The sequence below is a fragment of the Burkholderia sp. WTPI3 genome (assembly GCF_021483755.1).
Lineage (GTDB): Bacteria > Pseudomonadota > Gammaproteobacteria > Burkholderiales > Burkholderiaceae > Burkholderia.
Genome location: NZ_JAGIXF010000039.1, coordinates 1 through 56921 on the forward strand (window position 1 = coordinate 1; position 56921 = coordinate 56921).

General features: G+C 67.3%; 52 protein-coding genes and 3 pseudogenes (1 of these 55 running past the window's edge). 40 read left to right on the top strand and 15 right to left on the bottom strand.

Annotated features, from left to right (window positions below; genetic code table 11):
* Positions 1 to 439 precede the first annotated feature (439 nt).
* The 5 genes from J7024_RS20975 to creD all read left to right on the top strand — a co-directional run bounded on the left by J7024_RS20975 (position 440) and on the right by creD (position 5931).
* Positions 440 to 1348, top strand: a complete 909-nt coding sequence (locus J7024_RS20975; protein ID WP_124829952.1) for a sterol desaturase family protein — start codon at positions 440 to 442, stop codon at positions 1346 to 1348.
* Positions 1349 to 1453: 105 nt separating this feature from the next.
* Positions 1454 to 2164 carry an SDR family NAD(P)-dependent oxidoreductase gene (locus tag J7024_RS20980; RefSeq protein ID WP_175751807.1) on the top strand — a complete coding sequence of 237 codons (711 nt, stop codon included), beginning with the start codon at positions 1454 to 1456 and terminating at the stop codon, positions 2162 to 2164.
* A gap of 87 nt (positions 2165 to 2251) precedes the next feature.
* Complete coding sequence (gene creB / locus J7024_RS20985) at positions 2252 to 2974, top strand: two-component system response regulator CreB (RefSeq protein WP_124829954.1); 723 nt, start codon at positions 2252 to 2254, stop codon at positions 2972 to 2974.
* Between the two features lie 16 nt (positions 2975 to 2990).
* Entirely contained in the window at positions 2991 to 4442 is a 1452-nt protein-coding gene (creC, locus tag J7024_RS20990; RefSeq protein ID WP_124829955.1) for a two-component system sensor histidine kinase CreC, read from the top strand.
* A gap of 112 nt (positions 4443 to 4554) precedes the next feature.
* Positions 4555 to 5931, top strand: coding sequence for a cell envelope integrity protein CreD (creD, locus tag J7024_RS20995; protein WP_124829956.1), 1377 nt, complete (start codon positions 4555 to 4557; stop codon positions 5929 to 5931).
* Between the two features lie 89 nt (positions 5932 to 6020).
* Here the strand turns inward: creD and J7024_RS21000 are convergent.
* Positions 6021 to 6428, bottom strand: a pseudogene (locus tag J7024_RS21000) (RidA family protein); the annotation flags it as partial.
* A gap of 213 nt (positions 6429 to 6641) precedes the next feature.
* Here J7024_RS21000 and J7024_RS21005 point away from each other — a divergent pair.
* Positions 6642 to 6839, top strand: coding sequence for an oxidoreductase-like domain-containing protein (locus J7024_RS21005; RefSeq protein WP_124829958.1), 198 nt, complete (start codon positions 6642 to 6644; stop codon positions 6837 to 6839).
* 86 nt (positions 6840 to 6925) lie between these two features.
* On the opposite strand, the gene J7024_RS21010 is transcribed toward J7024_RS21005, so the two are convergent.
* Positions 6926 to 8386, bottom strand: coding sequence for an MFS transporter (locus tag J7024_RS21010; RefSeq protein ID WP_175751806.1), 1461 nt, complete (start codon positions 8384 to 8386; stop codon positions 6926 to 6928).
* A 157-nt stretch (positions 8387 to 8543) separates the two neighbouring features.
* Here J7024_RS21010 and J7024_RS21015 point away from each other — a divergent pair, with 157 nt between their 5' ends.
* A complete protein-coding gene (locus J7024_RS21015) occupies positions 8544 to 9416 on the top strand; it encodes a LysR family transcriptional regulator (RefSeq protein WP_124829960.1) in 873 nt (290 codons plus the stop codon).
* 59 nt (positions 9417 to 9475) lie between these two features.
* Positions 9476 to 9796: a DUF7660 family protein gene (locus J7024_RS21020; RefSeq protein WP_124829961.1), complete on the top strand. Its 321-nt coding sequence runs from the start codon at positions 9476 to 9478 to the stop codon at positions 9794 to 9796.
* A 42-nt stretch (positions 9797 to 9838) separates the two neighbouring features.
* On the opposite strand, the gene J7024_RS21025 is transcribed toward J7024_RS21020, so the two are convergent.
* Positions 9839 to 10738 carry a LysR family transcriptional regulator gene (locus tag J7024_RS21025; protein ID WP_124829962.1) on the bottom strand — a complete coding sequence of 300 codons (900 nt, stop codon included), beginning with the start codon at positions 10736 to 10738 and terminating at the stop codon, positions 9839 to 9841.
* A gap of 98 nt (positions 10739 to 10836) precedes the next feature.
* Here J7024_RS21025 and J7024_RS21030 point away from each other — a divergent pair, with 98 nt between their 5' ends.
* Entirely contained in the window at positions 10837 to 11847 is a 1011-nt protein-coding gene (locus J7024_RS21030; RefSeq protein ID WP_175751805.1) for an NAD-dependent epimerase/dehydratase family protein, read from the top strand.
* Between the two features lie 35 nt (positions 11848 to 11882).
* On the opposite strand, the gene J7024_RS21035 is transcribed toward J7024_RS21030, so the two are convergent.
* The 5 genes from J7024_RS21035 to J7024_RS21055 form a co-directional block, all read right to left on the bottom strand.
* Positions 11883 to 12584 (bottom strand): DUF2848 domain-containing protein, encoded by a 702-nt coding sequence (locus J7024_RS21035; RefSeq protein WP_175751804.1) that lies wholly within the window; start codon positions 12582 to 12584, stop codon positions 11883 to 11885.
* A 50-nt stretch (positions 12585 to 12634) separates the two neighbouring features.
* Positions 12635 to 13954 (bottom strand): MFS transporter, encoded by a 1320-nt coding sequence (locus tag J7024_RS21040; protein WP_124829965.1) that lies wholly within the window; start codon positions 13952 to 13954, stop codon positions 12635 to 12637.
* A gap of 93 nt (positions 13955 to 14047) precedes the next feature.
* The gene (locus J7024_RS21045; RefSeq protein ID WP_234745431.1) at positions 14048 to 14734 is read right to left on the bottom strand and encodes a DUF4286 family protein; all 687 of its coding nucleotides are present in this window, start codon (positions 14732 to 14734) and stop codon (positions 14048 to 14050) included.
* 100 nt (positions 14735 to 14834) lie between these two features.
* Positions 14835 to 15872, bottom strand: coding sequence for a LysR family transcriptional regulator (locus tag J7024_RS21050; protein ID WP_124829967.1), 1038 nt, complete (start codon positions 15870 to 15872; stop codon positions 14835 to 14837).
* A 171-nt stretch (positions 15873 to 16043) separates the two neighbouring features.
* Positions 16044 to 16835, bottom strand: a complete 792-nt coding sequence (locus tag J7024_RS21055) for an SDR family NAD(P)-dependent oxidoreductase (RefSeq protein ID WP_175751801.1) — start codon at positions 16833 to 16835, stop codon at positions 16044 to 16046.
* 353 nt (positions 16836 to 17188) lie between these two features.
* Between J7024_RS21055 and J7024_RS21060 the strand changes: the two genes are divergently transcribed.
* From J7024_RS21060 to J7024_RS21130, 15 genes are all read left to right on the top strand, one after another.
* Positions 17189 to 19333, top strand: a complete 2145-nt coding sequence (locus tag J7024_RS21060) for a hydantoinase/oxoprolinase family protein (protein WP_124829969.1) — start codon at positions 17189 to 17191, stop codon at positions 19331 to 19333.
* A gap of 11 nt (positions 19334 to 19344) precedes the next feature.
* A complete protein-coding gene (locus J7024_RS21065) occupies positions 19345 to 21669 on the top strand; it encodes a hydantoinase B/oxoprolinase family protein (protein WP_124829970.1) in 2325 nt (774 codons plus the stop codon).
* Between the two features lie 43 nt (positions 21670 to 21712).
* Positions 21713 to 22219: an acetone carboxylase subunit gamma gene (locus tag J7024_RS21070; protein WP_124829971.1), complete on the top strand. Its 507-nt coding sequence runs from the start codon at positions 21713 to 21715 to the stop codon at positions 22217 to 22219.
* Positions 22220 to 22566: 347 nt separating this feature from the next.
* A complete protein-coding gene (locus J7024_RS21075; RefSeq protein WP_234745432.1) occupies positions 22567 to 24612 on the top strand; it encodes a sigma-54-dependent Fis family transcriptional regulator in 2046 nt (681 codons plus the stop codon).
* A gap of 331 nt (positions 24613 to 24943) precedes the next feature.
* On the top strand, positions 24944 to 25822 hold the full coding sequence (gene ypfJ, locus J7024_RS21080; protein WP_124829972.1) for a KPN_02809 family neutral zinc metallopeptidase: 879 nt from the start codon (positions 24944 to 24946) through the stop codon (positions 25820 to 25822).
* Positions 25823 to 26115: 293 nt separating this feature from the next.
* Positions 26116 to 26847: a helix-turn-helix transcriptional regulator gene (locus J7024_RS21085; RefSeq protein ID WP_124829973.1), complete on the top strand. Its 732-nt coding sequence runs from the start codon at positions 26116 to 26118 to the stop codon at positions 26845 to 26847.
* A gap of 210 nt (positions 26848 to 27057) precedes the next feature.
* Complete coding sequence (locus J7024_RS21090; protein ID WP_234745434.1) at positions 27058 to 28560, top strand: aldehyde dehydrogenase family protein; 1503 nt, start codon at positions 27058 to 27060, stop codon at positions 28558 to 28560.
* An 87-nt stretch (positions 28561 to 28647) separates the two neighbouring features.
* Positions 28648 to 29988, top strand: a complete 1341-nt coding sequence (locus J7024_RS21095; protein ID WP_234745435.1) for an aspartate aminotransferase family protein — start codon at positions 28648 to 28650, stop codon at positions 29986 to 29988.
* 246 nt (positions 29989 to 30234) lie between these two features.
* Positions 30235 to 31737 (top strand): APC family permease, encoded by a 1503-nt coding sequence (locus J7024_RS21100; protein WP_234745436.1) that lies wholly within the window; start codon positions 30235 to 30237, stop codon positions 31735 to 31737.
* The gene (locus J7024_RS21105) at positions 31734 to 32324 is read left to right on the top strand and encodes a DUF3156 family protein (RefSeq protein ID WP_234745440.1); all 591 of its coding nucleotides are present in this window, start codon (positions 31734 to 31736) and stop codon (positions 32322 to 32324) included. Before J7024_RS21100 ends, J7024_RS21105 begins: the two co-directional genes overlap by 4 nt.
* Positions 32325 to 32393: 69 nt before the next feature.
* Positions 32394 to 33332, top strand: coding sequence for a helix-turn-helix domain-containing protein (locus J7024_RS21110; protein ID WP_124829978.1), 939 nt, complete (start codon positions 32394 to 32396; stop codon positions 33330 to 33332).
* Positions 33333 to 33498: 166 nt separating this feature from the next.
* Positions 33499 to 34707 (top strand): porin, encoded by a 1209-nt coding sequence (locus tag J7024_RS21115; RefSeq protein WP_124829979.1) that lies wholly within the window; start codon positions 33499 to 33501, stop codon positions 34705 to 34707.
* Between the two features lie 401 nt (positions 34708 to 35108).
* Positions 35109 to 36347: an ABC transporter substrate-binding protein gene (locus J7024_RS21120; protein ID WP_124829980.1), complete on the top strand. Its 1239-nt coding sequence runs from the start codon at positions 35109 to 35111 to the stop codon at positions 36345 to 36347.
* 34 nt (positions 36348 to 36381) lie between these two features.
* Positions 36382 to 37251: a carbohydrate ABC transporter permease gene (locus tag J7024_RS21125; protein WP_098551608.1), complete on the top strand. Its 870-nt coding sequence runs from the start codon at positions 36382 to 36384 to the stop codon at positions 37249 to 37251.
* The gene (locus J7024_RS21130) at positions 37221 to 38075 is read left to right on the top strand and encodes a carbohydrate ABC transporter permease (protein ID WP_234745441.1); all 855 of its coding nucleotides are present in this window, start codon (positions 37221 to 37223) and stop codon (positions 38073 to 38075) included. The genes J7024_RS21125 and J7024_RS21130 overlap by 31 nt, the downstream gene beginning before the upstream one ends.
* Before the next feature lie 9 nt (positions 38076 to 38084).
* On the opposite strand, the gene J7024_RS21135 is transcribed toward J7024_RS21130, so the two are convergent.
* On the bottom strand, positions 38085 to 39107 hold the full coding sequence (locus tag J7024_RS21135; protein ID WP_175751799.1) for a LacI family DNA-binding transcriptional regulator: 1023 nt from the start codon (positions 39105 to 39107) through the stop codon (positions 38085 to 38087).
* Positions 39108 to 39113: 6 nt separating this feature from the next.
* On the opposite strand from J7024_RS21135, the gene J7024_RS21140 reads away from it, so the two are divergent.
* Positions 39114 to 40034 carry a phosphatidylinositol-specific phospholipase C gene (locus tag J7024_RS21140; RefSeq protein ID WP_175761723.1) on the top strand — a complete coding sequence of 307 codons (921 nt, stop codon included), beginning with the start codon at positions 39114 to 39116 and terminating at the stop codon, positions 40032 to 40034.
* Here the strand turns inward: J7024_RS21140 and J7024_RS37355 are convergent.
* Positions 40035 to 40154: pseudogene (locus J7024_RS37355) on the bottom strand (LysE family translocator); the annotation flags it as partial. It lies immediately after the preceding gene.
* Positions 40155 to 40197: 43 nt separating this feature from the next.
* Between J7024_RS37355 and J7024_RS21145 the strand changes: the two are divergent.
* Together J7024_RS21145 and J7024_RS21150 are read left to right on the top strand one after the other, a co-directional pair.
* Positions 40198 to 40500, top strand: a complete 303-nt coding sequence (locus J7024_RS21145) for a type II toxin-antitoxin system HigB family toxin (RefSeq protein ID WP_124829983.1) — start codon at positions 40198 to 40200, stop codon at positions 40498 to 40500.
* A gap of 4 nt (positions 40501 to 40504) precedes the next feature.
* Positions 40505 to 40869: pseudogene (locus J7024_RS21150) on the top strand (helix-turn-helix domain-containing protein).
* A 133-nt stretch (positions 40870 to 41002) separates the two neighbouring features.
* Here J7024_RS21150 and J7024_RS21155 read toward each other — a convergent pair.
* On the bottom strand, positions 41003 to 41614 hold the full coding sequence (locus J7024_RS21155; protein ID WP_124829985.1) for a LysE family translocator: 612 nt from the start codon (positions 41612 to 41614) through the stop codon (positions 41003 to 41005).
* Positions 41615 to 41698: 84 nt separating this feature from the next.
* On the opposite strand from J7024_RS21155, the gene J7024_RS21160 reads away from it, so the two are divergent.
* Positions 41699 to 42226, top strand: a complete 528-nt coding sequence (locus tag J7024_RS21160) for a GNAT family N-acetyltransferase (protein ID WP_124829986.1) — start codon at positions 41699 to 41701, stop codon at positions 42224 to 42226.
* 15 nt (positions 42227 to 42241) lie between these two features.
* On the opposite strand, the gene J7024_RS21165 is transcribed toward J7024_RS21160, so the two are convergent.
* A complete protein-coding gene (locus J7024_RS21165; protein ID WP_175761725.1) occupies positions 42242 to 43303 on the bottom strand; it encodes an alkene reductase in 1062 nt (353 codons plus the stop codon).
* Positions 43304 to 43383: 80 nt separating this feature from the next.
* Complete coding sequence (locus J7024_RS21170) at positions 43384 to 43692, bottom strand: ArsR/SmtB family transcription factor (RefSeq protein ID WP_124829988.1); 309 nt, start codon at positions 43690 to 43692, stop codon at positions 43384 to 43386.
* A gap of 345 nt (positions 43693 to 44037) precedes the next feature.
* Between J7024_RS21170 and J7024_RS21175 the strand changes: the two genes are divergently transcribed.
* The 7 genes from J7024_RS21175 to J7024_RS21205 all read left to right on the top strand — a co-directional run bounded on the left by J7024_RS21175 (position 44038) and on the right by J7024_RS21205 (position 50941).
* Complete coding sequence (locus J7024_RS21175) at positions 44038 to 44457, top strand: thioesterase family protein (RefSeq protein WP_175761726.1); 420 nt, start codon at positions 44038 to 44040, stop codon at positions 44455 to 44457.
* Positions 44458 to 44470: 13 nt separating this feature from the next.
* Positions 44471 to 45814 (top strand): phenylacetate--CoA ligase family protein, encoded by a 1344-nt coding sequence (locus tag J7024_RS21180; protein WP_124829990.1) that lies wholly within the window; start codon positions 44471 to 44473, stop codon positions 45812 to 45814.
* Positions 45814 to 46572 (top strand): enoyl-CoA hydratase/isomerase family protein, encoded by a 759-nt coding sequence (locus J7024_RS21185; RefSeq protein ID WP_175751790.1) that lies wholly within the window; start codon positions 45814 to 45816, stop codon positions 46570 to 46572. Before J7024_RS21180 ends, J7024_RS21185 begins: the two co-directional genes overlap by 1 nt.
* A 2-nt stretch (positions 46573 to 46574) precedes the next feature.
* Positions 46575 to 47294, top strand: coding sequence for an HAD family hydrolase (locus J7024_RS21190; RefSeq protein ID WP_175751789.1), 720 nt, complete (start codon positions 46575 to 46577; stop codon positions 47292 to 47294).
* Positions 47295 to 47308: 14 nt separating this feature from the next.
* Positions 47309 to 48430, top strand: coding sequence for a branched-chain amino acid ABC transporter substrate-binding protein (locus tag J7024_RS21195; protein ID WP_390680419.1), 1122 nt, complete (start codon positions 47309 to 47311; stop codon positions 48428 to 48430).
* Between the two features lie 147 nt (positions 48431 to 48577).
* Positions 48578 to 48973 (top strand): thioesterase family protein, encoded by a 396-nt coding sequence (locus J7024_RS21200; RefSeq protein WP_124829994.1) that lies wholly within the window; start codon positions 48578 to 48580, stop codon positions 48971 to 48973.
* A gap of 114 nt (positions 48974 to 49087) precedes the next feature.
* A complete protein-coding gene (locus J7024_RS21205; RefSeq protein WP_327796268.1) occupies positions 49088 to 50941 on the top strand; it encodes a sigma-54 interaction domain-containing protein in 1854 nt (617 codons plus the stop codon).
* A 176-nt stretch (positions 50942 to 51117) separates the two neighbouring features.
* On the opposite strand, the gene J7024_RS21210 is transcribed toward J7024_RS21205, so the two are convergent.
* The gene (locus tag J7024_RS21210; protein WP_124829996.1) at positions 51118 to 52257 is read right to left on the bottom strand and encodes a patatin-like phospholipase family protein; all 1140 of its coding nucleotides are present in this window, start codon (positions 52255 to 52257) and stop codon (positions 51118 to 51120) included.
* 258 nt (positions 52258 to 52515) lie between these two features.
* The gene (locus J7024_RS21215) at positions 52516 to 52824 is read right to left on the bottom strand and encodes a DUF4148 domain-containing protein (RefSeq protein WP_124829997.1); all 309 of its coding nucleotides are present in this window, start codon (positions 52822 to 52824) and stop codon (positions 52516 to 52518) included.
* Positions 52825 to 53142: 318 nt separating this feature from the next.
* On the opposite strand from J7024_RS21215, the gene J7024_RS21220 reads away from it, so the two are divergent.
* From J7024_RS21220 to J7024_RS21240, 5 genes are all read left to right on the top strand, one after another.
* Positions 53143 to 53367, top strand: a complete 225-nt coding sequence (locus J7024_RS21220) for a hypothetical protein (protein WP_175858741.1) — start codon at positions 53143 to 53145, stop codon at positions 53365 to 53367.
* A gap of 360 nt (positions 53368 to 53727) precedes the next feature.
* Positions 53728 to 54405, top strand: a complete 678-nt coding sequence (locus J7024_RS21225) for a response regulator transcription factor (protein ID WP_098552903.1) — start codon at positions 53728 to 53730, stop codon at positions 54403 to 54405.
* A 74-nt stretch (positions 54406 to 54479) separates the two neighbouring features.
* Positions 54480 to 55820: a sensor histidine kinase gene (locus J7024_RS21230; protein WP_233410113.1), complete on the top strand. Its 1341-nt coding sequence runs from the start codon at positions 54480 to 54482 to the stop codon at positions 55818 to 55820.
* Between the two features lie 35 nt (positions 55821 to 55855).
* Positions 55856 to 56542, top strand: coding sequence for a response regulator transcription factor (locus tag J7024_RS21235; RefSeq protein ID WP_124829999.1), 687 nt, complete (start codon positions 55856 to 55858; stop codon positions 56540 to 56542).
* Positions 56543 to 56779: 237 nt separating this feature from the next.
* Positions 56780 to 56921, top strand: the beginning of a protein-coding gene (locus tag J7024_RS21240) for a porin (protein ID WP_175751816.1). Its footprint extends 956 nt past the window's final position; 142 of the gene's 1098 nt are visible here — the first part of the coding sequence; it begins with the start codon at positions 56780 to 56782; its stop codon lies beyond the right edge, outside the window.

Genomic DNA, 56921 nt, shown 5'->3' on the forward strand with positions numbered 1-56921 from the left:
TGATCCGAACGCGATTCGCCGAGAGATGCCGCCCATTACCGTCCGACGAATGCACCGGACGAGCCCGGCCGGAACCAGCAACATCATCCTGTCGTCGCGTGCATCGCGAACCAGCATCTCCCGTAACAAATGCCATGCCCGCATTCTTCCGACACAGCGGCAGCGGTGGCGACCACTGCCGCCGTTCATGCCGCTCGGCGACATGCGCCGACATATTTCCCGCCGGCCAAACGCGACGTGTAACCGCAGCCACTCCCGGCCCCCGCACACGCAGGGCCGCGGCCGCAGCAAACGCCCAACCCCTTCTCCCCGCGACATACCGCGACACATTTGATTCGTGGCGTTACCGCACCCCGCCCACTACAGTGCGTCTCATTCGACGCGACCGCGGCACGTGCTGCACATGACGCGTCCGATTCAACCGAAGGAGAGACTCATCATGCTCATGACCACCGGCAAGCTTGCGTACTTCGCCACACTCTTCATCGTCGCCGTGTCGCTCGTCGAAGCGGCCGTGCTCACCTGGCGCCGCAGCCGCCGGTCCGAACCGTTCGACTGGAACGAGGTCTGGCTGTCGCTTGCCGATCTCGCGGGCCGCAAGCTGCTCGCGCTGGTGCCGCTGTCGCTCGCCACGCCGATCTTCGACTTCGCGTGGACGCACCGGCTGTTCACGATCCCGCTGCACAGCGTCGCGCTCGCGCTGCTCGTGTTCGTCGGCCAGGAGTTCTGCTACTACTGGTATCACCGCGCGTCGCACCGGGTCCGCTTCTTCTGGTCGACGCATGCCGTGCATCATTCGCCGAACCAGCTGACGCTGTCGTCCGCGTTCCGGCTCGGCTGGACCGGCAAGATCGCTGGCGCCGCGATGTTCTTCACGCCGCTCGTGTGGCTCGGCGTGCGTCCGGAAGCCGTGCTCGCGATCCTGTCGTTCAACCTGCTGTACCAGTTCTGGCTGCACAACACGTGGATGCCGAAACTCGGCTGGTTCGAATACGTGTTCAACACGCCGTCCGCGCACCGTGTACACCATGCGTCGAACCTCGACTACCTCGACGCGAACTACGGTGGTGTGCTGATCGTGTTCGACCGGCTGTTCGGTACCTACGTCGCGGAACGCGCGGACGAACCGTGCCGCTACGGCCTCGTCACGCCGACCCGGTCGCGCAACCCGTTCGTCGTCGAACTCGAGCACTGGGCGAGCCTGGCTCGCGACGTCGCCGCCGCCCGCGACGTCTGGACCGCGCTGCGCTTCGTGATGCTGCCGCCGGGCTGGCGTCCGGACAACCGGGGCGAGACGACGGAGGAACTGCGCCGCCGCAGTCTCGTCGTCGTGCGCACGGATGCGTGAACGGCGCTACGCCGTCGAAACGCCGGCGCGGCACACTCGGGCGGCGGCCGGCATCGGCCTCGCAGCGTGCATAATCGAACACCCTCGACATTGGAGAACGCATCGATGGAACACGAACTGAAAGGCAAGGCAGTCGCGATCACCGGCGGATTCGGCCATCTCGGCGTCGCCACGGCAGCCTGGCTCGGCCGGCACGGCGCGCGCGTCGCGCTGATCGGCCGCGGCGCGGCGCCCGACGAGACGCTATCCGGCGTGCCGGCCGACGCGCTGCGCATCGGCGGGATCGATCTCGTCGATCCGCAGGCGGCCGTGCAGGCGCTCGACACCGTGAATCGCGAACTCGGCCGGGTCGACGCGCTGCTGAACATCGCGGGTGCATTCGTGTGGCAGACGATCGCCGATGGCGATGCGGCCACGTGGGACCGCATGTACGAACTGAATGTGAAGACGGCGCTGAATGCGTCGAAGGCCGCGTTGCCGTATCTGGTGGCGAGCCAGGCCGGCCGCATCGTCAACATCGGCGCGGGCGCGGCGTTCAAGGCCGGCGCAGGGATGGGCGCGTATGCGGCCGCGAAGGCGGGCGTCGCGCGGCTCACCGAGGCGCTGGCGGCGGAACTGCTCGATCGCGGCGTGACCGTGAACGCGTTGTTGCCGAGCATCATCGACACGCCGCCGAACCGCAAGGACATGCCCGACGCGGACTTCTCGCGCTGGGTCCGGCCCGAACAGCTCGCGGCGACGATCGGGTTTCTACTGTCGGCCGGCGCGCAGGCGATCACCGGCGCATCGATTCCGGTGAGCGGTCGCGTGGTGTAACGGACGGGGGGCTCGCGGCGGGGGGCGCGTGCCGCATCCGGCCGTGCGTACAATGTCGCACCGGATTGCGCGACAGAACCCGAGACCATGAATCAGCCACATATCCTGATCGTCGAAGATGAACTGGCGATCGCGGACACGATCGTCTACGCCCTCGGCACGGAAGGCATGCAGACCGTGCACTGCACGCTCGGGCAGGCGGCGCTCGACCGCTTGAGCGACACGCGCTTCGACCTCGTGGTGCTCGACGTCGGCCTGCCCGACCTGAGCGGCTTCGAGGTGTGCCGCCGGTTGCGGACCTTCTCGGACGTACCGGTGATCTTCCTCACCGCGCGGCACGACGAGATCGACCGGATCGTCGGGCTCGAAATCGGCGCGGACGATTACGTGGTCAAGCCGTTCTCGCCGCGCGAACTGGCCGCGCGGGTGCGCGTGATCCTGCGGCGCTTCTACCGGCCGGCGATGCCGCATCCACAGCCGGCAACGGCAGCGCCCGCGCCCGCTGCGCCCGTTGCGTCCGTCGCACCGGGCTTCGAACTCGATACCGACGGGGCGCGCGTGGCATGGCTCGGCCACCCGTTGAACCTGACGCGCTACGAATTCGGCCTGCTCGCGCTGTTCGTCCGGCATCCGGGGCGCATCTACTCGCGCGAGCAACTGATGGACCTCGTGTGGCATGAGGCATTCGACTCGGCCGATCGCACGGTCGACACGCACATCAAGACGCTGCGCGCGAAACTGCGCGCGATCGACCCCGAACGCGACCCGATCCGCACGCATCGCGGCATGGGTTATTCGCTGCAACCGTGACGAGCGGAACCGCACCATGCATATCGGCCTGCGCATCTTCTTCGGTTTCTTCCTGATCGTCGGCCTCGCCGCGCTGATCACGCTGCGGGTGTTCGTGCAGGAAGTGAAGCCCGGCGTACGCGAAGCGATGGAGGACACGCTGGTCGACACCGCCCAGGTGCTCGCGACGCTCGCATCCGACGACATGGCGAGCGGACACATCGCCGACGGCGCGTTCGCGCGCCAGCTCGACACGCTGCACGCACGTCCGGTCAGCGCGAACGTCTGGGGCATGCACAAGGACGCGATCAGCTACCGGATCTACGTCACCGATGCACGCGGCATCGTCCGCTACGATTCGGCCGGTGTCGCGGTCGGCCAGGACTATTCGCGCTGGAACGACGTGTACCGGACGTTGCGCGGCGAGTATGGCGCCCGCAGCACGCGCGCCGATCCGAACGACGACAGCAGCACCGTGATGCACGTCGCGGCGCCGATCCGGCACGGCGACGCGATCATCGGCGTGCTGACGATCGCGAAGCCGAACCAGACGGTCGCGCCGTTCATCGCGCGCAGCCAGCGCAAGATCATGTTGTATGGCGCGCTGCTGATGGGCGGCGCGATCCTGATCGGCGTCGCATGCACGTGGTGGCTCGTGCTCGGGCTGCGGCGCCTGCAGCGCTATGCGCGTGCGATCGCGGCCGGCGAGCGCGCGACGATGCCGCTGCAGGGCGCGAACGAACTGGCCGAGCTCGGCCGCGCGGTGGAAACCATGCACCAGCGTCTGGAGGACCGGCAATACGTCGAGACCTACATCCACACGCTCACGCATGAAATGAAGAGCCCGCTTGCAGCGATCAGCGGTGCGGCCGAACTGCTGCACGAAGAGATGCCGGTTGCGAACCGCCGGCGTTTCACCGAGAACATCCGCCGCCAGGCTGGCCGCCTCGAGCAGATGATCCGCAAGCTGCTCGCGCTCGCCGAAGTGGAGCAGAAGCAGCGGCTGTCGGTACACGAACCGGTTGCGCTGCTGCCGGTGCTCGACCAGCTCGTCGAGGACCTCGAGCCGCGCGCGCGTCAGCGCGGCGTGAGCGTGCGAATCGATGCCGATCGCGCGGCCGGCGCGGCGGTCGTCGACGGCGATCCGTTCCTGCTGCGCCAGGCGCTCGGCAACCTGCTCGACAACGCACTGGATTTCGCGCCGCGCGGCAGCGCGATCCGGGTCACACTCGAACGGCACGCGGCGGGGCGCGGGCAGGTCGCGGTCGTACGCGTCGCCGACGCCGGCCCCGGCGTGCCCGACTACGCGCTGGCACGCGTGTTCGAGCGCTTCTATTCGCTGCCGCGTCCCGACGGGCAGGACCGCAGCACGGGGCTCGGCCTGTGCTTCGTCCGCGAAGTCGCGATGCTGCATCGCGGCCAGATCTCGCTCGCGAATCGCGACGAAGGCGGCGCGTGCGCGACGCTCACGCTGCCGTCGCCGGGCTGAGCGCGCCTCACGCCCGCCACACACTCGCCACACCTTCGCTTCACACCGGCTTCAATCGGCCTTCACCGGGCCGGCTCATGCTGACCGTACCTTCACTCCGGTACCCGTCAGCATGAATCGAGTCCTGTTGTTCAAGTCCCTGATCACCGCGTGCCTCGCGCTACTGATCCTGATCCCGTTACAGATGGTCGGCGGCATCGTGCAGGAACGCGCGGCGTATCGCGACAGCGCGTTGCAGAGCGTCTGGTCCAGCTATGCGGGGCCGCAAACGGTGACGGGCCCGGTGCTGGTCGTGCGGTACACGGAAGTCACGCGCGTGCGCGACGACACACCGGCCGGCGGCGCGACGAAGACGAGCCTGCATCGCGAGAGCCGGCGCCTGTTCGTGTTTCCGAAGACGCTGAATGTCGAAGGCACGCTGGAGACGAGCATGCGCTATCGGGGCATTCACAAGGCGCTGGTGTACGACCTGCAGAGCCGGCTGTCGGGTACGCTGGCGCTGCCGGACCTGAAGAAGCTGCCGCAGGCCGACGCTCACGTGAGCTTCACGATCGACAGCGCATACGTCGCGATCGGCATCGGCGATATTCGCGGGCTGACGTCGCAGCCGGTGCTGAACCTCGCCGGCCGGGCGCTCGGCCTGGAGCAGGGCACGCGGCTCGACGGCCTGCGCCAGGGCGTGCACGCGAACCTCGATCTCGCGGCGCTGGCGGACGCGAGTCCGGGGACGGTCGTGCCGTTCAGCATCGCGTTGCCGCTGCGCGGCGCGGAATCCGTTTCGTTCGCGCCGGTGGCCGACCAGAACGATTTTTCGCTGAGGTCGACGTGGCCGCATCCGAGTTTCGGCGGCACATTCCTGCCGTATCGCCGCACCGTCGACGCACACGGGTTCACCGGCAACTGGCGCGTGACGTCGTTCAATACGAAGGTGCGCGAGCAGATCGCAGCCGGCAACGGGGAGGGCGCGCTGGAGACGGCGTCGGTGTCGGTGATCGAACCGGTGAACGTCTATCTGCAAACCGAACGTGCGACGAAATATGGCGCACTGTTCGTCGTCCTGACGTTTGCGAGTTTCTTCATGTACGAACTCGTGAAGCGGTTGCGCATTCACCCGATCCAGTACCTGCTGGTCGGCCTGTCGCTCGCGTTGTTCTTCCTGTTGTTGCTGAGCCTGTCCGAGCACATCGCGTTCGGTTACGCGTATCTCGCGGCAAGCGGCGCATGCATCGGGCTGCTCGGCTTCTATCTGTCGTTCGTGCTGCACAGCGTGAAGCGCGGCGCCGCCTTCGCCGGGCTGCTCGCGATCCTGTACGCGGCGCTCTACGGCTTGCTGCTGTCGGAGGACAACGCGCTGATGCTCGGCTCGCTGCTGCTGTTCGCGATCCTCGCCGGGATCATGACGCTCACGCGGCGCATCGACTGGTATGCGCTGGGTGCCGCGTGGCAACCGCTCGCCGACAAGGCGAAGCCCGAGGCGCCGGCGAAGTAGGCGCGATGGCGGTGACGACGCGGTCGGCCGGCAGCACCCCGGCCGTCGCGCCAACTGCCACCGTGTCGTCGATTCATGCCTGGCGGGGGCGGCCTGCGGAACCGCGTCGACGGAATTTCCGCGATCGCCGCGATTTCGATCAGCAGATCGGGATGGTACAGACGTTCGACCTGGACGGTCGTCGTCACGGGATAGGGTTCGGCGAAGAACGTCTTGCGAACGTCGCCGGCCTGCATGAACGCGTCGATGTCGGTTGCGTAGTGAACCAGCGAGATCACGTCCTGCATCTGTCCGCCGAGGGCGGCGAGCACGTCCCGGACGTTGCCGAGCGTCTGCAGGACTTGCTCCCGCATGTCGCCGGCACCGACGACGTGCCCGTCCCGGTCGAGCGCGACCTGCCCCTTCAGATGCACGATCCGGCCGTCGCCCTGAATCACGGCAATCGAGAACGCGCCGAACGGCGCCCAGACTTCCGGCGGATTCACGGCTTCGGCCATGACGCGACTCCCGGGGGTAGAGGGTCGGCGATCCGGACGGCGACGGCGCTGGACATGCGCGCAACGAGAGCGTGTCGTCGACATGGCCGTCCGGGCCGCCGATAATCGGGCCATTATGGACGAACGCGCGGCAATGCGGCGGCACATTGATCACGAACGGATGTGACGCGGCATCCGCGTATACTGAGCACGTCTTTTCATCCGATTTTCGCCGTGCCAAAGTCTCCCGCCCTCGAATCCCCCGCAGACGATCCGCGTCCGACCCCGCCCGTACAACCCGAACTGGAAGACTGCTGCAACAGCGGTTGTTCGCCGTGCGTTTTCGACCTGTACGACGAAGCACTCGCGCGCTACCGCGTCGAGCTGGCCGAATGGGAAGCGCGGCATTCGCAACAGAAGCATCAGCAGTGAAGTGATGCCGGTCCCGATGCCGGCGAGCGGCCGTGCATGCGCCGTTACCGGTGCGCCGCAGCCAAGGCGTTCCAGGCCCGGCAGCGTCACGCGTGAGCCCGCGCCCGCCGATGCATCGGCCCCAACGCGGCCGACAATGCGATACACACGAGCAACAGGGCTGTCAGCGCCCGCATCGCCGTCCGGAAACCCGCGACGTAATCGGTTGCGGCCGGATGCGCGCCGAGCCGCGCGAAGAACAGCCCGCCGAGCGTCGCCGCGCCGACGGCCGCGCCGATCTGCAACATCGCGGTGACCATGCCGGACGCGACCCCCGCGCGGGCCGCGTCCACTTCGGCGAGCACGATCCGCACGACCGACGGCAGCACGAGCCCTTGTCCGACTCCGATCGCCGTGATGCCGGCATAGAAGCCGGCGCCGGGCGCATGGTCGCCGGCCAGCGCGGCGGCGGTCGCGACGCCGGCTGCCAGCATCGCGAAGCCGAGCGTGAGTACGCGATAGCCGCCGAACCGGTCGACGAGCCGCGGCATCAGCAGCGGGCTCGCCAGAAAGCCGATGCCGAGCGGCAGGATCGCGAGCCCGGACGCGAGCGGCGACCAGTTCAGGCAGCCCTGCAGGTAGATCCCGTAGCTCAGGAAGAACGCGCTCAGCATGTAGAACAGGAACGCGAGCGTGAGCCCGAGTGCGACGACGGGATTGCGCAGCAGGCGCACGTCCAGCAGCGGATCGCGGCCGCCGGCGAGCCGGCGCGCTTCGACCGTCAGCAGCGCGCCGAGCATCGGCAGCGCGCCGACGAGGCACGCGACCATCCACAGCGGCCAGCCGGCTTCGCGCCCGTGCGTGAGCGGATAGACGAGCATCAGAAGGAACAGCGACAGCAGCACCGTGCCGGGCACGTCGATGCGCTGGCCGCGCGGCGGCCGGCTTTCCGGGATGAAGCGCCAGCTGCCGATCAGCGCGAGAATGCCGATCGGCAGGTTGACGAGGAAGATCGCGCGCCAGCCGAGTCCGAACGGATGCAGGCTGATCAGCGCACCGCCGCCGAGCTGGCCGATCACGGCAGCAAGCCCGAACACGAAACCGTAGAAGCCCATCACGCGCACCTGCTCCTGCGGGCCGAACACGCTGCGGATCGTCGCGAGCACCTGGGGCGCGAGGATCGCGGCGAACAGGCCCTGCAGCACACGGCCGCCGACGAGCACCGCGCCGCTGCCGGCGAGCCCGCACAGGGTCGACGCGACCACGAAGCCGGCCATGCCGATCATGAACATGCGCCTGCGACCGTACAGGTCGCCGAGGCGGCCGCCGGTGATCTGCACGACTGCGTTGGCGCACGCATAGGCCGACACGACGAGCTCCAGCTGAGCCGGGCGGGCGCCGATGCCGTCGCGAATGGCGGGCAGCGCGAGATTCACGATGAAGTAGTCGAGCGGCGGCAGAATGGCGCCGACCAGCAGGACCACGAGCGCCCAGCCATGATGGCTGCGCGCCGGTGCCGCGGCGGCTGTGCCGGCCGGCGCGCAACGGGCGAGGGTGTTGTCGGTCATGTACGGAGGTCCGAAAGAATGAGGGCTGCATGCCGAGCCGGGCGAGCCGGGTTCGGCGGCATGCCGTTGAAGCGACATTCTGCGGATCGCCAATGATTCGGAAAAGCGGGAATAGGTGGTAGCATCCATCGTGTTATTCGATGGATGGAGAAGGGCGATGCGCGGTTTCGATCTGGATCAGTTGCGCACTTTCGCGGCGGTGGCGGATGCGGGCAGCCTTACGGCGGCCGCACCGCTGCTGCATTTGTCACAGTCGACGGTCAGCGAGCAGGTGCGCAAGCTCGAATCGCGCGCCGGCGTGCCGCTGTTCGTGCGCAGCAAGCGCGGCGTCGAGCCGACGCCGGCCGGCGCGCGCTTGCTGCAGCACGCACGGCGCATCGTCGCGCTGAACGAGGCGGCGTTCGACGAGTTGCGCGGGCAGGCGATCAAGGGCGAATTGCGCGTCGCGATCACCGATTACTACCGGACGCATGAAGTCGCGGGGCTGCTCGCGCGGCTGCGGGAGTGCTACCCGCAGCTGAGCCTGCACGTGAGCGCGATGAAGAGTGCCGAGATCGAAACCGCGCATGCGCGCGGGCAGATCGATCTCGGCGTCGTGATGAACCTGTCGAGCGGCCCGTTCCGGCCCGCGTCGGCCGATACGCGCTGGGTGCTGCGGCGCGAACCGCTGTCGTGGGTCGCGTCGCCGGCGCTGGCCGAGCAGTTGCCCGAGCCGTTGCCGCTCGTGCTGCTGCCGGACGACTGCATGATGCATCAGATCGCGGTGCGCTCGCTCGACGAGCAGCACGCGCCGTATGTGCTCGTGCACAGCGCATCGGGCGTCGCGGGGCTGCAGTCGATGCTCGCGGCGGGGCTGGGCGTGGGGTGCCTGTGCGCGTCGGCGATCGGCGAGGGGCTTGTGCGGCTGGGCGCGAAATACCGGCTGCCGGCGCTGCCCGATGCCGTGTTCTCGCTGACGCCGCCGATGCCCGGCGAACGCGAGACCGTCACGCAGGCGCGCGAGGTGCTGTCGCGGCAGTTGCTGATGTGAAATCATGCCGCGCGCGGGGCGTCGGCATGTATTCGGGGGACAGGCAAGGGGGGCTACGCATGAACGACGAACTGAAGCGCCAGATGGCCGAGCGGTTGCAGCACGCGCTGGAGCGGGTGGTCGACGAGCGCTCGTTGATCCATTTCCTGCGCGTGCTCGGCAATGACTGGCGCAAGGAGCGTCAGCTCGAGGCCGACGTGCCGCCGGCGCCGTATGCGGCCGCGGTGCTCGGCTGGGAGAACCGCTCGATCGGCGAGTACCTGGAGGCGATGGTTGACTGGGCCGAGGCGTCCGAGGAAGGGCTGCGTCGCCACGACCTGCCCGACAATCCGTGGCGGCGCATCGCGGACATCCTGTTCGCCGGCAAGATCCACGAGTAGCGCGCGGCGCGGCGAATCGCCGGTGCGGCAGGGGCGAACGCCCTAGTCGGCCGTCCCTTCAGCATACGCGCGCAGCCCGTTCGCCAGCGCATCGAACACGGCCCGGCAGCGCGGGCTCGTGCGCAGATCCTCGTGCATGACCACCCAGGTTTCCAGCGTCATCGCGAGCCTGTCCGGCAGCACGCGGGCGAGCCGTGCATCGCGTTTCGCGAGCCCGCCCTGGCAGAAGCCGATCCCGTAGCCGGCGCGGATCATCGCGAGCTGCGCGAGATTGCTGTCGGTGCGCAACGCGAACGCGTCGCGCTTCCACATCGGCATCCCGCGGCTCGCCGCGCGGATGAACGGCGTGACCGTATCGAAGCCGATCAGTGCGTGGTGCGCGAGATCGTCGATCGTCGAAGGTGCGCCGTTGCGCGCCAGATAGTCGTCGCGTGCATACAACCCCACTTCGATCTCGCCGACGCGACGTGCCACGAGCGCGTCCTGCGCAGGCGGCGTCATCCGCACCGCAATGTCGGCTTCGCGGTTCAGCACGTCCTGGATGCGGTCCGTCGGCACCAGTTCGATCACAAGCCCCGGATGGTCGCGCCGCAACTGCGCGAGCATCGGCGGCAGCACCTCGACCGCGATCACGTCGCTGGCCGAAATGCGTACCGTGCCGCGCACCCCCGCGCCATGGCTCGCGGCGGCGCGCTCGAACGCGGCTGCCGCGCTGCGCAGCGCTTCCGCATGGCCGCGCAGCGCGAGGGCGGCCTCGGTCGGCAGCAGCCCCGACGGCGAGCGCGTGAACAGGGTCTGGCCGAACGCGGCTTCGAGCGCCGCGACGTGGCGGCCGACCGTCGGCTGCGTGATGCCGAGCGCGCGCGCGGCACCCGACAGCGAGCCCTCCGTCAGCACGGCGAGGAAGGTCCGGTAGCGTTCCCAGTTCAGATCGGGGGTCATGCATAAATGTATAGCCGATCCATTAGGTTCGGCAATTCCTTGTTAGCCGGCCGCGCGCCAGAATGCGCTCATCGACGGTTCATTCATGGAGGGCGGCAATGACGACGAACGCAGGCGGGACGCAACGACGGGCACTCGTGCTCGGCGCGAGCGGAGGAATCGGCGGCGAGGTCGCACGTCAGTTGCGCGATGCCGGCTGGCAGGTGCGCGCGCTCAAGCGCGGGCTCGACGCCGAGACGGTGGAGCGCGACGGCATCGCGTGGATGCGCGGCGACGCGCTCGATCGCGAAGCGGTGGTCCGCGCGGCGCGCGGCTGCAGCGTGATCGTGCATGCGGTGAACCCGCCCGGCTACCGGAACTGGAACGAGCAGGTGCTGCCGATGATCGACAACACGATCGCGGCGGCGACGGTGGCGCAGGCGACTGTCGTGCTGCCCGGGACGGTTTACAACTACGGCCCCGACGCGTTTCCGGTGCTGCGTGAAGAGGCGCCGCAGCATCCGACGACCCGCAAGGGCGCGATCCGCGTCGAGCTGGAGCGGCGGCTGCAGGCGGCGACCGCGCAGGGCGTGTGGACGATCATCGTGCGGGCCGGCGATTTCTTCGGCGCGCACGCGGGCAACAACTGGTTCGGGCAAGGGCTCGTCAAGGCCGGGCGGCCCGTGGCCGCCATCAGCGTGCCGGGCCGGCCGGGCGTCGGCCATCAATGGGCCTACCTGCCGGACGTCGCGCGCACGATGGTCGAACTGATCGAGCGGCGCGACACGCTGGAGCCGTTCGCGCGCTTTCATCTCGGCGGTCACTGGGACGCGGACGGCATGCAGATGGCGCAGGCCGTGCGCCGCGTCGCGCAGCGGCACGGAATGCGGCCGACGGTGCGGCGTTTCCCGTGGTGGCTCGTGTGGGTGGCCGCGCCGTTCGTCACGACGATGCGCGAGATGCTCGAGATGCGCTATCTGTGGCGCGAGCCGCTGCGGATGGACAACGCGCGCGTGACGGCGGCGCTCGGCCGCGAGCCGGTGACGCCGCTCGATACGGCGGTGGAGGAAGCGCTGGCGGGGTTGGGGTGCTTGCGGCGAGCGGGCGCGACGGCGGCGGAAATGGGGTAAGCCGGCACGGGGCTGATCCTCACCGCCGCCCGTCGTTACGCCACCACCGGCAGCATCTCGACCGCATACCGGTGCCGCAGGCTGCGCCCGAGCACCGGATCGTGCAGTTCCATCTCGAACGCATCGCCGTCGTCCATTGCCGCGATGGCGCCATGCACGACGACGGTGCCGCCGAACATCGCGCAGCGCGCGGGCATCGTGCGACGGTCGTCGAAGCGCTGCCACAGCGCATCGGGCGCGAGCAGCCCGCTGACCGCGCCATGCTGATACGCGACGCGTTCGCCGTCTCGTTTGATCCACCACGAACGCATCTCGATCGCATCCCAGTGATCGGCGATGTCGGCGTAGCGCCACGCGTCGCGGCCAAGCGGCTTCGCGCATACCTGTTTCGACACCGCGACGCCATACGCTTCGACTTCCCGATCGGTGTGATCCGACCCGAGCGTGACCAGCGTGCCGGCCGGGCTGTCGATCAGCACGCACTCGATCTCGCCGCCCGAGCGCGCGCCGAGCACGCCGATCGACGGCGCCTGCGTGAGCAGTGTGGGCGCCACGCGATAGAAGCACGGCGTGGTCGACGGCGGCGCGACGCCGAGTGCCGCGAGTTCGTCGATGTGCGCACGGATCGCGGCGGGATCGCGTCCGGCCCAGCCGGCGATCACGACGCGCTCGATCTCGACGTCGACGGCGGCCGGTGCGCCTTGCGGGGAAATCACGTTGAACGACAGGGCTTGCATGCGGATATCCGTTGGAAGTACGAATGAATGAGGCGATCGACGTGGGATGCTCAGTCGGCGAGCGGCCGATGAGCGGTTTCGCGCGCGGCGAGCAGTGCGACCGACGTGACGACGAGCGCCGCCGCGACATACAGCGACACGGCCGTCGTCGTTCCCGTCTCGCGGAACAGCGTGGCGATCACGAGCGGCGCGAAGCCGCCGCCGACGATGCCCGCGAGCGTGTACGCCAGCGACGAGCCTGCGTAACGCACGCGAGTCGGAAATTGCTCGGTGACGAACGCGCCTTGCGGGCCGTACATCACCGCATGGATCACGAGGCCGATCGCGACGGCCGCGACGATCGCGGCGGGCCGTGCCGAATCGAGCATCGTGAAGAACACGAACGCCCACACGATGCCGGCGATCGCGCCGGCGAGATACACCGGACGGCGCCCGAAGCGGTCCGACAGCGCGCCGAAGAACGGCACCGCGAGCGCGTTGCAGGCCGTGCCGACCATCACGGCCGTCAGTGCGACCGGGCGCGACAGATGCAGCACGGTCGTCACGTAGGTCAGCGTGAACACGACGATCAGCGCGTACAGCACGTCCGAGCCGATCCGCGAACCGCCGGCGATCAGCAGGCGCCGCCAGTGGCACTTCAGCACTTCGGCGACGGGCACTTCGGCGGTCGCGTGCGATTCGGCGAGCTGCTCGAACTGCGGCGTTTCGTCGACGCCGCGGCGCAGCCAGAAACCGAACACGACGAGCAGCGCACTGGCCGCGAACGGCACGCGCCAGCCCCACGACAGGAAGTCGCCGGACGTGGTCGACAGCGTGACGAGCGCGATGCAGCCGGTGCCGAGCAGCGTGCCGAACGACGGGCCGATCTGCGTCCACGACGCGGACAGTCCGCGGCGTTTCTGGTCGCCGTGCTCGACCGACAGCAGCACCGCGCCGGCCCATTCGCCGCCGAGCGCGACGCCCTGCACGAAGCGCAGCGCGACGAGCAGGATCGGGCTCAGGATGCCCGCCTGCGCATAGGTCGGCAGGGCGCCCATCAGCGCGGTCGTCAGCCCCATCAGCACGAGTGTGAGCATCAGCACCGCGCGGCGGCCGATCCGGTCGCCGAGGTTGCCGAACACGAAGCCGCCGAGCGGACGCGACACGTAGCCGACCGCATAGGTCGAGAACGCGAGGATCGTGCCGGCGAGCGGATCGACCGACGGAAAGAACAGGTGATTGAAGACGAGCGCGGCGAGCGTGTTGTAGATCGTGAAGTCGTACCACTCGAGCGACGTACCGATCATGCTCGCGGTCGCGAGTCGGCTGTTGCGGACGCGGCGGGGCGCGTGGGCGGCGGGCTGGGCGAGAGTGCTCATGGTGTCGGGCATGTCGTGACGGATGACGGGATGGCGCGCGTGGCCGACGGGCCGGCCGCGTGCTGCGCGTGCGCGGCGCGGCCGTGCCGGCATCGGTGTCGGGGTTCAGGCGGGCAGCGCGGCGGCTGCAGGCTTCGTTTCTGCATCGTGGCGGGCGAGCCCGAGCGGCGCGGCCGCGCGCCACATCAGGTCGAACGTGCGCACGTCGTCGTGCCCGGCGAGCGCGGCGGCGACACGGCGCGTGGCGGCCGCGTCGCTGCCCTCGATCAGCACGAGCGCGTCGGCGGCCGGACGCGCGGCCGCATCGGCGCCGATCGGCGCGGAAAGATCGGGCGCGGTGCGGAACAGCCGTGCCGCATGGATGCCGGGTTCGCGCAGTGCGTCGTCGAAGCGTTCGCGCAGGCCCGGCACGTCGATGCGTTCCGGCGGCAGCACGAACAGCGCGAGATGCACGCCTTCGCCATCGCCGGCTTCGATCGTCAGGTCGCCGACCCGTCGCTGCGTGCCCGTCATCCGCTCGAAATTCGCGAGCGACCAGGCCGTTTGATCCGTGAACGCGCGCCGGTACGCGTCGCTGCGAAACACGTCGAGCGTATCGGTCACGTATAGCGCGAGGTATTTGCGCGGGCCGTTATCGGTCGCGCGAAACCGCCGGGCATGCGTGAAGCCCGGAATCGCGACGCGCTCCTGCATGTGCTCGCGGTCGTACCACGCGTTGAAATCGGCTTCGTAGGCCGGGTCGATATCCGTCCAGACGCAGAGCTGGCCGTGAGGAAGGGAAAGGCGGGTCATCGCGAGGTTCCTTGAGACGGGGTGTGTCAGGAACTGCAGTGTCCCGAAGACGGGCCGCACCCGTCCAACAAGAAAACAAATTCGCGGTGAACAGGTTTTCTTATGAGCGGCGCGGGCGGCGCTTCGCGGGCGGGGCGGATTTCGGCGTGCGTTTTACCGCCGCGGTTTTGGTCTTGGCCGGCGCCCGGGCAGGCGCGTTGTCGACGGTGCCGGTATCCGCATCGGCCTTCGCCGACGCGCCCGGCTTCGCATGACTCGCGGCCGCCGACATCGCACGCGCGACTTCGCTCGCCAGCTCCGCGATGCGCGCGGCCACCGGCTGGCCCTGCGTGCGATACGACGCGACCAGCGGCAGCGCGGGGAATTCGGGTTCGACGTCGAGCAGTTCGAGCGCACCTTCCTGCAGTTCGCGGCCGATGATCGCGGGCGGCAGCGCGGCCACGCCGAAGCCGTTCGCGACGAGCCGGATCATCGCGGCGACCGACGTGATGCAGTTGATGCTGGCCGGCCGTTCGACGGCCGCGAACAGCCGCTCGATCGTCGCGTGCGGACCCGAGTGGCGCGAGAAGCTGATGATCGGATATGCAGCGAGCCGCGCGACGTCGAGCCGTTCGCCGCCGAGCCCGAGACGCGGGCTTGCCGCCCAGTGCACCGGGAATTCGCACAGCGGCAGGTTCGTGAAGTCGGGGCCGGGCACCGGGTCGGTCTGCAGGATCAGGTCGACGCCGTCGGTGCTCAGCAGCCGGATCAGGTGCAGCGTCGTGTCGCTCGTGATCTCGACGTCGAGGCGCGGATAGCGCTCGCGCAGTTGCGCCATCAGCGCCGGAAACCAGCTGTGCACGATCGACTCGATCACGCCGATCCGGATCAGGCCGGCGTCGCTCGCCGCATCGATGTCGCGTCGCATCTCGCTGTCGAGCCGCACGATCCGCTCGGCATACGCGAGCATGCGCCGGCCCGCGGGCGTGAGCGTGGCCGAACGCGTGTTGCGGTCGAACAGGCGCACGTCGAACGCCTCTTCCAGCGACGCGATGCGGCTCGACACGGCGGCCTGCGTCGTATGCAGCTTTTCGGCCGTGAGCCGGAAGTTTTCCAGCTTCGCGAGCCAGACGAAGGTTTCAAGAAACCGGATGTTCATCGAATCCCGAACGGTGAGGCGGTGCCGCGTGCGGCGGCGGATCGGTCGATGTTAGCGGATTTTCGGGCGGGCGAACGCGCCGGCCGTGCGGCGTGCCGGAAGACGAGCGGGAAACGTCGCGCGGCCGCATTCGGCGGCGCGTCGCGCGCAGCGGTATGGCCTTCCCCGTCGTTACAGCTTGTCGAATGCGAGCGTCGGTACGTCGACGACCATCGCGCCGCCGTCCGCGACGAGCGTCGCGCCGGTCACGAACGACGCGTCCGGCGACGCGAGGAACGCGCACACGGCCGCGATTTCGTCCGGATCGGCCGCGCGCCGCAGCGGCACGTCGGCGCTCACGCGCCCATACGCGCCGTCGAGCGTGTCGCCGTATGCGGACATCAGCGGTTCCATTTCCGCATCGGCCATCGGCGTGCGGACCCAGCCCGGGCATACCGCATTCGCGCGCACGCCGTGCGGCCCGTAGTCGCGGGCGAGCGACCGCGCGAGCCCGAGCAGCGCATGCTTGCCGACCGTGTAGCCGCAGACGCCGGGGCCGGCCGCGAGCGCGGCGATCGACGCGACCAGCACGATGCTGCCGCGCTGCGCGATCAGGTCGGGCAGGCACGCGCGGGCGCTGACGAACGCTGTGTCGAGGTTCGCGTGCATCGCATCGCGCCACCGGGCGTCGTCGGTTTCGTCCGCGCGGCCGAGACCGTGGCCGCCCGCGCAGGCCACGAGTGTGTCGACGCGGCCGAACTGTTCGGCGATTGCGGGCAGGAAACCGGCCCAATCCGCCGTGCTCGCCGCGTCGCCCGCGAGCGCGAGGCCGCCCGTTTCGGCGGCCAGCGCGTCGAGCGGTGCGCGACGTCGCCCGATCAGCACGACGCGGTCGCCGCGGGCCGCGAAGCGGCGCGCGCACGCAGCGCCGATGCCGGTGCCTGCGCCGGTGATCGCGATCGTACGGGGTTGCGGGTGCGTCATGTCGTTCTCCGGAAAGGTGTGGATTCCGGCCACTTTAGAGGCCGGCCGGCCGCGCGGCTATCAGCCGAATGGCTGAACGCGAACGACGGCGCGCAGCCGGCGACGCCGACTGATATCCGGACGCCGGACCAGTCCGGAATCCGGACGTCCGTCGCGGCGTCGTCCACCTGCGCCAATGCGCCCGGTTCGACGACCCCACGCCAGGCATGGCCTGGCGCGCTTCGAGTCGCCCGATCCGCCGAATGGCACGGTTGTTGCCTCCTTGCAGACGAGCCGGCGCCCGGGTTCGAACGATGACCTCGCTCGAACCGGGACACGGCTCATCACGACTTCAATCATTGGAGACATCAACCATGGAAGGACTTTCGCAAGTCCAGGTCTTGGGCATCGACGCGGGCGGCACGATGACCGACACCTTCTTCGTGCGCGAGGACGGACGGTTCGTCGTCGGCAAGGCGCAAAGCAATCCGGAGGACGAGTCGCTAGCGATTTTCAACTCGTCGCAGGATGCGCTCGCCCACTGGCAACGCGACGTCGACGACGTCTATCCGGAACTCGTCACCTGCGTGTATTCCGGCACGGCGATGCTCAACCGCGTCGTGCAACGCAAGGGGCTCGACGTCGGGCTGCTCGTCAACAAGGGCTTCGAGCACGTGCACCTGATGGGGCGCGCGATCCAGAGCTACCTCGGGTACGCGCTCGAAGAGCGCATCCACCTGAATACGCACCGCTACGACGAGCCGCTCGTGCCGTTGTCGCGCACGCGCGGCGTCACCGAGCGTACCGACGTCCAGGGCGAAATCGTCATTCCGCTGCGGGAAAGCGAAGTGCGGCAGGCCACGCGGGAGCTGGTCGCCGCCGGCGCCAAGGCGATCGTCATCTGCTTTCTCCAGTCGCACAAGAACGCGACGAGCGAGCGCCAGGCACGCGACATCGTGCGCGACGAGCTGGCCGGGCACGGCGTCGATCTCCCGGTTTTCGCGTCGGTCGACTACTACCCGCAGCGCAAGGAAAGCCACCGGATGAACACGACGGTGCTCGAGGCGTATGCGGCCGAACCGTCGCGGCAGACACTCAGGAAGGTGAGCGACCGCTTTCGCAAGCACGGCGCGAAATTCGACCTGCGGGTGATGGCGACGCACGGTGGCACGATCAGCTGGAAAGCGAAGGAACTGGCACGCACCATCGTGTCGGGGCCGATCGGCGGCGTGATCGGCTCGAAGCTGCTCGGCGAGGCGCTCGGCTACGACAACATCGCGTGCTCGGACATCGGCGGCACGTCGTTCGACATGGCGCTCATCACCAAGGGCAAATTCGCGATCGCGTCCGACCCGGACATGGCGCGCCTCGTGCTGTCGCTGCCGCTCGTCACGATGGACTCGGTCGGCGCGGGCGCCGGCAGCTTCGTGCGGCTCGATCCGTACAGCGGCGCCATCAAGCTCGGGCCGGACAGCGCAGGCTATCGCGTCGGCACGTGCTGGCCCGACAGCGGCCTGACGACGGTGTCCGTGTCCGATTGCCACGTCGTGCTCGGCTACCTGAATCCCGACAACTTCCTCGGCGGCCAGATCAAGCTCGACGTGAATCGCGCCCGCGAGCACATCCGCGCGCAGATCGCCGAGCCGCTCGGGCTCTCCGTGGAGGATGCGGCGGCCGGCGTGATCGAACTGCTCGACCTGCAGCTGCGCGAATACCTGCGCTCGAACGTCAGCGCGAAAGGCTACAGCCCGACCGAATTCGTGTGCTTCTCGTACGGCGGCGCGGGGCCGGTTCATACCTATGGCTACACCGAAGGGCTGGGCTTCAAGGACGTCGTCGTGCCGGCGTGGGCGGCGGGCTTCTCGGCATTCGGCTGCGCGTGCGCGGATTTCGAGTATCGCTACGACAAGAGCGTCGATCTCGCGTTGCCGCAACTCGCATCCGACGACGAAAAGGCGGGTGCCGCGCAGACGATCCAGAAGGCCTGGTCCGAACTGACGGCCAAGGTGATCGACGAGTTTCGCATCAACGGCTTCAGCGAGCGGGACGTGATCCTGCGGCCGGGCTTCCGGATGCAGTACATGGGCCAGCTCAACGACCTCGAAATCGAGTCGCCGATCGCGAGCGCGTCCGGTGCGCACGACTGGGACAAGATCGTGACCGCGTTCGAAGACACCTACGGCCGCGTGTATGCGAGTTCCGCGCGCTCGCCGGAGCTGGGTTTCTCGGTCACGGGCGCGATCATGCGCGGCATGGTCGTCACGCAGAAGCCGGTCTTGCCGGAAGACCCGGTCGCCGAGCCGGCGCCGCCGGCGGACGCGCGCATCGGCACGCGGCGTCTGTATCGGAACAAGCAGTGGCACGACGCGGTGATCTGGCGGATGGAGTCGCTCAAGCCGGGCAACGAGATCGCGGGCCCCGCGATCATCGAATCCGACGCGACGACGTTCGTCGTCCCCGAGGGTTTCGCCACCACGCTCGACAAGCACCGCCTCTTCCACCTCAGGGAAGTCAAGTAAGGAGACATGCGATGAACATGATGTCCAGCCAGGAAGTCGGTTTCGCCGATCTGCTGAAGAACGGCCAGACGCTCAAGCAGTTTCGCGACGGCATTCTCGAGCGCACCGAGCGAACCGGCCATTACAACGGGCTCGAGCGGCTCGAGCTGCGCGAGCGCGATCCGATCCGCTACGAGAAGATGTTCTCGAAGCTGCGCGGCGGCCTCGTGCATGCGCGCGAAACGGCCAAGAAGATCGCCGCGAGCCCGATCGTCGAGCAGGAAGGCGAGCTGTGCTTCACGCTCTACAACGCGGCGGGCGACTGCGTGCTCACGTCGACCGGGATCATCATCCACGTCGGCACGATGGGCGCGGCGATCAAGTACATGATCGAGAACAACTGGGAAGCCAACCCGGGCATTCAGCCCGGCGACATGTTCACCAACAACGACTGCTCAATCGGCAACGTCCACCCGTGCGACATCGCGACGATCGTGCCGATTTTCGCGCACGGCAAGCTGGTCGGCTGGGTCGGCGGCGTCACGCACGTGATCGATACGGGCGCGGTGACGCCGGGATCGATGTCGACGGGCCAGGTGCAGCGCTTCGGCGACGGCTACATGATCACGTGCCGCAAGACGGGCGTGAACGATACGCCGCTGCGCGACTGGCTGCACGAGAGCCAGCGCTCGGTTCGCACGCCGAAGTACTGGATTCTCGACGAGCGCACGCGCATCGCCGGCTGCCACATGATCCGCGACCTGATCGAGGAAGTGATCGCCGAGGAGGGCCTCGACGCATACGAGGAATTCAGCTACGAGGTGATCGAGGAAGGGCGTCGCGGCCTGCAGACGCGCATCAAGGCGATGACGCTGCCCGGCAAGTATCGCAAGGTCGCGTTCGTCGACGTGCCGTACAACCATCCGGACGTGCAGACGTCGTCGGCGTTCGCGAAGCTCGACTCGATCATGCATTCGCCGGTCGAGATGGAGATCCGCAAGGACGGCTCGTGGCGGCTCGATTTCGAGGGCGCGAGCCGTTGGGGCTGGCACTCGTACAACGCGCACCAGGTCGCGTTCACGAGCGGCATCTGGGTGATGATGACGCAGACGCTGGTGCCGACGCAGCGCATCAACGACGGTGCGTATTTCGGCACCGAATTCCATCTGCCCAAGGGCGCATGGATGAATCCGGACGACCGCCGCACCGGGCACGCCTACGCGTGGCACTTCCTGGTGTCGGGCTGGAGCGCGATGTGGCGCGGCCTGTCGCAGGCGTATTTCAGCCGCGGCTATCTCGAGGAAGTCAACGCGGGGAACGCGAACACGTCGAACTGGCTGCAGGGCGGCGGGATCAACCAGGACGGCGACATCCATGCGGTGAACAGCTTCGAGGCTTCGTCGTGCGGCACCGGCGCATGCGCGATCAAGGACGGCCTGAATCATGCGGCCGCGATCTGGAACCCCGAAGGCGACATGGGCGACATCGAGATCTGGGAGATGGCCGAGCCGCTGCTGTACCTCGGCCGCAACGTGAAGTCGAATTCCGGCGGCTACGGCAAATACCGCGGCGGCTGCGGATTCGAGACGCTGCGCATGGTCTGGAAGGCGCAGGACTGGACGATGTTCTTCATGGGCAACGGCTACATGAACAGCGACTGGGGGCTGATGGGCGGCTACCCGCCTGCCACCGGCTATCGCTTCGAAGCGCATCGCACGGGCCTCGAGGAACGCATCGCGCGGGGCGAGAGCCTGCCGCTCGGCGGCGACACGAATCCGGACCTGCCGGACTACGAAAGCCACCTGAACGCCGGTGCGATCGTCAAGCGCGACCAGCAGTGCATGACCACGGAGGACTGCTACAGCAACTACGATCTCTACCTGAACTACCTGCGCGGCGGCCCCGGCTTCGGCGATCCGCTCGACCGGGAAATCGACGCGATCGAACGCGATCTCAACAATGCGGTGCTGCTGCCCGAATACGCGCAGAAGGTCTACGGGGCGGTCGCGACACGGAATGCCAACGGCATCTGGACGGTCGACCCGCAGGCGAGCGCGCTGCAGCGCATCGAGATCCGCAACGCGCGTCTCGCACGCTCGCAACCGACCCGCGAATGGATGAAGGGCGAGCGCGAACGGATCCTGCTCAAGCACGCGTCTACGCAGGTGCAGCATATGTTCGCGACGAGCTTCGGCCTGTCGGAGAAATTCGAGCAGCAGTTCCGCACGTTCTGGGAACTGCCGGACACGTGGACGCTCACCGAGGACGAGCTCGACGTGCCGACCTACGGTTCGAAATTCCGCATGGACCTGTCGAAGATGCCCGACGTCAATACGGTGGTGCTGGTCGAGGAGTGACCCGGATTCCCCTACGCACCATCACCCACATGGAGGACTGGAAATGTCTACCTACACCAAGGAACAGATCAGGAACATGGTCGACGGCAAGCTCGACTGGGACACGACGTTGCGCATGCTGTCGATGCCGAAGGACGGCGAGCGTTTCCGGATGTATGTCGAGGCGCTGCAGCAGAAGCTCGGCTGGAAGGACCGCATCGTGTTGCCGCTCGGCCCGCACCTGTACATCGTGCAGCAATGGGCGACCAAGCACTGGGTCACGCAGTGCGACTGCGGCCACGTGTTCTGCGATTACCGCGACAACTGGAAGCTGCACGCGAACGTCTTCGTGCGCGAATCCGACGAGGCGATGGACGAGGTCTATCCCCGCCTGATGGCGCCGGATACGCAATGGCAGGTCTATCGCGAATACTACTGTCCGACCTGCGCAGCGATGCACGACGTCGAGGCGCCTACGCCGTGGTATCCGGTCATTCACGACTTCGAGCCCGACATCGATGCGTTCTACGCGGAATGGGTGCATCTGCCGGTTCCGGAGCGTGCGCAATGATCTGACATGCGAGTCCGTTCGCGGGGCCCGGCATTCGCCGGCCCCGTCGGCCCGGCTCGCGCCAGGCGTTCTATTTCCGGCCGTTCGATTTTCGAACGGCCGGTTTCTTTTCGGTCACCGGTTTCCGGCGGCGCACCGCACCGCGCGCCAGCTTGCGGGTCACCACCAGCTGGCGCGCGCATTGCTTGCAGTGGCTCGTATCCGGACGGCCGCCCAGGCGCCGTAACGGAGTACGATAGTCGCCACGCCCGCCGCCGGTTGCGGCCAGGCACCCCGCAAAGTCGACAAAAAAGGCCGCTATGACGGCCTTGCGGTTCGTGTCGTCACGAAACCGACAGGAGACAGACATGCAACAGAGAGGCACGCCGATGGACTGGTTTCCCAGTCCACACCACGACGCGAGCATCATGGCCGCATGGGAGCATCTGCTGACCGGCAGCGACTGGCGTTCGCCCGACGTACGCGGCGTGGTCGACGATTCGTGGCAGCGCTGTCTCGTCAGCCACGTCGATCCCGGCGTCGATCGCGCGCCGCCGCCGCTCGATGAAGACGGGCTCGTGCAGCGGCGCAGGTCGAACGGCCGCCTCGTCGATGCCAGTCTGCCGCTGATGCAGCAGACCCGGGATTTCCTGGCGCAGACGGGCACGGTGATGCTGCTGGCCGATCCGAGCGGAATGATCCTCCAGCACGAAGGCGACATGCGGATCGTCGAGCCGGCGCGCGAGGTCGGCCTCATTCCCGGCTGCGAGTGGACCGAGCTGAATTGCGGCACCAATGCGATCGGCACCGCGCTCGCGCTCCGGGAGCCGGTCCAGATCCATGGCGCGGAGCACTTCTGCGCAGGCATCAAGCGCTGGACCTGCTCGGCGACCGTCATCCAGGATCCCCGCGACGGGCACGTCCTGGGCGTGATCGACATTTCGGGGCTCGCGCAGACCTACAACCCGTACAGCCTTGCGCTCGCGGTATCGCTCGCGGGCCGGATCGAAAGCCGGCTCGCGAAGGAGGGCATGGCGCGCCGCCTGAGCCTGCTCGATCGTTGCGCGTCCCGCTTCGGCGCATCGTCCGCCGATGCGGTGATCGTCGTCGACGAACGCGGCCGGCTCGTCAAGGCCAATGCGCAGGTCGTTGCGGTGCTGCGCCGGCTCGGATTCGACATCCGGTGCGATGCGGCCTTCGCGTTGCCCGAACTCGAGCGCTATGCGGACGACGGCCGCCTGCCGGCGAGTGCGCCGGCATGGCTGTCGAGCAGCCACGTCGAAACCGTGCGCGACGGGGCGGACGTGCTGGGCTACATGATCGTGACGCCGGGCATCGCGAATCCTCGCGGGGCTGTCCCGATCGCGCGCGGACGGGAGCGGCGCGGCGGCGAGCCGCGCGGGTTCGAGCGCATCGTCGGCGACAGCGCCGCGCTGCGGGAGGCCGTGAATCGTGCGCGCCAGCTCGCGCCGTCCAGGGTGCCGGTGCTGTTGCTCGGCGACACCGGCGTCGGCAAGGAACTGTTCGCGCAGGGTATCCACCAGGCGAGCGATCGCGCCGACGCGCCGTTCGTCGCGCTCAACTGCGGCGGGTTGTCGAGGGACCTCCTCGCCAGCGAGTTGTTCGGCTACGCGGAAGGGGCCTTTACCGGCGCGCGCAAGTCCGGCGCCGCGGGCAAGATCGAAGCGGCCGACGGCGGCACGCTGTTTCTCGACGAGATAGGGGAAATGCCGCTCGACATCCAGCCGCATCTGCTGCGGGTGCTGGAGGAGAGCGAAATCTACCGCCTCGGCGAGAACACGCCGCGCAGGGTGAATTTCCGGCTGGTCGCGGCGACGCACCGGGATCTGAAGGATGCCGTCGCGAACGGCCGGTTCCGGATGGATCTGTACTACCGGATCGCGGTCACGACCGTGTCGATTCCGAGCTTGCGCGAGCGCGGCGAGGATCTGCCGGCGCTGATCGCGCATTGGCTCGGACACCTGTGCGAGTCCTATGGCCTTTCCCCGCGCTCGTTCGACGATGACGCGTACGAGCGGCTGTTGCGCTACGCGTGGCCCGGCAACGTGCGTGAACTGCGGAACGCGATCGAGGGGGCGCTGCTGCTGTCGGATGGCCCCGTGATCACGGCCGACAAGCTGCCCGCCGAGATCGGCATGGCGGCCTCGATCGATGCGTACGCCGCGCGGCCCGTCGACACGCTTGTGCCGGATGCCGACGAGTCGTTGCGGAAGGCCGAGGCGGAATCCATCCGGCGCGCGCTTGCGCGTCATGCCGGCAATCTGACGCAGGCGGCAAGTCAGCTCGGCATCGCGAAGAGCACGCTCTACGAAAAGATCCGCAAGTATCGCCTGCTCGATGCGGTGAGCGACGTCCGCCGGAGTCGCGCGAAGTCAGTCTCGGCAGGCAGCTGACCGCGCGGACAACCAGGTTCTTCGGCGACTTCCCGTCCTCCCGGGTCGCACGAATCGTCATTTTGCAAAGAATGACGATGTCGCCGGCCTGATTGCCCGCTCCATGCTTCATAATTTTTACGATATGACGTCCGCGTCGGCAAAGCGGTGCGCGTGCCTGCGTGTCATCCGGAGGCTGCGCCCGACATGTGTCGACCGGTCCGCGCGATACCGCGGTATCGCGGGGCCGACCGGGCGACGCCGTGCGAGCGCGGGTCGGCGGACCGGAAGAATCAATCGCCTGGCGGGGGCTGTCCCGTCAGCGCAACGACAAGAAAGGGAGGGGCCGGCAATGAGGCTGGACGACGAAAGAGAGAGCGTGAACGTGGAGGATCGCCGCGGCGGCGGTTTCGTCGGCGGGCGCGGCGCGACGATCGGCATCGGTACGATCGTGGTCGCGTTTGCCGCCTCGTATTTTCTCGGGATCGACCCGCGCGTGATTCTGGAGGGCGCATCGGCGCTGCAAGGTGCGCAGCAGCAGGCGCAGCCCGCGCCAGCGCAGCGTCAGGGCGCGCCGGCGAACGATCCAGGTGCGGTGTTCACGCGCAAGGTGCTCGGTAATATCGAGCGCACGTGGACGAGCGTCTTCAATACCCAGTTGCACGCGCAATACGAGCCGCCGAAGCTCGTGATGTTCACGAACTCGACGCCGACCGCGTGCGGCACCGGCCAGACCGCGATGGGGCCGTTCTACTGCCCGGCCGACCGCAAGGTGTATATCGATCTCGGCTTCTACGACGAGCTGCGCAAGCGGTTCGGTGCGGGCGGCGATTTCGCGCAAGCCTACGTGATCGCGCATGAAGTCGGCCACCATGTGCAGAACCTGCTCGGCATTTCCGACAAGGTCGACGCCGCGCGCCGGCGCTCGAGCGAGGCACGCTCGAACGCACTGTCGGTGCGGATGGAACTGCAGGCCGACTGTTTCGCCGGCGTGTGGGCGAACAATGCGCAGCGTGCGAACCAGCGGCTCATGGAGCCGGGCGATTTCGAACAGGGGCTGAAGGCGGCTGCCGCGATCGGCGACGATCGGCTGCAGCAGCAAGGGCAGGGCTACGTCGTGCCGGAGAGCTTCACGCACGGCACCAGCGAGCAGCGCGTGTACTGGCTGCGGCGCGGGATGGAGTCGGGCGAGGTGAGCGCCTGCGATACGTTCGCCGCGAACGCGCATTGATGTGGCGCTGCGCCGGTGTCCCAAGCCGGTACGCGCGTTTCGGTTGAGGTTGGCCTGATCGTTCCAACCCGGTGCGATCGACGCGCACGATGTTGCGCGCCCCGTTCGGCGTTCATCGCCGAAGGCGCAACGCCCCATGCGCGGTTTCCGTCGCAGATGCTCGCGTCGCGACACGGCGGGCGGTCTTCCCTGCGCCGCCCGAAGCCGAATTGCCGATTTGTGCTCACCGGCGCATTTCGGCGCCGGTAGGCTGGCCCGAACTTCGACGCGTTCGGCCGCCGGCCGCCCCCATCATGCCGACCTCATCCGTTTCCGCCGACCACGAAGCCGCCGACTGGCAGCGCGCGCTGCGCGCGTGCGTGGATGCGTTCGACGCATTCGCGAGCCCGTCCGCGATCGTGTTCTATCGGCTCGACCAGAGCGGCGAACCGGCCGATTTCGAGCTGTTCGGCATGCCGGAGCCGATGCATCGCACCTACATCGCGCGCTACCGGATGCTCGATCCGCTGCATCCGTCGCGCTGCGCGGCAGGCGAACGCGCGGTCGTGACGCTCGCGTCCCAATTGCCTGACGAAAGACGCGATGCGTCCGCGTACTGGACCCGTTTCCTGCGGCGGCACGATGTGGCCGACGTCGTCGAAATCTGGTTGCGCGACGAAGCCCGGCGGACCGTCGGCGCGTTTTCGCTGCTGCGCTTCGGGAGCGGCGATGCTCGCGGCGACGGCATGGCCGGACGGTTTGCGCCGGGCGAGATCGACGCGCTGGCGCGGCTGCAGCCGGTGGCCGAAGCCGCGCTGGGCCCGCTGTTGCGCGCGCGTCGCGGGATTCACCGGATCGGCTGCGAGGAGCGGCTGACCTACCGCGAGGAGCAGATCGCGCGGCTCGTGCGCGACGGCCGCTCGAACAAGGAGATCGCACGCGACCTCGCGCTCGGGCAGCCGACCGTCAAGACGCACCTGATGCGCATGTACCGGAAGCTCGGCGTGTCCAACCGCACGGAGCTGGTCGGCGCGTTGTTCCTGTAATTTTTTCCGTATTCGCGTTCACGCCGCGCCATTGGTCTGACGATAGGGCGGCGTTCGCACGTCGCCGTTACACGTTCCGGCATCACCCGCATTTCGATCTCCACGCGCTGCCAATTTGCGCTCACCCGGCGCACTTCCTCGTCGATACATTGGCCTGAAGCCCGCCTGCCCGAGCGCATGCGGCCAGCCACGACAATTATCGAGACGCCCATGAGCAACACGAACTTCGTCGCTGTCAGCGACACCGTGCGCACTTTCGTCGCGCGCGACTTCGGCCTTTTCATCGACGGTCAAATGCAGCCCGCGCACTCGCCGGCCCGGCTCGACGTGTACGACCCGGCGACGGGCGAACGACTCGCGACGGTCGCCGATGCCGACGCGCAGGACGTCGATCGCGCGGTCGCCAGCGCGAAGCACGCATTCGACTCGCGCGTATGGCGCGGGCTGCGCCCGGCCGACCGCGAGCGCATCCTCCTGAAGCTCGCCGACCTGATCGAAGCCGACGCCGAAACGCTCGCACAGCTCGAAACGCTGAACCAGGGCAAGTCGATCCACGTGTCGCGCGCGGTCGAAGTCGGCGCGAGCGTCGAATACGTGCGCTACATGGCCGGCTGGGCGACCAAGATCACCGGCCAGACGCTCGACGTGTCGATCCCGTTCCCGCCCGGCGCGCGCTATACGGCCTATACGCGCAAGGAGCCGGTCGGCGTGGTGGCCGCGATCGTGCCGTGGAATTTCCCGCTGATGATCGCGGTGTGGAAGCTGATTCCTGCGCTCGCGGCCGGCTGCACGATCGTGCTGAAGCCGTCGCCGGAAACGCCGCTCACCGCGCTGCGCCTGGCCGAACTGGCCCGCGAAGCCGGCGTGCCGCCCGGCGTGTTCAACGTCGTCACCGGCGGCCGCACCTGCGGCGCCGCGTTGTCGGGCCACCCGTCGATCGCGAAGATCTCGTTCACCGGCTCGACCGCGACCGGCAAGCTGGTCGGCGCGGTGGCCGTGCAGAACATGACGCGCTTCTCGCTCGAGCTTGGCGGCAAGAACCCGATCGTGATGCTCGACGACGTCGACGTCGCGCAGGCGCTCGACGGCGTCGCCGCCGGCGCGTTCTTCAACCAGGGGCAGGTGTGCGCGGCCGCATCGCGCATCTACGTGCACCGCAGCAAGTTCGCGCAGCTCGCGGACGGTCTCGCGGGCGTCGCGCAGTCGATGAAGCTCGGCGCGGGCCTCGACACGACCGCGCAGATCAACCCGCTCGTCTCCGCGCACCATCGCGACAAGGTCGTCGAGCACATCGAAGGCGCGCGTCGCGCGGGCCTTACGTTCCTCGCGGGCGGCACGCCGGCCGACGACCTGCCCGGCTACTACGTGAAGCCGGCGGTGATCGCCGATCCGCATCCGGACAGCGCGATCGTGCACGACGAAGTGTTCGGCCCGGTGATCGTCGTCGTGCCGTTCGACGATGCGGCCGACGCGGTGCGTCTCGCTAACGCGTCGCCGTACGGCCTCGCGGCGAGCATCTGGAGCAACGACCTGAAGCGCGTGATGAATCTCGTCCCGCAGATCGAGGCCGGCACCGTCTGGGTGAACTGCCATATCCCGCTCGATCCGTCGATGCCGTTCGGCGGCTACAAGCAATCGGGCATCGGCCGCGAGTTCGGCCAGTACGCGATCGAAGGCTTCACCGAAACCAAATCCGTCTGCATCGCGCACTGACGCGCGGCGCCCGTTCCGAATACCTGACACCCGAAGACCTCGACCCGGAGCGATCGGGGTTCAAACGATCCGAAAGTGGAGATTGCAATGAGCTACAACGAAGCGAAGTTCTGGCACCCGATGCTGCACCCGAACGAAATGAAACAGCGCAAGCCGATCCGCATCGTGCGCGGCGACGGCTGCTACGTGTTCGACGAAACCGGCAAGCAGCTCGTCGACGGCGTCGCGGGCCTGTGGAACGTGAACGTCGGGCACAACCGCCAGGAAGTGAAGGACGCGATCGTGCGCCAGCTCGACGAGCTTGAGTACTTCCAGCTGTTCGACGGCATCTCGCATCCGCGCGCGGAAGAACTGTCGACGAAGCTGATCGACATGATGGAGCCGGAGGGCATGCGCCGCGTGCTGTACAGCTCGGGCGGCTCCGACTCGATCGAGACCGCGCTGAAGATCGCGCGCCAGTACTGGAAGGTGCGCGGCCAGGCCGATCGCACGAAGTTCATCTCGCTGAAGCAGGGCTATCACGGCACGCACTTCGGCGGCGCGTCGGTGAACGGCAACACGGTGTTTCGCCGCAACTACGAGCCGAACCTGCCCGGCTGCTTCCACGTCGAGACGCCGTGGCTGTACCGCAATCCGTTCACGCAGGATCCGGAGGAGCTCGGCCGCATCTGCGCGGAAATGCTCGAGCGCGAGATCCAGTTCCAGAGCCCCGACACGGTCGCCGCGTTCATCGCGGAACCGGTGCAGGGCGCGGGCGGCGTGATCGTGCCGCCGGCCAACTACTGGCCGCTCGTGCGCGAGGTGTGCGACCGCTACGGCGTGCTGCTGATCGCCGACGAGGTCGTGACCGGTTTCGGCCGCAGCGGCAGCCTGTTCGGCAGCCGCGGCTGGGGGGTGCGCCCGGACATCATGTGTCTCGCGAAGGGCATCTCGTCCGGCTACGTGCCGCTCGGCGCGACGGCCGTGAATGCGCGCATCGAGGAGGCGTTTGCCGCGAACGCGGATTTCGGCGGCGCGATCATGCACGGCTACACGTACGCGGGGCACCCGGTCGCCTGCGCGGCCGCGATCGCGAGCCTCGACATCGTCGTGAAGGAAGACCTGCCCGCGAATGCGGCGAAGCAGGGCGCGTATCTGCTCAAAGCGCTGCAGTCGTTCCCGGAGCGTTTCGCGGCGGTCGGCGAGGTGCGCGGCAAGGGGCTGATGCTCGCGCTCGATCTCGTCGCGAACAAGACGACGCGCGAGCCGATCGATCCGCTGTCCGGCTATGCGAACGCCGTTGCGGAAGTGGCGCGCGAGCATGGCGTGCTGGTGCGTCCGGTCGGCACGAAGATCATCCTGTCGCCGCCGCTCGTGATCCAGCGCGAGCAGCTCGACCGGATCGTCGACGCGCTCGCGGCGGGCTTCGAGGCCGTGCCGTTCGCGTGAGCGCCTTACGGCACGCTCGCGTGACGACTAACCGGCGGCGGGCGGCCAGGCTGCCGCCGCCGGTTTGCCGATTTGGGCTATGACCGGATTATTTTGCCTGCGTATTTTTTCGACATCGGATCGAGTTTGAATGGACAGGGGCCCGGGTGCCGAAGCGCTGAAGCGCCGGCCCGGGCCGACCGCGAAGCAACGAACCGGCGCGGGCGCAGAAGCGCCGCCGCCGCTCGATAAGGGAAGGAGACAAAGATGTCGGGATGGTCTGGAGTGACTGGCGCCGCGGGCGATACACCCGCAGGCGCGCCGGTGGAAGCGGGCGGCGGCACGGTGCTGACGGCGGGCGCGGTCGGCTTTCCGACCGCGCTGGCGAGCGCCGTCGGCCTCATCATGGCGAGCCCGGTGATCCTCACCGCGACGTCGGGTTTCGGGATGGGCGGCTGGGCGTTCGCGGTCGCGATGATCATCGCGTTCGTGATGATGCAGGCGCAGGCGACCACCTTCTCCGAAGCCGCCGCGATGCTGCCGACGGCAGGCTCGGTTTACGATTACCTGTCGTGCGGGCTCGGCCGCTTCTGGGCGATCACCGGCACGATCTCCGCGTATTTCCTCGTGCACGTGTTCGCCGGCACGGCGGAGACGATCCTGAGCGGCATCATGGCGCTCGTGAACTTCGAGTCGCTGAACGCAGCATTCGAGAAGCACAACAGCTCGTGGCTCGTCGGCGTCGGCCTCGTGGTCACGTTCGCGATCACCAACATCGTCGGCATCAAGGTGTTCAGCAAGCTCGAGATCGTGCTGACGGCCGGCATGTGGCTGTCGTTGATGATCTTCGGGATCCTCGGGCTCGCGGCCGCGCCGGCCGTGCATCTCGACGGCTGGTTCGGCGGCTCGACGGTCGGCACGTCGATCCCGGCCGTGCTGTCGCTGGTCGGGATGGCGATGTTCATGTTCGTCGGCTGCGAGTTCGTCACGCCGCTCGCGCCGGAGATGAAGGCGCCGGGCCGCACGATTCCGAGCGCGATGGCGATCGGCCTCGTCGGCGTCGCGATCTGCATGTTCCTGTACGGCGCGGCGATCCGCCGCCAGGTCGCGAACGTGCCGGTGAGCCCCGACGGACTCACGCACCTGCTCGACACGCCGGGCGCGATCCCGGCGTTCGCGCTGCAGGTGCTGGGGCCGTTCGGCCGCATCTGGTTCGGCATCGCGTTCCTGTGCGCGGGCGCCGCGACCATCAACACGCTGATGGCCGGGCTGCCGCGCATCCTGTACGGGATGGCGATCGACGGCGCGCTGCCGCGCTGCTTCGGGTATCTGCATCCGCGCTTCAAGACGCCGGTGGTCGGCATCGTCGCGGCGGCGATCGTGCCGATCTTCCATGCGTGGCTGATCAACGGCAATCTCGACAGCATCCTGCACCTCGTGCTCGCCGCGACCTGCGCGTGGGGCACCGCGTACCTGCTCGTCACCGCGTCGGTCGTGATGCTGCGCATCCGCCGCCCGGACCTGCCGCGCCCGTACCGTTCGCCGCTGTTCCCGCTGCCGCAGATCGTGTCGAGCGTCGGCATCGTGCTCGCGATCTGGTACATCACGCCGCCCGGCATGAACGCGCGCGACATCTATGTGCCGTTCGGCGCGATGCTCGGGCTCACCGCGCTGTATGCGCTGTTCTGGACGATCGTCGTGCAGCGCCGGCATCCTTTCAAGCCGGTGCCGGTCGAAGAAGTGCTGCGCAACGAGCACGTCGCATCGTGAGGGCCGCGCTCGCCCGCTGGCGCGCGGCGCCCGATACGCCGCTGCCCGGCCACCGGCCCGGTGCGATCGCCGCCCGCGTGCTCGCCGACCTGGGCGCCGCGCGCGATGCGCACGGCACGGCCGGCGATACGATGGCGCGGTTGCCGAACGGCGTGCGCGTGAGCGTCGGCGAACGGGTCGACCGGCAGTTCCTGATGCATACGGTCAGCGTGACGGTCGCGGTTGCCGCGCGCGGCCCGGCCGCCGAGGGCAGCGCCCGCGTGCTGCAGACCGGCTGGCTGCGGCGCACCGGCGTCGCGGCCGAAGCCGCGCCGGGATGCGCCCCCGAATTCGTGCGGACGGTGGCCGCGCTCGTCGCCCGGCCGTCGCTCGCCGACGCGCTGCGCCCGCTGCACCTGACCGACTGCACGATCACCGCGCGCGACGGGCGCTGGACGCTCTCCATCGTGCCGTTCGGCGGCAGCGAAGTCGTGAACCGGATGCCGTCGTTTCGCCGCTACGTTCGGCTGACCGGCGAACAGGCCGCCGCGCTGTCGGCGGCCTGTCTTGCATTCGAAACCGCACTACGCGGAATTTTGCGGGGGTAAGCTGTGACGTTGCGTGCCGTGAGAACCCGGCGGGCGCGATGAAGAGTCAGGGTTTTACCGGAGATGCCGATGCTGTTCCAGTCACGCTCACACGAAGACGTGCACGATCACGGGCTCGCCATCGCGGGCTGGCATCAGGTCTATCGCCAGATGACGCCGGGCCGGTTCAAGGGCACCGTCACGCAGGTGCTGTACGACGACTTTCATTTCTTCCGCGAGACGACCAATCGCCGCGTCGCGCAAACCGGCGTCGCGCCCGACGGGCGCACGTCGCTCGCGGTGCCGCTGTCGGTGCCGCTCGCCGGCACGTTCCAGGGCCAGCCGGTCGATGGCTATGCGCTGCTCGCCCTGCGCGCCGGCGAGGATTTCGAATTCCATACGCCGGAAGGGATGGGGCTCGTCGGGATCAGCGCTGCATCCGACATGATCGACGAGCTGTGCGAAGCGGAGTTCGGCGTCGCCGGCGCGCGCAAGCTGCGCCATGTCACACGGCTGTCCGACGCGCAGGGCGTCGCGCTCGGCGCGCGGCTGTCGGCGCTGATCGACGACGCGCAACGCAACCCGGCCTGCCTCGACTATGCGGCCACCCGCAAGATGTTCCGCGACGCGATGCTCGGCATGTTCCTCGATGCGCTCGACCAGGGCATCGGCGTCGAGCGGCGCGACATCACGCATGCCACCTACAGCGATATCGTCAGCCGCTGCGAGAAGCATCTGCGCGAGCGGCCCGAGGAGCCCGTCACCGTGCTCGAGCTGTGCCGCGCGCTGCGCTGCAGTCGCCGCACGCTGCAGACGAGCTTCCAGCGCGTCGCCGACGTCACGCCCGTCGGCTATCTGCGCACCATCCGGCTGAACGCGGTGCGGCGCCTGCTGCGCACGACGTCCGCGCAGCAGCTCGGCGTCGGCGAGGCCGCCGCGAGCTGGGGGTTCACGCATCTCGGCTATTTCGCCCGCGAGTATCGCGACCTGTTCGGCGAGTTGCCGTCGCAAACCTTGCGGCCCGAGTGACGTACGAACCTCGCGACGGCGTCGTCGAGCGCCGTCGCGACCCGTCTGCTTCACCATTTGCTGATTTGGGATAGAGGTCCCGAATTTTCGCTGGATAGAGTCCTGTCACCCATATCGACAACGCCATCGGTTTGCAGTGCGAATCGATGAAAACAGAGGGCGGGACATGAAGATCGGACGACGACTGGCTGCTGCGGCGGCTACGCTGGGTTGCATGCACGCACACGCACAGACCTCCGGCAGCGTCACGCTGTACGGCACGGTGGACACCGGCATCATCTATTCGACGAACCAGCAGTTCACGCGCGCCGACGGCAGCACGAGCGGCGGGCATGCCTGGCAGATGGGCGGCGGCAACCTCGTGCCGTCGCGATTCGGCTTCCAGGGTGACGAGCCGCTCGGCGGCGGGCTCAGCGCGGTGTTCTCGCTCGAGCAGCAGTTCCTGTCCGCGAACGGACAGGCGCTGCAGGGCGGCACCGCGTTCAGCCGGCAGGCGTGGGTCGGGCTGCGCAAGGACACGATCGGCACGCTCGGCCTCGGCCGGCAATACGACTCGTACACCGACATGCTCGGCGCATATGCGTCGAGCAACAACTGGGCGACGCCGTACGGCTCGCATCTCGGCGATGTCGACAACCTGAACGCCGCCTTCAATTTCAACAACGCGGTGAAGTTCACCAGCGCCGACTTCAACGGCCTGACGGTCGGCGGCACGTTCAGCTTCGGCGGGCAGGCGGGCGACTTTTCCGCGAAGCGCGGCTATTCGGTCGCGGCGACCTACAACCGCGCGCCGGTCGCGTTCTCGGTCGGCTATCTCGACCTGCACCAGCCGCTCGACGCGGCGCTCGGCGGCGCGAGCGGCTATATCGGCGACTTCGCGTGCAGCAACCCCGGCGCGATGTACTGCCTGCTGCAGGACGCCGGCTCGATGCGCGCGTTCGGCGCGGGCGGCTCGGTGACGCTCGGCGCGGCGACGGTCGCGCTGACCTATACGCACACGCGTCTCGGCGACAGCCGCTACTTCTCGACCGACGCGCAGCCGCGCACGCAGGCATTCACGTTCGACATCGGCGAGCTGAACGTCACGTACATGTTCACGCCGGCGCTGCAGGGCGGCGTCGCGTACATCTTCAACGCCGCGCACACCGACGGACGCGGTACGACGCGTTTCCACCAGGTGAACATCGGCACGAACTACAGCCTGTCGAAGCGCACCGCGCTGTATGCGGTCGCGATCGGCCAGATCGCGAGCGGCACGGGGCTCGGCACCGATGCGGACGGCAACGCGGCGAACTACGCGCAGATTCCGGTGCTTGCGAACAGCAATTCGAGCCGGCAGCTCGCGGTGATGGCCGGCATTCGTGTGAATTTCTGACCGGGAACGGCGGGGCGGCGGCACGCCGGTCGCGGGTCGCCGTCGGCGCCCCATGCGCAAGGGCCGGCCCCGGTCAATTGATGGAAAGCCATGCTTGAAAAAAATCGTCCGTATGCTTAACTGAACGGGCTGATGGATAGAAACTGAATATGGCAAGCAATGGCGCGAAGGATTGGGGACGGTCTTTCCGCCATTTTCATCAGGAACCGGATCGTTGCGCCCGGTGCGGTACCGGGCGCAAGGGACGCGTGCCTTGTGGCATCCGGCTTGTCGCTTGCCACAATACCTTCACGGTCTACGTGAACAATGGCGACGCTTCAGGCGACCCGAAGTGTCGCCGGCGTTGCACACGTGTGCAACGCATGGCCGTCCCGCTACATACGTCGATCGAGAGAGACCTCATGACCCTGCTGAGCCGCCTGCGCGCGCTGTCCGCCGCCGTTGCGCTGTCCTTCGCCGCCTCGCACGCCTTCGCGGCGGATCTCGTCATCGCTGGCCGCGACGACATCTACGGCAAGGGGCTTGCCGACGCCGTTGCCGGTTTCAACAAGCTGCACCCTGGCACCGACATCGAGCTGCTCAAGCTGCCGAACGCGAACCTGTACCAGAAGCTGAAGCTGTCGATGCGCGAAGGCACCGGCGCCTACGACCTCGTGATGATGGACGACACGTGGGCGCCCGAATTCATCGGCAACGGCTGGCTGAAGCCGCTGCCGGCGTCGCTGGCGGACGCCGATCTCGTGCCGTCCACGGTCGCGCTCGGCCGCAACGCGGCGGGCGCGCTGTACGCGCTGCCGATCGTCGGCAACGTCGAGATGTTCGCGTACCGCAAGGACCTGCTCGCGAAATACAAGCTGCAGCCGCCGCGCAACTGGGACGACGTGCTGAAGATCGCGCAGACCGTCGGCGGGGCGGACAAGGGCATGTCGGGCGTGGTGTTCCGCGGCACGAAGGGCAACCCGATCGTGACCGGCTTCCTGCCGATCCTGTGGGCATACGGCGGCGACGTGTTCGACCATGCCGGCAATGTGACGATCGACTCGCGCGAGTCGCAGGCCGCGCTGAAGACTTTCCTGGCGCTGAAGGCGTTCGCGCCGAAGGACGTCGACGTGTACGGCGCGGCCGAAGTGCGCGATGCGCTGCAGCGCGGCACGGCCGCGCAATCGATCGAGGTGTGGCCTGCGTGGATTCCTGCGCTCGACGATCCGAAGCAGTCGCGCGTGGTCGGGCAGATCGCGCTGCAGCCGCCGCCCGGGCAGACCGCCGGCCCGGCGCCGATGCTCGGCATCTGGCAGATGGGCATCCCGAAGGACGCGCCGCACGCGAAGCTCGCGCAGGACTTCCTCGCGTACCTGACCGCGCGCGATACGCAAACGCGCCTGGCCGCCATCGGCATTCCGCCGACGCGCCGCAGCGTGTTTGCCGATCCTGCGCTGGTCCGCCTGTATCGCTGGTATCCCGATCAACTGAAGGCGCTCGAGGCCGGCCGTGCGCGGCCGCGCGTGAAGGACTGGCAGCAGATCGAAAGCATTCTCGGCGACCAGCTGCAGCTCGCGCTGACCGGGCAGGCCGCACCCGACGCCGCGCTGCGTCAGGCGCAGCAGAAGATCGCGCAGGCGATGGCCACGGCCGGCAAGTGACGGCTCGCCGTCACGCATCGTCCGGAATCCGCGCATGAAATCGCTCGGCCGCAGCCTGCCGTTCGTCGCGTTGCTCGGCCCCGCGCTGCTGGTGCTGGCCGCGCTCGCGCTGTATCCGGTCGCGCAGGTGCTGATCGATTCGTTCTGCCAGGTCGACTATGCGGCCGGTCATCGTGCGTTTGCCGGGCTCGCGAACTATCGCGCGGTGCTCGGCGACGACGCGTTCACGGCCGGCTTCGGCAACACGCTGCGCTTCACGATCGTCGCGTCGCTCGTCGAGGTCGCGCTCGGCTTCGGCCTCGCGCTGCTGTTCGTGCGCGCGTTCCCGGGGCGGCGCATCGCGCTGCCGCTCGCGATACTGCCGATGATGCTGTCCACGCTCGTGTGCTCGGCGATCTGGCGCAACTGGCTGAACTTCGACGGCTTCCTGAACGCGCTGCTGGCGACCTTCGGCATCGAAGGCGTGCGCTGGCTGTCCGATCCGCATCTCGCGCTGTGGTCGCTCGCGCTCGTCGACGTGTGGCAGTGGACGCCGATGGCGTTCCTGATCGTGCTCGCCGGGTTGCAGTCGATCCCGCAGGAGCTGTACGAAGCCGCGCGCACCGACGGCGCGAGCGAGTGGCAGTGCCTGCGCGACATCACGCTGCCGCTCGCGGCGCCCCAGATCGGCCTTGCGATGCTGCTGCGCTCGATCGACACCTTCAAGCTGTTCGACAAGGTCTATGCGCTGACGGGCGGCGGCCCCGGCAACGCGACGCAGACCCTGTCGACCTACATCTACGACACGGGCTTCCGCTTCTTCAACGTCGGGCCGGCGAGTGCCGCGTCGGTGCTGATGCTCGCGGCGTCCGCGCTGCTGGTCTCGGGATACGTATGGCAGACGGTTCGCAAGCGGCGCGCATGACGGGTGCCGCATTCGGTCGCACGGCGCCGTGGGCGCTGCGCTTCGTCGCGCTTGCGCTGTTGCTGCTGCCGTGCCTGTGGATGGCCGGCGCGGCCTTCATGCCGACGCTCGAACGCCTCGATCATCCGCTGCGGCTCTGGCCGGCCGCGCCGACATTCGAGCATTTCGTGTCGGTGTGGTCGAACGGCATCGGCGCGCCGCTCGCCAATTCGCTGCTGGTCGGGTTCGGCACGACGCTGCTGGCGCTGGCGCTCGCGTTTCCGGCCGCGTATGCGCTCGTGCGGCTGCGCTTTCCGGCACGGCTCGACCTGGTGTTCCTGATGCTCGTGCTGGCATTGAAGTTGATGCCGCCGATCACGATCGCGGTGCCGCTGTTCGCGCTCGCGAAGCGGCTGCATCTGCTCGATTCGACGTTCGGCCTGATGCTCGCCTATCAGATCTACGCGTTGCCGATGGCGATCTGGATGTTGCTTGCGTTCGTGCGCGACGTGCCGGTCGAATACGAGGAGGCCGCGTGCATCGACGGCGCGGGGCTCGCTCGGCGGCTCGTGCAGATCGTGCTGCCGCTGTGCGCGCCGGGGCTGATCGCAACCGCGATCTTCGTGTTCATCGCCGCATGGAACGAGTTCCTGATCGCGCTGCTGTTCGTGTCGACGCCGAGCCGCTTCACGCTGCCGCTCGCGATTGCCGGCTACGTGACGGAGAACGGCATCGACTGGGGCGACCTGATGAGCGCGGGGCTGCTGGCATCGCTGCCGACGCTCGCGGTGGCCGGCTACGTGCAGCGCTACCTGTTGCGCGGGTTCGCAGGCGGACTGAAGTGACGCGGCGCGTCATGCGCAGCTATGCCGCACCACCTGCGTAACCGGCACCACGCGCGTGCGCGACGCGCCGTCGAAAGTCTGGATCCGCTCGGCGAGCATGTCGACGGCCGCGTGCGCGAGGCCCTGCGTGTCCTGGCGCAGCGTCGTGAGCCGGTACGCGTCGTATTCGGCGGCGGGAATGTCGTCGAAGCCGATCACGCGCAGGTCGTCGGGCACGCGCAAGCCGAAGGCGTTGCGCGCGGCGTCGATCACGCCGAGCGCGAGCAGGTCGGACGAGCAGAACACGCCGTCCGGGCGCTCGCCGGACGCGAACAGTTGCCGTGCGGCGGCAAGCCCGCATGCATGGGTGTCGGATTGCGTGTCCAGCACGCGCACGAGCGTCGCATCGAATGCGTCGCCTTGCTTCAGCGCTTGCGCGAACGCTTGCGCGCGCGAGCGTGCGCTGTAGCTCGCCGTGCGCGGCCCGACGAACGCGAGCCGGCGCGCGCCCGCCCGCACGAGCCGCTGCGCGGCGTGGGCCGCGGCGGCCGCGTTGTCGCTGACCACGACATCCGCGCCCGGCAGGTTCGCCGCGCGGTTGATCATCACGACGGGAATCCGGTGTTCCAGATACTGCCGCGCGACCGACAGCGGCGGCGACGCGGACGTCATCACGAGCCCCGCGATCCGGTAGCTCAGCAGCCGTTCGAGCGATTGCCGGACCTGGCGCGGATCTTCCGCATTGGTCACGAGCGGCGTGAACGCGCGCTGCCCGAGCGCGGCCATCAGGTCCGACAGCAGCCGCGCGCGGAACGGATTCTCGAAGCCTGCCGTCACGACGCCGATCATGCTGCTGCGCTGCGTGATCATGTCGCGCGCGATCAGGTTGACCTGATAGCCCAGCGCACGCGCGGCCACCATCACGCGTTCGCGCGTTTCAGGTGCGATGCTCGCCGTCGGCGAGAATGCGCGCGACACCGCGGAGCGCGACACGCCGGCCCGCGCCGCGACATCCGACGCGGTCACCCACGTTTTTCTTTCCTTGTCCGTCATCGACTCATGATTCCTTCGCGACACGAAGCACACACGCCGCTGGCCGACTGGATGTCGGCGCTCGACGACACGCGGCCGCTGCATACGCTGACCCTACCGGGCAGCCATGACACCTGTGCGTATACCGTCGACGATACGCTCGTGCGCACCCAGCGTGCGCCGCTCGCCGCGCAGCTCGAGCATGGCGTGCGGCTGCTCGATATCCGCTGCCGGCACCGGCGCGATAGGTTCGACATCCATCACGGCGGGGTCCCGCTCGGGATGACGTTCGACGACGTGCTTGCAGACTGTACGCGCTTTCTCGATGCGCATCCGCGCGAATGCATCGTGATGTCGGTGAAGGACGAGTGGCCCGCGCACATGTGCACGCGCAGCTTCGATGCGACGTTCGATGCGCATTGCGGGCGGTATCCGCGGCTGCGCTGGCATGCGGGCGGCGCGCTGCCGGCGCTCGGCGACGTGCGCGGCGCGGTGGTGTTGTTTCGGCGGTTTCGCAGCAGCCGGCCGCTCGGTATCGATTTGACCGCCTGGCCCGATAACGCGACGTTTTCGATCGATCATCCCGACGCGGCGTTCGTGATCCAGGATGAATACCGGGTGCCGGTGGCCGGGTCAATTGCGTACAAGTGGCGGGTGATCGATGCGCTGCTGAGCGCGATGCCGTCGCCGCAAAGCGGCCGCTGGGCGATCAATTTCTCCAGCGGCACGGGGATGGGCGCGAATCCGTCAGTGGTTGCGCACGGCGACGGCAGGGTGGTGGGGATACACGCGCGGCTCGCCGAACGGTTGCGCGAGCAGCCCGGGCCGTGCGGCGCGATGCTGCTCGATTTCTGCGATGACGATGACTGGGCGCTGGTGCGGGCGTTGGTGGGGTGTAACGGGCACCGGTCTGTGCCCGGTGGCGGGCGCAGGATAGTGGGGTGTTAGACGGTTCGCGATCCGCATCGCACGCGCCGACGTCAGAAAAGCCCGCGCGCGCACCGCGAGCAGCGACCGGAAGCGGTCGGCGAGGATCAGAACGGCGAGCATCGTGCCGACCAGCGCGGCCGATGTATCGGGTTGGTCCCAATTCGGGACTACGGTTATGTTTATGCGAATCGTTGCCAAAAGAACCCTGCTGAATTTCATCGCCCGCCACGCGCAGGACGAGCAAGCGCTGCTGGCGTGGCATTCGGAAGCTGCGAAGGCGATCTGGAAGACCCTGCAGAACATCAAGGACCAGTACGCAAGCGCCAGTTTCGTTGGCCGGTACGGTGTGGTGTTCAACTTCAAGGGCAACGACTTCCGGTTGATCGTTGCGGTGGCTTATCAGATTGGCGTGGTGTCCGTGAAGTTTGCCGGCACGCACGCGGAATACGACAAAGTCGACGCGGCAACCGTGGAAATGGAGTAACGATATGGACATTCACCCGATTCGAACTGAAGCCGATTGCGAGGCTGCCCTGAAGGCGGTGTCCGCACTCGTCGATGCGGACACCGCACCTGGCTCGCCGAGGGCGACGAGTTGGAGATTCTGGCGATTCTGGTCGAGTGCTACGAGGCCGGGCACTTTCCGATGGCCGCGCCTAATCCGATCGATGCGATTAAGTTTCGGATGGAGCGGGCCGGCCTGTCGGTCCCCGGCATGCAGCCCTACATCGGAAACAGTAACCGCGTGTACGAGGTGCTCGCCGGGCGTCGGGCATTGAGCCTTGCCATGATTCGCAAGCTGCACGAGGGGCTGCATGTTCCGGCTGATGGGCTGATCGGAACCGCGCAATGAAAACGGCGCCTTGCGGCGCCGTGTCTGGTCATGCTGTCAGTTGAACTGATCTGCGCAATAGCGCATCAGTGCGCGCTCGACGGTTTCCATGGCATACGTGCCGCTGACCGGGCATCTTTGCCATGGGGCGTCGTTACCGCGTGGCGATGGCGACAGCTGCGCCTGCCATGGCGGCGGCACTGGTTCGGTTCGCAATCTTGATCGCGCGCCGCGTGAGGATGAACTTGCGCACGCGCGTCGCGACGAACGCCCACGCGCAGTCGGCCGTGATCAGCACGGCCAGCATCGTCGCGACGAGCTCGGCCCAGCCGGCCGTGCTGACGTGTGACAGGTCGATGATGGTCGGCAGGAGCGCGAGGTAGAAGAGAACAATCTTCGGATTGCCGAGCGTGACCAAGGTGCCCGCGACGAACATGTGCCACGGCGACTGGCCGCGCGGCAGGTCGTCGGCCTGCGTGCCGGTCGGCGCGGTCCACATCTTCCACGCGAGGAACAGCAGGTACGCGACGCCGAGCAGTTTCAGCACGAGCAGGCCCGTCTCGAACGTGCGCGCAAACGCGGACAGTCCGGCCACCGCCAGCGTGAGCCACAGCGCTTCGCCGATCCACATCGCGGCGAGGAACGGCAGCACGTCTCGCACGCCGTTCGTCAGCACGCGCGCGACGAGTGCGGCGACGCTGGGGCCGGGCGTGCCGGCGGTGACGAGCAGGGCGATGGCGAACACGGCGAGCGTGGACAGCGTCATGGCGAACCTCGTGAAAAGCGGCGTTCGAAAGATATGAAGTTTCGATTATAGTGACGGCCGTTCCCGCCTGCCTACCTCGTCGTGATGACAGTATCGATCCGGATTCGCCGCGCCACGCGCGAAGACGCGGCCGCCATGGCCGCAGTGGAAGTCGCCGCCGCACAGCGCTTTCGCAACATCGGCATGGCCGACATCGCAGACGGCGAGCCGACCGATGCGGCCGACGTGCTCGCGCGCATCGACGGCGGCCGCGCGTATGTCGCGACCGATGAAGCAGGCGTGTGCGTCGGCTTCGCGTTCTACCGCCTGCTCGATGCGCGGCGGCTCTATCTCGAGGAGTTGGATGTCGCGCCGTCGCATGCCGGGCAGCGGATCGGCGCGCGCCTGATCGAACAGATCGTCGCGCGCGCGGCGCAGGACGGCATCGCGCAGATCCTGCTGTCGACGTTTCGCGATGCGCCCTGGAATGCGCCGTACTACGCGCGCCTCGGCTTTCGCATCGTCGACGACGCTTCGCTCGACGACGCGTTGCGCGCGATCCGCGCGCACCACGTTGCCCGCGGGCTCGACGAGACGCAGCGCGTGTTCATGCGCGCGGACGTGCGCGCATGAACGGGTTGCCCGCCGTCAGGCCGCGTCGCTGAGCGCGGGGTAGTCGGTGTAGCCCGTTTCGCCTTCCGCGTAGAACGTCTCCGGCACCGGCTTGTTCAGCGGTGCGTCGAGTTCGAGGCGGCGCGGCAGGTCGGGGTTCGCGATGAACAGCTTGCCCCATGCGATCGCGTCGGCATGGCCGCTCGCGAGCGTTTCCTGTGCGGATTCCAGCGTGAACTGCTCGTTCGCGATCAGCGGGCCGCCGAACGCTTCCTTCAGACGCGGGCTCAGATGGTCGCCCGAATACGCTTCGCGCGTGAAAATGAACGCGATCTTGCGGCGGCCGAGTTCGCGCGCGACATAGCCGAACGTCGCGGCCGGATCGGAATCGCCCATCGTGTGCGCGTCGCCGCGCGGTGCGAGGTGCACGCCGACACGGCCCGCGCCCCATACGTCGATCGCCGCGTCGACCACTTCGAGCAGCAGGCGCGCGCGATTCTCGATCGGGCCGCCGTACGCGTCGGTGCGATGGTTGGTGCTGTCCTGCAGGAACTGGTCGAGCAGATAGCCGTTCGCGCCGTGGATCTCGACGCCGTCGAAGCCGGCCTTTTTCGCGTTCTCCGCGCCCTTGCGATATGCGGCGACGATGCCCGGGATTTCATCGAGCTCGAGCGCGCGCGGCGTCACGAACGGACGCTGCGGACGCACGAGGCTCACATGGCCGCCCGCGGCGATCGCGCTCGGCGCGACCGGCAGGTCGCCGTCCAGGAAGACGGGGTCGGAAATCCGGCCGACGTGCCAGAGCTGCAGCACGATGCGGCCGCCGGCCGCGTGCACGGCTTGCGTCACGCGCTTCCAGCCCTCGACCTGCTCGTCGGACCAGATGCCCGGCGTGTCCGCGTAGCCGACGCCCTGCGGCGTGACCGACGTCGCTTCGCTGATGATGAGGCCGGCCGACGCGCGCTCGGCGTAATAGCGGGCCATCAGGTCGTTCGGTACGCGCCCGACGCTTGCGCGGGCACGGGTGAGCGGCGCCATCACGACGCGGTTCGGCAGGTTCAGGTCGCCGAGGGTAACGGGATCGAACAGGGTAGGCATGGCAGATATCCTCTTCACGAAAAACGGGCAAGCCGGTGCAGGCACACGGCCGAAACCCGTAGGGCCGATTCGGCCGGTGGCTAGAGTTCGCGGCGCAACGCGTCGTGAAATGCGTCGATGACGGCCTCGTTGCGCCGGAAGAACGCCCACTGGCCGATCCGCGTCGACGTCACGAGCCCCGCGCGCTGCAGCGTCGCGAGGTGCGCGGAGACGGTCGACTGCGACAGCCCGCAGCGCGCGTCGATCTGGCCCGCGCAGACGCCGTGGTCGAACGGCAGCGTTTGTGCCGGGAAATGCGCGTCGGGCGTTTTCAGCCAGACGAGGATTTCCCTGCGCACGGGGTTCGAGAGCGCTTTCAGGATCGCGTCGATGTCGAGTTCGGTCGGCATGGAAAGGGCGGGTGGTCGGGGGAGCCGGTGCTGACGAGGTATCGTCGATGGCCGAATCTTATATCGGAAAATGACGATATTCGCGGAAGGCACTGATGCCAATGGGGTTGATAGTGATCCGCATTTCGGGGCCGGATGGTTCCCGGAACGCTTCTGGAGCGCCGGACTGCTGGCCAGTCACAGACAGTTTCCATTCCGATCGTAAAGATTCTTTCCGTTCAGATCGAATACGGTGTTCTGCCGTGTTGACCGCATGCGCCCGTCGGGCAAGGGTTTTCGGTTTGGTCTCGGCCTGGCACGGGCTTTGCGGTATTGGAGCGTAAATGAACCGGAGGAGTCCGCCCGATGCCAGCGAAACGTGCGACGGTCTCGAAAGCGATGGGGACGCCGAAGCCAGGCGGGCGTTGTCGCCGCAACGCGCAGGCATGCGATCCCGACGTGCTGTCCATGTCCGCATTGATGGGCCTCGTGGAAGCCGCCTGCGTCGACGCGATGTGCGACCGAATTCGGAACGATGAGTGTTCGATCGGCCGCATGACGCATTTCACGCATCTGGCGCCGACGCGATCGGATGTCCCGGTTTTCGTCACCGCGACGTTCCGGACGTTCGACGGCGAACGGTACTGGTTCGATGTCGTGGCGACCGATGCGGCCGGTCCGGTGGCGAGCGCGAGTCATGCGCGCTCGATCGTGGAGCGTTCCGCACTCGAGTTCCAGTGTGCAAGCCGTCGCGGCCGTGTCGGCGATATAGATTCGTCATGCTAAAGGAAGCGAGAACATGAAAGTGGAGTCGTCAATCAACGCAAACAACGCGCTTTTCGACGAGGCATTCGAAACCCTGCCGCCCGGGCAGGTGCGCCGGCATCAAGACGGGCTATGGTCGCCCCAGTGGGACTACATCCGTTCGATGTCGACGTTCTATCGCGGGAAGCTGTCGCGCTGGATCGACCGGGAAGTGACGCTGGATTCGCTGCAGGAGCTGCCTTTCACCGAGAAGGACGAACTCCGGGTCAGCCAGGAGGCGGCCTCTCCATTCGGCGACTACGTGGCTTGCGGCGAGGCGGGCGTGTCCCGCCTTCATCGCACCTCCGGGACGACCGGACGCCCGTTGATTCTTGCGAACAGCGCGGCCGATGCGTATCGGGTCGCCCGGGTCGGCGCGCGGTCGATGTGGGCCGCCGGGTTGCGGCCGACGGATCGCGTGGTTCACTGCCTGAACTACTGCATGTGGACCGGCGGCTTCACCGATCACACGATTCTCGAGGCGACCGGCGCGACGGTCGTGCCGTTCGGCGTGGGCAATACGCGTCTGCTGATCGACTCGATCGTCAATCTCGGCATCAACGCGATTTCGTGCACGCCTTCGTATCCGGGGCTCATCGAACAGATCCTGCGTGAATCGACCGATTTTCGCCCCCGAGACCTGAAGCTGACGTTGGGCCTGTTCGGCGGTGAGGCCGGGCTCGACAACCTGGATCTGCGCAACGCGATGGAAGAAAAGTGGGGCTTCCGGATCCGCAACGCCAACTTCGGTCTGTCGGAAGTGCTGAGCATTCTCGGCGGACAAACCGACTGGACCAACGATTTGCTGTATCACGCGAGCGACGTCGTCTTTGCCGAAATCGTCGATCCCGCCACGTTGCAACGCCTGCCGATCGAGGCGGGGACCGTCGGCGAACTCGTCTGTACGCACTTGCAGAAGGAGTGCCAGCCGCTCGTTCGCTACCGCACGCGAGACGTCGTCACCGTGACCGGCGTCGATCGCGGGCCGGACGGCCGCACGGCGTGGCGATTCCGCGTCACCGGCCGCACCGACGACATGTTCAACGTGCGCGGCATCAACGTGTTCCCGAGCGCCGTTCGCGTGGCCGTCGAATCGCTGCCGCAATGGGCGTCGGGAATCTTCCGGATCGTGTTGAAGGGGGACGGGCCGTACGACCGGATCACGATGACGGTCGAAGCCGCGCAGGGATTGCCGGCCGCCGACTGGCCGAAGGCCAGGGAGCAGGTCGAGGCGGCGATCCGCACGAGGGTCGGTTCGACGGCCGACGTGACGATGGTGCCGTTCGAGCATTTCCCGCGCACCGAAGGAAAAACCCGCTGGGTCGAAAAGGAGGCGTGATGAGCTACGCAAGAATCGAGAAATCGGGGGCCGTGTCGACGGTGACCCTCAATCGCCCGGAGCGGCTGAACGCGATCAGCGGCGACCTGCTGGACGATCTTCATCGGGCGCTGGTGGAGGCCAATGCCGATGACGGCTGCAACGCGATCGTATTCACGGGCGCGGGCCGGGCCTTCTGCGCGGGCGACGATCTGAAGGAGTTCGACAGGCAGACCGAGAGCGATGCAAGCATCCGCCGTCACGTCGAACGCATCCAGCAGATCACGCGCGACCTGATGTTCAACGGCAAACCGGTCATTGGCGCCGTGCACGGGTTTGCCGTCGGCGGTGGATTCGAGTGGCTGCTCAACTGCGATCTGGTCGTGGCGTCGGACGACCTGGTGTGTTTTTTCCCCGAAATGGAGTGGGGGCAGTTCGTCACCGGGGGCGTGACGCAACTTCTGCCGCAGAGCGTCGGCCATCAGCGCGCCATGGAGCTGTGGCTGCTGGGCGAGCGCCAGTCGGCCCGCCAACTGCATGCACTGGGCCTCGTCAATCGCGTCGTCGAACCGGGAAAGGTTGTCGAAACCGCGCTGGAGCTCGCCGCGCGTGTCGCCGAACGTTCCGTCTTTTCCATATCGAGACTGAAGCGTCTGCTGACGATGGAGTTGTCGACCGATTTGACCCGCAGTCTCGAGCTCGAGCAGTCCGCAACCGTGGCGGCGTTTGCGACACCCGACGCCGCCCGCCGTGTCCAGGCCTTTGCCGCGAGGAAATGACCATGAATATCAAAGCACTGACGTTCGACTATTTCGGCACGCTGGTGGATGTCGACAAGGGGGGCATGGCGGGGATTGCCGAAGTCATGCGTATCCTCGGCGTCGCTTCTTCGCGTCCGGTATTCGACGTGTACCTCGACTGGGACATGCGCAACGTGCGGACCTATCGCGGCGGCGCGTACCGCAGCTATCGCGCGGTCGCGCAGGACGCACTGACCGGCTGCATCGACGCGCTGTTCCCGAACGCGCTCGACGGCCACGACGTCGAGGCGCTCACCGACGTGCTGCTCACGCACCTCGTCGAGTCGTCGCCGCCGCACGCGGATGCGCTCGAGTTTCTCGACTGGGCAGGGTCGCGATATCCGCTGATGCCGATCACGAACATGGATAGCGACCTCTGGCGCAGAAGCCAGCTGACGCGCTATTTCGAGCACGTCACGACGGCCGAGATGGCCAGGGCCTACAAGCCTTCGCATCTGATCTTCAGCCTCGCGCTGGATCGCCTCGGGCTGGACGCGCACAACGTGTTGCACTGTTCGCTCGCCAGCTGGGCGGATATCGATGGCGCGAAGCCGCTCGGCATGCACGTGGCATGGATCAACCGCGCCGCGGACACGCTCGGCCCCTGGCAGCCGCGTCCCGATTTCGAGTTCAAGACGCTGTCGCCCGTTCGCGATGTCCTGACCCGGTCGCAGTCCGCCACTTCGGGGGAATTGAAATGAAACGCACGATCCTGATGTTTGCCGTCACCGTCGTCGGTGCCGGCGTGACCGGATTTCCGTCCGGTGCGAGTGCCGATACCGTCGTCAAGATCGGCGCGGCCGGCCCGCTGACGGGCAGCTCCGCCCAGAGCGGCAAGGACGACGAACGCGGCGTGCAGCTGGCCATCAACGAGCTGAACGCACGCAAGCTGGTGATCGGCGGACAGCCGGTCAAATTTCAACTGGTGTCGGTCGACGATCAGGGCGATCCGAAGGTGGGCGTGAACGTTGCGCAGAAGCTGGTCGACGGCGGCGTGGCGGCCGTGATCGGGCACTACAACTCCGGCGTGAGCATCCCGGCCGCGCGGATCTACAACGATGCGCATGTCGTGATGATCACGGGCGCATCGTCGAACCCGGAGCTGACCCGGCTGGGATTTCCGTACGTTTATCGTCTCGCGACGAACGACAACGTGATGGGCCGGCGCATGGCCGATTACTCGGCCAACGTGCTGAAGCTCAAGCGCGCGGCCGTGGTCGACGACCGGACCGCGTACGGCAGCGGCGTGGCGGACGTGTTCGTGAAAACCGCGGAAAAGAACGGCATGACCGTCGTCGCGCGTGAATACAGCACGGACAAGACGACGGACTTCAAGGGCATCCTCACGCACATCAAGGCGACCAATCCGCAGGTCGTGTTCTACGGCGGCTATTACGCGCAGGCGGCGCTGCTTGCCCGCCAGATGGTCGATCTCGGCATCAACGCCGTGCTGGTCGGCGGCGACGGCATCTGTTCGCCCGAGTTCAGCAAACTGTCGAACAACGTTCTCGACAACAGGATGTTCTGTGCGCAGGGCGGCGCGCCGCTCGACAGCCTGCCCGACGGCAAGCGTTTCAGGAGCCGGTTCAGGAGCGCGTTCGGCGCCGACGTGGATACCTATGCGCCGAGCTTCTATGCGGCGACGCTCGTCGTGGCCGATGCGATGCAAAAGGCCAATTCGACGTCGCCCGAGGTGTATTCGAAGGTGATGCGCGAGCAATCGTTCGGCAGCATGCTCGGGCCGGTGAAGTTCGACGCGCAGGGCGACTGGGTCGATGCGCCGGTGACCGTCTACAAGCTGTCGGGCGGCACCCTGACGCCGGTCGGCGCGCAGTAGCGAACGCGGCGTCGAAGCCCGGTTCGGGGCGGCGCCGTGGTCGCGCCGGGCCGGGCTTCGATGCCTGGATGAACGGCCCGACGCCGTAGCGATTCAGCCGCGCGGCATCGGCATCGCGGTAATGGTTTGACCGAAAAAGGAGATTTCATGATCAATTCCGGAGCGACGGCGACCCTGACGCGTCGGGTCGCCGTGCAGGACCTGGCTTCCGCCTTCGGCAACGATTCGGATGAAACGTATCCGGACGTGATGTCGACGCCCGCGATGCTCGGCCTCATGGAGCGGGCATGTGCGGAAATCATGCGCGGCGAACTGGAGGACGGGCAGTTGTCGGTCGGCGTCACGACGCAGCTGACGCACTCGGCACCCACGCCGGTCGATGCGCAAGTGAGCGCCACAGCCAGCTTCCGCGGGCGGGAAGGCAGCCTGTTCGTATTCGATGTCGTCGTGCACGATCCCAAAGGACAAGTCGGCGGCGGAACGCATGCACGCGCGATCGTCGATCGCGCCGCCATCGAGAAGAAGGCCGCGTCGCGCCGTTGATCGCGGCAATGGCCGGCAATGGGGCCGGCAGTGGCGCGAGCGTTCGTCGCACGGGCGGCAACGGGGTTCAACATGAACGGTTTTTGCGCTGGTAAGCTGGGCGGATCTGCCACCGTGCTGCGAACGATAATGGACGAGCGAAGTCTGGACGCTGCCGACCGATCCGGCGATCTCCGGTCAGCGATCGATACGGCTTGCTGGCGCGATGCAAGACGTGTTGCGGCGCAGCGGTTCGGCGCGTACCTGCTGACGTTGGGCGACTACGCGGTTCCGTTCGAAGCGGCGGACGACGATGCGCACGCGCTGGCCACGCAGCGCGGCATCGACGTCGGCGCGCTGGAACTCGACCGGTTGCTGCGCGACGTCCGCGATGCGCTGCGGGAAGGCGGCAGCGCAACGGTCGATGTGCCGCTCGCTGCCGCGGGCGGCCTGCACTGCGCCGCTATCTGCGTGCCGGCCGGATCCGCCGGGGTCTACCTGCTCGCGTTGCGGCGAGCGGAACGCGACGCGCGGTCGCTGCACGACATGCTCGCGCTGCTCGACATCACGCTGGGCGTCTTGCTGAAAAGTCATTTCGATCTCGTCGCGCACCAGACGCTGGTGGAAGAACAGAAAGCGATCATCGACCACATCGGCGACGGGCTGATGGTGCTCGGTCGAGGCGGCATCGTGCGTCACGCGAGTACCGTCGCGGGACGGATTCTCGGGATCGATCCGGTGGCCAGCATCGGGCGGCCGCTCGAGGCGCTGATCGACTTCGAGCCGATCATTGCGCCGATCTTCACGACGGGCGTGGGCTACGTCGATCGCGAACTCATCATCGATTCGCCCGCCCGTCACCTGCACCTGATCGACACGGCGATTCCCGTCAAGAACAGCTGCGGGCAGGTGGTTTCCGTCGTCAACACGTTTCGCGAGATCAAGCGCGTGCGCAGCATCGCCGGCAAGTATGCGGGCAACTACGCGCGCTATACGTTCGAGAACATCGTCGGGCAGAGCGACAGTCTGCTCGACGCGATCGGTGCCGCCCGCAAGGCGGCGCACGGTTCGGCGAATCTGCTGCTCAGCGGCGAAAGCGGCGTCGGCAAGGAGGTTTTCGCGCAGTCGATCCACAACGCGAGCGTACGCCAGGCCCAGCCGTTCATTGCGATCAACTGCGCCGCGCTGCCGCACGACCTCATCGAAAGCGAACTGTTCGGGCACGCGCCGGGCAGTTTCACCGGGGCGACCAAGGAAGGCCGCCCGGGGAAATTCGAGTCCGCCGACGGGGGCACCGTCTTTCTCGATGAAATTTCGGAGCTTCCGATCGACGTACAGGCGAAGCTTCTGCGCGTACTCCAGGAACGCGAAGTGACCCGGCTCGGGGATACCAAGGGTATCCCGATCGACGTGCGGATCATCTGTGCGAGCAACCGCGATCTGGAAGCGATGGTAGCGGCGAAGGAGTTCCGGGAGGATCTGTACTATCGCTGCAATGTCATCGAGATCTCGATTCCGCCGTTGCGATCGCGCAAGGCCGACATCACGGCGACCGCGAACTTTTTCCTGAGCAAGTACGCAACGCTGCTGAACAAGAAGATATTCGGGTTCAGCAAACGGGCGCTCGATCAGATGCATGCCTACGCATGGCCCGGCAATGTCCGGGAGCTGGAGAATCTCGTCGAGCGCACCGTGAACCTGAGCGACGAAGGCATCATCGACGACGTGTCGGCTTTGTTGCGGCCGCCGCGAGGCCCGCTCGGCATGTCCGATCCGATACCGACACCCGGCATGCACGGAACGCCCGGCACGCGGGGCGATCAGGCGATTCAATCGCTGAAGGACGTCGAGCGCGACGCAATCCATCACGCGCTGGCCGCGTGCCGATTCAACGTGACGCGATGCGCGGCCCTGCTCGAAATCTCGAAGCCGGCATTGTATGCAAAGGTGAAGCGATACAACATCAAGCTCGAGCGGCCGTTGCTTTAGCCGGATCAGGCCTTTCGGCGCGTGTGTCGCTGTCGACGCCGGTGCCGATCGGCTCGGCCGTTCGAGTCGGGGCGCGGCTGTGCCATGGCGGCATGAGTGCGAGTGCGAGTGCGCGTGTGCAGCTCGATGCTACGTGGCAGGCGATCCGCGCGGCGATACCGCGCGCCGCATCGGCATCAGCTATGCTGCTCCCCGATCCGGTTCTCCTCCGGACTCCACACGCTCAATCCTTCCGTCGGATCCATCGGGATTTCCCACGGCCGCGCGGCGATCGTCTGCATCGTCGCCTCGAACCCCGCCTGCCGGCGCGCCGCAATCCCGGCCGGCGTGAAATCGATGTCCTTCCACTGGTCGTCGCCGTCGAGCCGCGGCGCCGCGAGCTTGATCACGCGCATCGTCGTCTGGCAGCCCCACGCGGCGAGCGCCTGCACGTCGGCCGACGCGCGCTCCGCTTCCGGCAGCCGCGTGACCAGTTCCTGGATGACGTGCCGCAGCCGGTGAATCTGCTGTTGCCGCGCGATATGGCTGTCGGTGCGGCTCGCGTACTGGATGTCCTTCTGCCGCTCCGACACCTGCCAGATGCTTTTCGGCTCGGGCCCGACCGGATTCCACATCTGTACCGAGAAGATGATCGAGCTGCGGCGCGGCGCATCGTCCAGCACGACCTCGACCGGCGTATTCGAATAGATGCCGCCGTCCCAGTAAGGTGCGCCGTCGATCCGCACGGCCGGAAACGCGGGCGGCAGCGCGCCCGAACTCATCACGTGCTCGATGCCGAGCGGCCGGTCGCGCGAATCGAAATAGTGCATCGCGCCGGTACACGCATCGACCGCGCCGACGGTCACGCGCGGCCGGCCGGCGTTCAGCCGGTCGAAATCGACGAGCGAGACGAGCGTGGCGCGCAGCGGATCGACCACGTAGTACGACGCGTGCTCGACGCCGACGTGCGCGAGCGGCCCGAGCCACGCGGCCGGGTTCGGCCGGAAAAATCCCGGGATGCCCGCGCCGATGACTCCGAGCTCGGCGCCGATCTTGTCCCAGCTCGTCGGGAAGCCCGGCACGTTGAGCGCGGGCCGTTCGGTGACGCGGCGCCAGAACTCGGCCATCCGTTGCGCGCGGTGTCCCGGTGCATTGCCGGCGATCAGCGCCGCGTTGATCGCGCCGATCGACGTGCCGATGATCCAGTCGGGCTGGATGCCGGCGGCGTCGAGCGCCTCATAGACGCCGAGCTGGTACGCGCCCAGCGCGCCGCCGCCCTGGAGGACGAGCACGACTTGCCCGGGCAGTTTCGGAGGTGCGGAGTGATTCGCCGTCATCGCTGGTCCCGTGGTCGGTAACGGCCGGAGGCGCCGGCCGGATGGAATCAGTGTAGGCGATCGGCGGACGGTTCTCGTGCGGGAATCGAGCGTTGCGGGTCGGGTGCCGCCACGTCGGCCCTCGATCGCAAAGCCGACGTCGAATTGACCGGCACGCGCGCGGGCTCGCCACGCGCGCCAGCAAAAAGAGCCGCACGGCAATGCTGCCCGTGCGGCAAATCTCGCTCGTGAGTCGGTGATGCAGTGATCCGGCCGTGCTTACGGCGTGTTCGACGCGATCGAACTGCCGGCGGCGCCGTGGCAATCCTGCTGATACTCGGCCATCAGACGCTGCTGCGCGCCGTCGATGTCGTCCGGGTAATCGCCTTCGTCGCCGGCGGACGGGTTGTAGCCGACCGCTTCCAGCTCCGACAGTTCGTTGACCAGCTGAGCGTGCGTGACGGGGCCCTGGGTGTGGACGAACGGATATTCCGAGCATTGCTGCTGCGTCAGTTTCGGTGCGGCGTGCGCGGCGGTGCCCAACACCATCAGCAACGTGCAGGCCAGTACGCGGGGATTGAGTTTCATGAACGGCTCCTTGGTGACGATCGTCCGGGCGAACGTGTCCGGGCGGTGGATGACGGTTCGGCCGGTGCGTGGCGCGAATCACGAGTCGAAGCCTAAGGGGGCGGGAATATCGGAACGGCAGAGCAAAGATGAAACTTGTTTCATGCACGCGCGAACCGGCCGGGCATCCGCCGGTCGTTGCGGGCGCATCTAAAAATCCGTTCACGTTTGCGTTCGCGATTGTTTAATCGCGCGGGCTTATCGTCGCGTCTGTCGATCGCGCCGCGTCCGGTGCGAATTCGGGCCACGGGCCCGGCGACCGATCACCTGGAGCGGATGATGAAACGAAACACGGCAATGATCCTGATGGCGGTATCGCTGATGGCGGCGTCGGCGCTGTCGGAAGCGAAGATTCAGGGCTCGGGGGTAGCCATCGCCGATGCGACCTTGCTGCATGCGCGGGTCGAGCGCGAACATCGGGCACAGGCGCTCGCGCATCGGGCCGCGGCATCGCACGCCGCGCAGGCAGCGCGCCAGACGGAGGGTGCCCCGCAACATTCGTGATCGCCGGTGGCTCCGGCGTAGCGGGGCGCTTGCCTCGCCATCCATCTCCGCAGCGCACTGCAGCCTGCTGCTTCGCGTGCCGCCCCGCAGCGCCTTCCATTCCGATCCGGCATCGCTCGCATGCACCGGCTGCATCGGCGCGCCCGCTTCTTAAATTTTTTTTCATGAAACTGATCGGCGACCGCCATGTACGCATGTGTAATCTGCGTACGACCGCCGGGATTCGAGCGCGGTCTTTTCCGGGACATCAGCGCGATGCGCTGCAAGTGCGAACCGAATATGGCAACATCAACGCCTTTGAACAGCCAGACACGTGTGCCGCACGCGATGGCCGATGGTGGTGCGGCATGCGAAACGATGATGCCGCGAGTGCTCACGATCGAAGACGATGAAATCAGTGCGAAAGAAATCGTCGGCGAATTGAAATGCCTGGGCTTCGACGTCGAATGGGTGTCGAACGGCCGCGACGGCATGGCGCGCGCGATCAGCGACGAATACGACGTCATTACGCTCGATCGCATGCTGCCCGGAGTCGACGGCCTCACCATCCTGATGACGATGCGCAGCATCGGGGTTCGTACCCCGGTACTGATGCTGAGTGCGCTCGGCGACGTCGACGAGCGCGTTCGCGGCCTGCGCGCGGGCGGTGACGATTACCTGACGAAACCATTCGACCCCGAGGAAATGGCTGCGCGCATCGAGGTCCTGCTGCGCCGTAGCCAGGCGTCGCCTGCGCAGGCCGAAACGACGCTGAGCGTTGGTCCGCTGACGCTGAATCTGGTGTCGCGCAAGGTCTATCGCGACGGCGACGAGATTTCGCTGCTGCCGACCGAATACCGCGTGCTCGAATTCATGATGCGGCACGCCGGTCAGACCATCACCCGCACGATGCTGTTCGAGGCCGTGTGGGGCTATCACTTCGACCCCGGTACCAACCTGATCGATGTCCACATGGGACGCCTGCGCAAGAAAATCGAGCCGCCGGACTCGAAACCGTTGATCGTTACCGTGCGCGGGTCGGGCTACATTCTCTCGTGACTACGACTGTTCTGACCGACGCGCCCGGCGCGGCACAAACGTCGCCGGCGCCGCGGCGCTGGTATTCGACCACGATGCGGCTGGTCGCCGTCTACGCGGTGATGTTTTCGCTGTCGGTGATGCTGCTGCTCGGCGTCCTCGCGACCGCGATCACGCACGGCATGGAGCGCGAAACCGACGTCGTGATCGACTGGCAGATGATCTATTTCAATTCGATACCCGATACCGAATTGGCGAACGCGATCCATCGCCGGCTCGAGCGCGAGCGGATGCACACCAACTATTACGGTCTGTTTGCGGCGGACGGCCGGCACATCGCGGGCGACGTGATGGAGTTTCCGTCCGAGCTCAAGACGGACCGCAGCGGCACGACGCTCAACCACACGCTGAAGATCTCCAGCGGCCAGATCGCGCCCGTCGTGCGTGCGATGGGCGAGCAACGTGCGGACGGCGACAGGCTGGTGCTCGCGCGTGACCTCACGCACATCCTGCGCATTCGCGAGGCGATCATCAATGCGCTGGTGGGCGGCGGCATCTTCTGCTTCGCGACCGGCATCGCGGGCGGCTTGTTGCTGAGCATCCGGCAGATGCGCCGGCTCAAGGAAATCCGGCAGGTCACGCAGCGCATCGCGCAAGGCGATCTGGGGCAGCGTCTGCCGGTCGGCGGGCGCGACGAGATCGACATGCTGGCGCATCTCGTCAACCACATGCTGTCCGAAGTCGAGCGTCTGATGAACGAGGTCAAGGGCGTCTGCGATGGCATTGCGCACGATCTGCGCACGCCGCTCGCGCACGTTCACACGTTGCTCGCGCATGCGGCCGAACGCCAGGCCGTGAGCGACGACGCGGAACTCGCGAGCCTCGTCGGGCGCGCGCGAGCGGAAACCGACGAACTGCTCGGGCGCTTTCGCGCGATGCTGCGCATTTCGGAGATCGGCACGCTGCAGCGACGCGGCGGCTTCGCCGAAGTCGACTTGCGGCAACTGGTCGGCGACGTCGGCGAACTGTTCGAGCCGCTCGCCGACAGCCGCGCGATCCAGCTCGTCGTATCCGCGGACGAGGTCGAGCCGATCCACGGCGATTTCGCGTTGTTGTTCGAAGCGCTCACGAACCTGCTCGACAACGCGCTGAAGTACACCACCGCGGGCGGCGTCGTGCGTCTCGACCTGCGGCAGACGCCGTATGGTCCGCAGATCGACGTGGTCGACAACGGGCCGGGCATCGCGCCGGAGGAGCGCGAGGCCGTGCTGCGGCATCGTTATCGCAGCAAGCGGACAGGACACCTGGCCGGCTCGGGGCTCGGGCTGAGCATCGTGTCCGCGGTGATCCACGTGCACGATTTCTCGCTGCGGATCGACAGCGCCAATCCCGGCACCTGCGTGACGATCGAATGCTGGTCGAAGACGCTGTCATGACGGGTGCAGCCTTTCATCGCCTGGCAGAGTGCTGAATGCGTATTCTGTTCGTCACGGCCCCGCATCCCGACGCCGCATGGCTGTACAAGGCGCTGCAGGAGAGCGGTCACAGCCTGCAGCGCGCGGACGATCTGCGCGACGGTGCGTTCCTGTCAGCACAGGAACACTTCGACGTGATCGTCGCGATGGCATCCGAGCCGGCAGGCTATCCGGCGCTGCTGGCGGCGTTGCCGTCGTTTGCGCACGGCGGCAGCGGCGCGACGCTCGTCGTCGTGCTGGGTCGCGCGCTCGTGCAGGATCGCGTAGCCGCGCTGCGCGCGGGCGCCGATGCGTGCTTCTCGCAACCGTATTCGTTCATCGAAATGCACGAGCGCATTCAGGCGTTGCGGCGCATGGTCGGCATGAGCGTGGCCCCTGACGTGCAGGCTGCGAGCGGCGTCACGCCGGATGCGCTCGCGCGTGAGCTACTCGACGGCGAGTTGCGGCTCGCGGTGACGCGGCGCGAATATCTGTTGCTCGAATGCCTGATGCGCCAGGTCAACGCGCCGGTGGCACGCGAGCAACTCATCCGCTACGCATGGCAGGATCAGGAAGATGTCGATCCGTCCAGCGTCAATCTCGTCGTCTGCCGGCTGCGCCGCAAGCTGGCCCGTTTCGTCTCCGGCGTCGAGATCGAGACGGTCAGCCGTTACGGCTATCAGATCACGTTCGCGTCGCGCTGACGCGCGATGTTTTTCCACATGTTTACCGACCCCACACCGGTGTTGCGACCGGGGGCGACGCACGTCGTCAATAGCCGCCGCATGCGTATCCAACACAAAAACTGAAAGACGGAATTGCAAGTGCGTGAGGTTTTTGCGCCGATATATTGGCGCCCACGCAATCGATAAGAACAGGATTGCGAACGATCCATCTCCGTCTAGAAAAAGGGACCATCGAGCATGAACAGGATATTCAGACTGAACCGGGTGATCGTCGCATTGGTGTGCGTCGGCGCGGCCGGTGTCGCGCATGCGCAAAGCAGCGTGACGCTGTACGGCGTGCTGGATACCGGCATCGATTACGCGAACAACGTGAACGGTCAGCATTTGTGGCAGATGG

Excerpts from the sequence above, each read along its gene's own strand:
- J7024_RS21200 (WP_124829994.1), top strand. The coding sequence starts at position 48,578 with ATGATCAATTCCGGAGCGACGGCGACCCTGACGCGTCGGGTCGCCGTG.
- J7024_RS21110 (WP_124829978.1), top strand. The coding sequence starts at position 32,394 with ATGCTGTTCCAGTCACGCTCACACGAAGACGTGCACGATCACGGGCTC.
- J7024_RS21230 (WP_233410113.1), top strand. The coding sequence starts at position 54,480 with ATGCGGCTGGTCGCCGTCTACGCGGTGATGTTTTCGCTGTCGGTGATG.
- J7024_RS21050 (WP_124829967.1), bottom strand. The coding sequence starts at position 15,872 with ATGAACATCCGGTTTCTTGAAACCTTCGTCTGGCTCGCGAAGCTGGAA.
- J7024_RS21045 (WP_234745431.1), bottom strand. The coding sequence starts at position 14,734 with ATGACCCGCCTTTCCCTTCCTCACGGCCAGCTCTGCGTCTGGACGGAT.
- J7024_RS21225 (WP_098552903.1), top strand. The coding sequence starts at position 53,728 with ATGCCGCGAGTGCTCACGATCGAAGACGATGAAATCAGTGCGAAAGAA.
- J7024_RS21120 (WP_124829980.1), top strand. The coding sequence starts at position 35,109 with ATGACCCTGCTGAGCCGCCTGCGCGCGCTGTCCGCCGCCGTTGCGCTG.
- J7024_RS21155 (WP_124829985.1), bottom strand. The coding sequence starts at position 41,614 with ATGACGCTGTCCACGCTCGCCGTGTTCGCCATCGCCCTGCTCGTCACC.
- J7024_RS21140 (WP_175761723.1), top strand. The coding sequence starts at position 39,114 with ATGATTCCTTCGCGACACGAAGCACACACGCCGCTGGCCGACTGGATG.
- creD (WP_124829956.1), top strand. The coding sequence starts at position 4,555 with ATGAATCGAGTCCTGTTGTTCAAGTCCCTGATCACCGCGTGCCTCGCG.
- J7024_RS21235 (WP_124829999.1), top strand. The coding sequence starts at position 55,856 with ATGCGTATTCTGTTCGTCACGGCCCCGCATCCCGACGCCGCATGGCTG.
- J7024_RS21175 (WP_175761726.1), top strand. The coding sequence starts at position 44,038 with ATGCCAGCGAAACGTGCGACGGTCTCGAAAGCGATGGGGACGCCGAAG.
- J7024_RS21070 (WP_124829971.1), top strand. The coding sequence starts at position 21,713 with ATGTCTACCTACACCAAGGAACAGATCAGGAACATGGTCGACGGCAAG.
- J7024_RS21185 (WP_175751790.1), top strand. The coding sequence starts at position 45,814 with ATGAGCTACGCAAGAATCGAGAAATCGGGGGCCGTGTCGACGGTGACC.
- J7024_RS21170 (WP_124829988.1), bottom strand. The coding sequence starts at position 43,692 with ATGCCGACCGAACTCGACATCGACGCGATCCTGAAAGCGCTCTCGAAC.
- J7024_RS21210 (WP_124829996.1), bottom strand. The coding sequence starts at position 52,257 with ATGACGGCGAATCACTCCGCACCTCCGAAACTGCCCGGGCAAGTCGTG.
- J7024_RS21130 (WP_234745441.1), top strand. The coding sequence starts at position 37,221 with ATGGCAGACGGTTCGCAAGCGGCGCGCATGACGGGTGCCGCATTCGGT.
- J7024_RS21220 (WP_175858741.1), top strand. The coding sequence starts at position 53,143 with ATGAAACGAAACACGGCAATGATCCTGATGGCGGTATCGCTGATGGCG.
- J7024_RS21015 (WP_124829960.1), top strand. The coding sequence starts at position 8,544 with ATGCGCGGTTTCGATCTGGATCAGTTGCGCACTTTCGCGGCGGTGGCG.
- J7024_RS21215 (WP_124829997.1), bottom strand. The coding sequence starts at position 52,824 with ATGAAACTCAATCCCCGCGTACTGGCCTGCACGTTGCTGATGGTGTTG.
- J7024_RS21025 (WP_124829962.1), bottom strand. The coding sequence starts at position 10,738 with ATGACCCCCGATCTGAACTGGGAACGCTACCGGACCTTCCTCGCCGTG.
- J7024_RS21135 (WP_175751799.1), bottom strand. The coding sequence starts at position 39,107 with ATGACGGACAAGGAAAGAAAAACGTGGGTGACCGCGTCGGATGTCGCG.
- J7024_RS21145 (WP_124829983.1), top strand. The coding sequence starts at position 40,198 with ATGCGAATCGTTGCCAAAAGAACCCTGCTGAATTTCATCGCCCGCCAC.
- J7024_RS21040 (WP_124829965.1), bottom strand. The coding sequence starts at position 13,954 with ATGCCCGACACCATGAGCACTCTCGCCCAGCCCGCCGCCCACGCGCCC.
- J7024_RS21160 (WP_124829986.1), top strand. The coding sequence starts at position 41,699 with ATGACAGTATCGATCCGGATTCGCCGCGCCACGCGCGAAGACGCGGCC.
- creB (WP_124829954.1), top strand. The coding sequence starts at position 2,252 with ATGAATCAGCCACATATCCTGATCGTCGAAGATGAACTGGCGATCGCG.
- J7024_RS21115 (WP_124829979.1), top strand. The coding sequence starts at position 33,499 with ATGAAGATCGGACGACGACTGGCTGCTGCGGCGGCTACGCTGGGTTGC.
- J7024_RS21060 (WP_124829969.1), top strand. The coding sequence starts at position 17,189 with ATGGAAGGACTTTCGCAAGTCCAGGTCTTGGGCATCGACGCGGGCGGC.
- J7024_RS21090 (WP_234745434.1), top strand. The coding sequence starts at position 27,058 with ATGAGCAACACGAACTTCGTCGCTGTCAGCGACACCGTGCGCACTTTC.
- J7024_RS21010 (WP_175751806.1), bottom strand. The coding sequence starts at position 8,386 with ATGACCGACAACACCCTCGCCCGTTGCGCGCCGGCCGGCACAGCCGCC.
- J7024_RS21055 (WP_175751801.1), bottom strand. The coding sequence starts at position 16,835 with ATGACGCACCCGCAACCCCGTACGATCGCGATCACCGGCGCAGGCACC.
- creC (WP_124829955.1), top strand. The coding sequence starts at position 2,991 with ATGCATATCGGCCTGCGCATCTTCTTCGGTTTCTTCCTGATCGTCGGC.
- J7024_RS21195 (WP_390680419.1), top strand. The coding sequence starts at position 47,309 with ATGTTTGCCGTCACCGTCGTCGGTGCCGGCGTGACCGGATTTCCGTCC.
- J7024_RS21100 (WP_234745436.1), top strand. The coding sequence starts at position 30,235 with ATGTCGGGATGGTCTGGAGTGACTGGCGCCGCGGGCGATACACCCGCA.
- J7024_RS21065 (WP_124829970.1), top strand. The coding sequence starts at position 19,345 with ATGAACATGATGTCCAGCCAGGAAGTCGGTTTCGCCGATCTGCTGAAG.
- J7024_RS20980 (WP_175751807.1), top strand. The coding sequence starts at position 1,454 with ATGGAACACGAACTGAAAGGCAAGGCAGTCGCGATCACCGGCGGATTC.
- J7024_RS21190 (WP_175751789.1), top strand. The coding sequence starts at position 46,575 with ATGAATATCAAAGCACTGACGTTCGACTATTTCGGCACGCTGGTGGAT.
- J7024_RS21165 (WP_175761725.1), bottom strand. The coding sequence starts at position 43,303 with ATGCCTACCCTGTTCGATCCCGTTACCCTCGGCGACCTGAACCTGCCG.
- J7024_RS21180 (WP_124829990.1), top strand. The coding sequence starts at position 44,471 with ATGAAAGTGGAGTCGTCAATCAACGCAAACAACGCGCTTTTCGACGAG.
- J7024_RS21095 (WP_234745435.1), top strand. The coding sequence starts at position 28,648 with ATGAGCTACAACGAAGCGAAGTTCTGGCACCCGATGCTGCACCCGAAC.
- J7024_RS21035 (WP_175751804.1), bottom strand. The coding sequence starts at position 12,584 with ATGCAAGCCCTGTCGTTCAACGTGATTTCCCCGCAAGGCGCACCGGCC.
- J7024_RS20975 (WP_124829952.1), top strand. The coding sequence starts at position 440 with ATGCTCATGACCACCGGCAAGCTTGCGTACTTCGCCACACTCTTCATC.
- J7024_RS21125 (WP_098551608.1), top strand. The coding sequence starts at position 36,382 with ATGAAATCGCTCGGCCGCAGCCTGCCGTTCGTCGCGTTGCTCGGCCCC.
- J7024_RS21075 (WP_234745432.1), top strand. The coding sequence starts at position 22,567 with ATGCAACAGAGAGGCACGCCGATGGACTGGTTTCCCAGTCCACACCAC.
- J7024_RS21020 (WP_124829961.1), top strand. The coding sequence starts at position 9,476 with ATGAACGACGAACTGAAGCGCCAGATGGCCGAGCGGTTGCAGCACGCG.
- ypfJ (WP_124829972.1), top strand. The coding sequence starts at position 24,944 with ATGAGGCTGGACGACGAAAGAGAGAGCGTGAACGTGGAGGATCGCCGC.
- J7024_RS21085 (WP_124829973.1), top strand. The coding sequence starts at position 26,116 with ATGCCGACCTCATCCGTTTCCGCCGACCACGAAGCCGCCGACTGGCAG.
- J7024_RS21030 (WP_175751805.1), top strand. The coding sequence starts at position 10,837 with ATGACGACGAACGCAGGCGGGACGCAACGACGGGCACTCGTGCTCGGC.